We start from the raw sequence: 56157 nt of genomic DNA on the forward strand, positions 1-56157 counted from the left end.
CCAGGGAGGCGGCCAGACCGATCAGGTAGGAGAGGACCACCGGGTAGACGGTGTTCCACATGATCTCGCCGGTCGCGAACGAGCCGAGATCCCGGGCCGACGAGCTGAGCACGATGCTCGCGGCGATGACCACGGTTCCCAGCCCGATCGGCACCGCCCGGCCGAGCCGCGCGCCGAGCAGCCCGGCGCCCGTCACCCCGAGCAGCCCCGCACCGAGAGCGGCGGCGAACACCGCGCCCACGGTGACCTCGGACAGCCCCGCCTGGACCACGCCGATGCGGCTGCTCACGCCCCACAGCGCGTTCTGCGCCATGGACCAGACGAGCATCCCGCCCGCCAGGACGAGCCCGGAGCGGCGGTGCGGCAGCCGGCCGGTGACCGGCGAGCTGGTCTCCTCCGCCGTACGTGCACCGTCGAGCCGGGCGGTCGCGGGCCAGACGAGCAGGGCGACCAGGGCGATCGCGGCGAACGGAAGCCGGTGACCGCCACCGAGGTGAGGGATCGTCAGGTAGAGGACGCCCGCCGTGGCGGACACGGTGAGCAGCCCGAGCGAGGACGTCCGGTGGGGGTCCCGCCGGGCGGCGATCCCGGACGCGGCGACCGCGGTCGCCGTGCCGGAACCGAAGCCGCCGACCATCACACCGAGCACCACCAGCGGCACGGACCCGGCGAGCGCGGCACAGCCGTAGCCGACGGCGGCCAGCACCAGCCCGGCCCGGGCGGGGGTACGGGCCCCGAACCGCTCGACCCGGCCCGCCAGGGCGAAGCCGGCACCGGCCGAGCTGAGGAGCAGGGCGCTGCCGACCAGACCGGCTTGGGCGGGACTCAGCCCGAGATGGGCGCTGAGCCGGCCGACGACGGTGGGCAGCAGGTAGGAGGCGAGGTAACCGGCGGTGAACACGGCCACCAGGGGCCACGCGGCACCAGGGCGCGAGGACATGGGCGTTCCTGAAGACATGCCTGAGCAGGCAGGGGGAGGGGAGGGGTACTGCGAAAGGCGAAAAGGCAAGGGGGAGGTAAGGCGAGGGAGGTAAGGCAAGGGGGTGGAGCGGGAGGGGGCGCTGCGGGAAGGCATGGGGGTGCTGCGGGAGATATGGCGCTATGCCAGGGGATTGCGGCTCTCGTCGGACAACGTCCCCGAAGGTGCTCGCGGGGCAATTTGTATCAAGCGCCTCCGGCTCCCCGAAAGTCGCCCCGATGTGATCTGAGTCACTTATGCGTTTATGCAGTCGAACACCGGGTATTAGCGCATGTTTATGCAGGTCAGGCGTGCTGCGAACACATGGGCGCGGACACTGCGTTCCCCTCCGCGGATCGGGCAGACTGGCCGCACCTCACACGGTCCGGATCCCGCCGCGATCCGCCGCACGACCCCGGGAGCGCACGGTGAGCACAGACACTCCGGGCATCGACCCGCTGGAGGCGCTGCGCGCCCCGCGCGACCCCGCCTGCGACGTCTTCCTGACGGGCCCGGTCTTCCTCGACATCATCTTCACGGGCCTCGACAGCGCCCCCGTGCGCGGCACCGAGTCCTGGGCCCGGGGGATGGGCTCCAGCCCCGGCGGCGTCGCCAACATGGCCACCGCCCTCGCCCGCCTCGGCCTGCGCACCGCCCTCGCCGCCGCTTTCGGGGACGACCACTACGGCGAGTACTGCTGGGACGCCCTGGAGCAGGGCGAGGGCATCGACCTGTCCATGTCGCACACCGTGCCCGGCTGGCACTCCCCGGTCACCGTCTCCATGGCGTACGAGGGCGAGCGCACGATGGTCTCGCACGGCCACGAGGCCCCAGCCCCGGCTCCCACCGCCCGAACCGGAAGCCGGGCAGGAACCACCGGAGCCACCGGAGCCACCGGAGTCACCGGAGCCGCAGGAGCCGCAGGAACCAGAGGAGCCTCAGGAACCACAGGAATTACAGGAGACTCCGGGACCTCCGGAACCTCCACCGACGCCACCGCCCCGGTCTTCCCGCAGTGCCCTCCGCGCGCCCGCGCCGCCGTCGCCTCGCTCACCCCGGGCCGGAGCGAACCCTGGGTGGCCACCGCCGCCCGTGCCGGTGCGCTCGTCTTCGGCGACGTCGGGTGGGACGAGACCGGCCGCTGGGACCTGGACGCCCTGCCCGACCTGGGGCACTGCGAGGCGTTCCTGCCCAACGCGGAGGAGGCGATGCGCTACACCCGTACCGACTGCCCGCGCGCCGCCGCGCACGCACTCGCCGAACGCGTCCCGCTCGCCGTGGTCACCCTGGGCGCGGAGGGCGCGTACGCCGTCGACGGGCGCACCGGCACCGCAGCGGCGGTGCCCGCCATCGAGGTGGAGGCGCTCGACCCGACCGGCGCGGGGGACGTCTTCGTCGCCGGTTTCGTGACCGGCACCCTCGCCGACTGGCCGCTCGCCGACCGGCTCGCCTTCGCCGGACTCACCGCCGCGCTCTCGGTCCAGGAGTTCGGCGGCTCGCTCTCCGCCCCCGGCTGGGCCGAGATCGCCGCCTGGTGGCAGTTGATCCGCACCTGCGACCGCCAGGACCCGGCCGCCCTGGAGCGCTACGCCTTCCTGGACGACATGCTGCCCGCCACGGCCCGGGCCTGGCCCCTGCGGCGCGCGGTGCCCACGATCGGCTTCCGCCAGTGAGCGGGCGGCGGCCGGTCGCGCAGGCGGGCGCCGGGCCGGGTCGCACACACGGCCGGTAAAACCCCTCGGTGTTGTCACTGCCAGGTCGTAGGCTTGGTAACCCAGAGGTTGTCGAGCAGCGAGAACCCTGCAACGGGAGGTATGCGCAGGCCATAGGGCCGGCCCATGACTCAGTCACCCACACAGCCGCAGGCGCGTGCCCAGATCAGGATCCCGGCCGCACACCCCATGGTGATGCTCCTCGGATCGGGCGACTCGCTGTTGCGCGTGATCGAAGAGGCTTTCCCGGCGGCCGACATCCATGTCCGGGGCAACGAGATCAGTGCCACGGGCGAGGCCGCAGACGTCGCTCTCATCCAACGCCTGTTCGACGAGATGATGCTCGTGCTCCGCACCGGAGCGCCGATGACGGAGGACGCAGTGGAACGGTCGATCGCCATGCTCAGGGCGGCCGGCAACGGACAGGGAGACCCCCAGCGCGAGACGCCCGCCGAGGTGCTCACACAGAACATCCTCTCCAACCGCGGCCGCACCATCCGCCCCAAGACGCTCAACCAGAAGCGGTACGTGGACGCGATCGACGAGCACACGATCGTGTTCGGCATCGGTCCCGCCGGTACGGGCAAGACCTACCTCGCCATGGCCAAGGCGGTCCAGGCCCTGCAGTCCAAGCAGGTCAGCCGGATCATCCTGACCCGGCCCGCGGTCGAGGCGGGGGAGCGGCTCGGCTTCCTGCCGGGCACCCTGTTCGACAAGATCGACCCGTATCTGCGTCCGCTCTACGACGCGCTGCACGACATGCTTGACCCCGACTCGATCCCGCGGCTGATGGCGGCGGGCACGATCGAGGTCGCGCCGCTGGCGTACATGAGGGGTCGCACGCTGAATGATGCTTTTATCATCCTGGACGAGGCGCAGAACACCAGCGCCGAGCAGATGAAGATGTTCCTCACCCGCCTCGGCTTCGACTCCAAGATCGTCATCACCGGTGACATCACCCAGGTCGACCTGCCGAGCGGCACCAAGAGCGGGCTGCGGCAGGTCCAGGAGATCCTGGAGGGCGTGGAGGACGTGCACTTCTCCCGTCTCACCTCCCAGGATGTCGTCCGGCACAAGCTCGTCGGCCGTATCGTCGACGCGTACGAGAAGTACGACAGCCGAAACGGTCAGCAGGACGGTCGGGCGGAAGGCCGCCAGGACGGCCGGCGCGACCGCCGAAAAGGGAAGTAGCCGCAGCGCACCATGTCGATCGACGTCAACAACGAGTCCGGAACCGAGGTCGACGAGCAGGCGATCCTCGACATCGCCCGCTACGCACTGGCCCGGATGCGGATCCACCCGCTGTCCGAGCTCTCGGTGATCGTGGTGGACACCGACGCCATGGAGCAGCTGCACATCCAGTGGATGGACCTCCCCGGCCCGACCGATGTCATGTCCTTCCCGATGGACGAGCTGCGTCCGCCGGCCAAGGACGACGAGGAGCCCCCGCAGGGGCTCCTCGGTGACATCGTGCTCTGCCCGGAGGTCGCGAAGAAGCAGGGCGAAGAGGCCCCGACGCAGCACTCCATGGACGAGGAGCTCCAGCTCCTGACCGTCCACGGGGTGCTGCACCTGCTGGGGTACGACCACGAGGAGCCGGACGAGAAGGCCGAGATGTTCGGTCTCCAGGCCGCCATCGTGGACGGCTGGCGCGGTGAGCGCGGGCTCACCGGCGCGTCCCCCGCCCCCACCGTCTCGTGAGTACCCCGCTGATCGTCGGCGCCGTCCTGCTGGTCATGGTCGGCTGGCTGGCAGCCTGCGCCGAGGCCGGGATCGCCCGCACGTCCAGCTTCCGGGCGGACGAGGCGGTCCGGTCCGGTCGGCGCGGCAGCGCGAAGCTCGCGCAGATCGCGGCCGACCCGACCCGCTATCTCAACGTCGCCCTGCTGGTGCGGGTCGCCTGCGAGATGTCGGCCGGGGTCCTCGTCACCTACGTCTGCCTCCAGGAGTTCCCGGAGACCTGGGAGGCGCTGGCCGTCGCGATGGGCGTGATGGTCCTCGTCTCCTACGTGGCCATCGGCGTCTCCCCGCGCACCATCGGCCGCCAGCACCCGCTGAACACGGCCACGGCCTCGGCGTACGTCCTGCTGCCGCTGGCCAGGATCATGGGCCCGATCCCGCAGCTGCTGATCCTCGTCGGCAACGCGCTGACCCCGGGCAAGGGGTTCCGCAAGGGCCCGTTCGCCAGCGAGGCGGAGCTGCGCGCGATGGTCGACCTCGCCGAGGCGGAGTCGCTGATCGAGGACGACGAGCGCCGCATGGTGCATTCCGTCTTCGAGCTGGGCGACACCCTGGTCCGCGAGGTCATGGTGCCGCGCACCGACCTCGTCTCCATCGAGCGCTACAAGACGATCCGCCAGGCCCTCACCCTCGCCCTGCGCTCCGGCTTCTCCCGGATACCGGTCACGGGGGAGAACGAGGACGACGTCGTCGGGATCGTCTATCTGAAGGACCTCGTCCGCAAGACGCACATCAACCGCGAGTCCGAGTCCGACCCCGTCTCCACCGCGATGCGCCCCGCCGCCTTCGTCCCCGACACCAAGAACGCCGGGGACCTGCTGCGCGAGATGCAGCAGGAACGCAGCCATGTCGCGGTCGTCATCGACGAGTACGGCGGCACCGCGGGCATCGTCACCATCGAGGACATCCTGGAGGAGATCGTCGGCGAGATCACCGACGAGTACGACCGGGAGCTGCCGCCCGTCCAGGAGCTGGAGAACGGCTGCTACCGGGTCACCGCCCGCCTCGACATCGGGGACCTCGGCGATCTCTTCGGGCTCGACGAGTACGACGACGAGGACGTGGAGACCGTCGGCGGCCTCCTCGCCAAGGCGCTCGGCCGGGTCCCGATCGCGGGTGCCTCCGCCGTCGTCGAGCTGCCGGACCAGCGCCAGCTCCGGCTCACCGCGGAGTCCCCGGCGGGCCGCCGGAACAAGATCGTCACGGTGCTCGTGGAGCCCGAGCACCAGGAACCCGAGGAGAAGGAAGCGGAATGACGCCGGAGCGGCTGAGGGCCTTCTGCCTGGAGTTCAACGCGAGCGTGGAGGAGTTCCCGTTCGGCCCGGAGACCTCGGTCTTCAAGGTGCTCGGCAAGATGTTCGCCCTCACCGCCCTGGACGCCCGCCCGCTCACGGTCAACCTCAAGTGCGACCCCGACGAGGCGATCCGGCTGCGCGAGACGCACACCGCGATCGTGCCCGGCTGGCACATGAGCAAGCGGCACTGGAACACGGTCACCGTCTCCGGTGTCCCCGACCGGCTGCTGCGCGAGATGATCGAGGACTCCTACGACCTGGTGGTCGCCGGACTCCCGAAAGCGGAACGGCTCCGCCTGGACCGTCCCTAGGGTGCGGACGCACGTGAACGGGCCCGCTCCTCCCCCGTGGGGAGCGGGCCCGTCCTCGTACCGCCGGGGAGCTCAGCCCCGGCGCAGCCCGGCCGCCACCACCGCGCCCGCCGCCAGCAGGATCGCCGCGGCGGCCGCCACCACCGTCCGTACGCCGTCGAACAGCGAGCCCTGCGTGGTGGCCAGCACCCCCAGCAACGGGATGCCGACCGTCAGGCCCACCTGCTGGGTCGTGGTGACCAGACCGGTCGCGAGGCCCTGCTCGTCGTTCGGGACGCCGGACGTCACGGTCAGCCCGTACGCGATGATCGCGCCCAGGTGGAACATGCTCGCCAGCGACACCGCGACCGTCGCCAGCCACACGCCCGACTCCGCGCCCAGGCCCAGCAGCACGCCGATGAACAGCCCCTGGCCGATGAGGGACAGGGCCAGCGTCCGGCGGGCGCCGAACCGGCCGATCACCCTCGGCGCGAACATCCCCGCCACCACCGACAGCAGCCCCTGGACCCCGAAGACCAGCCCGGTGGCGAACGGCGAGAGGTCCAGGATCTCCTGGAGGTACAGGGTCAGGACGAAGACGACCGTGCTCATCATCGAGAAGGTCACCAGACCACCCAGGTTGCCGAAGGCCACCGTCCGCCGCCGCAGCATCGGCAGCGACACCAGGGGGGCCGCCGTCCGGGACTCCACCACGACGAACGCGCACAGCAGCACGACCCCGAGAACCAGCGTCACCACCACGTCCGCACCGCCGAAGCCGCGCTCCGCCGCCGTGGTCAGGGCGTAGATCAGCGCCAGCAGACCACCGGTGACGCTCACCGCTCCCGGCACGTCCAGCCGCGGCCGGTCCGCCGCCCGCGACTCCTCCAGCGCCCTCGGCGCCACCGCCAGCACCCCGAGCGACGCCACCGCCAGCAGGCCCATCGTGGAGCGCCAGCCCAGTGTGTCGGTCAGGACGCCCCCCGCGACCATCCCCACCGTGAAGCCGAGGGACAGCAGCGTCCCGCTGATCCCGAGAGCCCGGTCACGCAGCGGCCCCTCCGGGAACGTGGTCGTCAACAGGGACATCCCCGTCGGCACGATGACCGCGGCCCCCAGCCCCTGGAGCGCCCGCCCCGCGAGGAAGGAGGCCGGGTCCCAGGCCAGCGTCGCCAGGAGGGACGCCGCGCCGAACAGGGTGAGCCCCGCGAGGAACAGCCTGCGCCGTCCGTACAGATCGGCGATCCTCCCGAACAGCAGCAGGAAGCCCCCCGACGGCAGCGCGAACGCGGTCACCGCCCACTGGAGCCCCGTGGTGCTCAGCCCCAGGTCCTTGCCGAGTACGGGCAGCGCCACGTTCAGTACGGAGAAGTCCAGCGCCACCATGAACTGGGCGGCGCACAGCACGAAGAGGACCAGCCGGGCCCGGCCCGAGAGCCGGGGCGGTGCGGAAGCCGAAGCGGAGGACGCGGGAGCGGAAGCAGAGGTGGGAGGGGTTTCGATCGCCATGCGTCCCACCCTGCGGCGGCCGGAATATCCGTGGGGAGCGGGAACTTATCCTGGTGCCCGCACCACCAGGCAGGCGCACACACGGACACCAGGGGGAGTACGTGGCCACACCGGCCCAGCAGGCGACGGACGACACGAAAGCCCACCGCCTCGCCGAACTGCGGGAGTTCCTCCGCAGCCGCCGGGCCCGCGTCACCCCGGACGAGGCGGGTCTGCCGGGCGGCGCCCGCCGCCGTACCCCGGGCCTGCGCCGCGAGGAGGTCGCCGTCCTCGCCGGGGTGGGCGTCTCCTGGTACCAGTGGCTGGAGCAGGGCCGAGACATCACCGTCTCCCCGCAGGTGCTGGACTCCGTCGCCCGCGTCCTGCGCCTGAGCAGCGCCGAGCGCCGCCACCTGTACGTCCTGGCCGGGCTGAACGCGCCCCCGCCCGAGGTCGATCCGGCGCACGCCGACATGTGCGAGGGGCTGACCCGGCTCATCGACGCCTGGATGCCGTACCCGGCCCACATCATGGACCGGTACTGGAACACCGTTCTGTACAACGACGCGGCCGCCGGGGTCCTCGGCATGCGCCCGGACATCCGGCAGAACTGCCTGATCGCCTTCTTCACCGACCCCGTCTACCGCTCCCGCACGGGGGCGGGCTGGGACGCGCTGGCCCCGCAGGTGGTGGCCCAGTTCCGGGCGGCCTGCTCGGAAGCGCCGGAGGACGACGGGTTCCGGGTGATCGCCGAGGAGGCGAGGGCGGCCAGCCCGCTCTTCGCCGAGCTGTGGGAGCGGCACGACATCGCCCCCGCCGGGCAGAACCGCAAGGAGGTCGAGCACCCGCTCGTCGGCCGCCTGTGCCTGGAGGCCACCCAACTGCGGGTGCCCGCCCGGCCGGACCTGGTGATCGTGCTGCACACCCCGCTGCCCGACACCGGCTGCGAGGCCCGGCTCCAGTGGCTCGCCTCGCCCGAGGGCCGGCGCGGGTCGATGTATCCGGTGCGGTCGTGAGTGGTCCCGGGGCGCCCCGCCGCCCGGCACTCCCCGGCGGGACCGATGCAGGGGTGGCCCGCTCGGCCGGCCCGTCGCCCGCTTCGTATGCTCGTGCCATGACCGACACCACCGACACCACCGGCCTCGACGCCGAGGACCGCAAGATCGTCACCCTGGCGCGCAGCGCCCGCGCCCGCAACGGCGTGCCCGAGGGCGCGGCCGTACGCGACGAGACGGGGCGTACGTATGTCGCGGGCACGGTGGCGCTGGAGTCGCTGAAGCTCAGCGCGCTGCAGACCGCCGTCGCCATGGCCGTGGCCAGCGGCGCCACGTCGCTGGAGGCGGCGGCCGTCGTCTCCGCCGCCGAGACCCCCTCCGACGACGACCGGGCCGCGGTGCGCGACCTGGGCGGACCTGACACCCCGGTGTTCCTCGCGGGCCCGGACGGCACGCTGCGGGTACGCGTCACGGCGGGCTGAGCGAGCGCCCCGGCGGCCGTTCCCCCCGGCGGTTCCGGCGCGTCCCGGCGTACCGCTGTACGAGAGCCCCGCCGGGATCGGGGAGAATGGTCGCCATGAGCGCTCGACCGAACCAAGAATCCGCTGCCCAGCAAGCGGAGACCACCTCCCCCCACCGGGCCGGCTTCGCCTGCTTCGTGGGCCGCCCCAACGCGGGCAAGTCCACCCTCACGAACGCTCTGGTCGGTCAGAAGGTGGCGATCACCTCCAACCGCCCGCAGACCACCCGGCACACCGTGCGCGGCATCGTGCACCGTGACGACGCGCAGCTGATCCTGGTCGACACCCCCGGCCTCCACAAGCCGCGCACGCTGCTGGGCGAGCGGCTCAACGACGTCGTGCGGACCACCTGGGCCGAGGTCGACGTCATCGGCTTCTGCCTGCCCGCCGACCAGAAGCTCGGCCCCGGCGACAAGTACATCGTCAAGGAGCTCGCGGGGATCAGGAAGACCCCCAAGATCGCCATCATCACCAAGACCGACCTGGTCGAGTCCAAGGCGCTCGCCGAGCAGCTCCTCGCCGTCTCCGCGCTCGCGGAGGAACTGGGCTTCGAGTGGGCCGAGATCGTGCCGGTGTCGGCCGTGGGCGACAAGCAGGTCGACCTGCTCGCCGATCTCATCGCCCCGCTGCTCCCCGAGAGCCCGCCGCTCTACCCGGAGGGCGACCTCACCGACGAGCCGGAGATGGTCATGGTCGCGGAGCTGATCCGCGAGGCCGCGCTGGAGGGCGTACGCGACGAGCTGCCGCACTCGATCGCGGTCGTCGTCGAGGAGATGCTTCCCCGTGAGAACCGCCCGGCGGACAAGCCGCTGCTGGACATCCACGCCAACGTCTACATCGAGCGCCCCAGCCAGAAGGGCATCATCATCGGCCCGAAGGGCAAGCGGCTGAAGGACGTCGGCACCAAGTCCCGCAAGCACATCGAGGCACTGCTCGGTACGCCGGTCTTCCTGGACCTGCATGTGAAGGTCGCCAAGGACTGGCAGCGCGACCCGAAGCAGCTGCGGAAACTGGGCTTCTAGCCCGGGCACGTCCGGCGGCCGGAGGCCGACGCAGCCGTGCGAAGCCGTGAGGCCCCCCCCCGGGGCCGATGCGTGCGAGCGCGGCAGAGGGAAGAGGTCCCGGGGCAGCTGCGGAAGCTGGGGTTCTGACCTCTCGCCGGCTTGGGTGCCGATCTCACGCGCCCTCCTTGAGGACGCGTGAGATCAGCGTGCGCTGCGCCCCGGTCAGATCGGGGTCAGCGCAGTACACGGTGCGGCCGTCGACGGTGATCGCGTACCGGAAGCCGTCCGGGACCCCGGCCGACGGGGTGTCCCGCGCCGCGCCGAGCGCCTCATCGGCGAGGGACCGCCACTCGGCGGCGTCCGCCCGGCCCTCCGTGTCGACCTCATGGCGGCGGGCGATGCCGGCGAAGCCGCCGGTCCGGCTGACCTGAATACGCATGGGGTCCTGTCTATCGGGGGCCGGACGGGCACTCAACCCCGCCCGCCGGCCGGGCACTCGGTGGTCCGGGCCAGGCGGGTGGTGCGGTGGGAGGTCGGGTCACGCCCGGGCGGGGCACTCGGGGTCCGGGTCAGGCCCGGGTGGGAACGCCCACCTCCGACCAGGCCTTGAGGACCGCCTCCCGCTCGTCCGCCTCGCCGAAGCGGGCGCCCGCCGCCGCGACCGTCAGCCGGGCGAACTCCGCGAAGTCCGCGTTCGCCGTCAGCTCGCCGCCGGTCAGCACGTCGAACCAGATCTGCCCGGCGCGCTCCCAGGAATTCCCGCCCAGCGCGGTGGCCAGGAGGTAGAACGCGCGGTTGGGGATGCCGGAGTTGAGGTGGACACCGCCGTTGTCCTCCTCCGTCTCGATGTAGTCGTCCATGGAGGCGGGCTGCGGGTCCTTGCCGAGGACGTCGTCGTCGTACGCCGTGCCCGGGGCCTTCATCGAGCGCAGGGCGTCCCCGCTGACCCGGGGCGCGAGCAGGCCGGCGCCGATCAGCCAGTCGGCCTGCTCGGCGCTCTGGCCCAGCGAGTACTGCTTGACCAGGGAGCCGATCACGTCGGACACGGACTCGTTGAGCGCGCCCGACTGGCCCTCGTAGCGCAGGTTGGCGGTGTACTGGGTGAGGCCGTGGGCCAGCTCGTGGGCGATCACGTCGACCGCGACGGTGAAGTCGAGGAAGATCTCGCCGTCGCCGTCCCCGAAGACCATCTGCTCGCCGTCGAAGAACGCGTTGTTGTACTCCCGGCCGTAGTGCACGGAGCCGATCAGCGGGAGGCCCTTGCCGTCGATCGAGCTGCGCCCGTAGGCCGAGAGCAGCAGCTCGAAGGTGGCGCCGAGCCCGGCGTACGCGCGGTTGACGCTGGCGTCGGAGGTGGGCTTGTCGCCCTCCTCGCGGACCTTGACGCCCGGCAGGGTGGTTCCCGTTTCGCAGTCGTACAGGATGCGCTGCGGCTTGCTGGGGACCGCGCCGGCGGTGTGCCGGGCCGGTGTCGTGGCGAGCGCGGTGATCCGGCGGCGGTCACGGCTCAGGGCGTCGGCCGCCAGGGTGCGGCGGGCCGGGTCCGCGAGCCGGGCGTCGGCGGACCGGGAGAGGTGATCGAGGACGTGGGGCGGAACGATGGTGCAGAAGACGGGGTTGAGCTCGCCGTCGGTTCGAAGGTGCATACACACGACTGTGGCACTCCGTCACCGTGCTGTCACTGGTTGCGACGATGATTGACGAAATGGAGTGATGAGTCACTGTTTACCCGTCATCGATGCCCGGTCCCGCATACTGATACGGACCGACACCACGGGCCACACTCGGTTACGCTCGTCGCATCATGCGTTTCGGGCTGCTTCTTCTTAGCTGCCGCGGCGAGGGCCTGTAGTCGTAGGCCGACCCCCTCCCCGCGGAGTCTGGTGCTGCAGCGACACAGTCGGCCGATCCCCGCTGGACCGAGGAGCCCTACGCCATGACCACCGTGAATCCCGCCGGTAATTCTGTCGGCCGCCCCACCCCGATCACCAACGCGACGCAGCTGCAGAAGCCCTCCGGGATGCCGGTCCACAAGTACGGCCGCTACGAGGCCGTCGACATCCCCGACCGCACCTGGCCCGACAACCGCATCACCGTGGCGCCCCGCTGGCTGTCCACCGACCTGCGCGACGGCAACCAGGCCCTGATCGACCCGATGTCCCCGGCCCGCAAGCGCGAGATGTTCGACCTGCTGGTGAAGATGGGCTACAAGGAGATCGAGGTCGGCTTCCCGTCCTCCGGTGAGACCGACTTCGCGTTCGTACGCTCCATCATCGAAGAGGGCGCGATCCCCGAGGACGTGACGATCTCCGTCCTGACGCAGGCCCGCGAGGAGCTGATCGAGCGCACCGTGGAGTCCCTGGTCGGCGCCCACCGGGCCACCGTCCACCTGTACAACGCCACCGCCCCGACCTTCCGCCGCGTCGTCTTCCGCGGTTCGCGCGAAGAGGTCAAGCAGATCGCGGTGGACGGCACCCGGCTGGTCATGGAGTACGCCGAGAAGATCCTGGGCCCGGAGACGATCTTCGGCTACCAGTACAGCCCGGAGATCTTCACCGACACCGAGCTGGACTTCGCCCTGGAGGTCTGCGAGGCCGTCTGCGACGTGTGGCAGCCGGAGGAGGGCCGCGAGATCATCCTCAACCTGCCCGCCACCGTGGAGCGCTCCACGCCCTCCACCCACGCGGACCGCTTCGAGTGGATGTCCCGCAACCTGACCCGCCGCGAGCACGTCTGCCTGTCGGTCCACCCGCACAACGACCGGGGCACCGCCGTCGCCGCCGCCGAGCTGGCCATCATGGCCGGAGCCGACCGCATCGAGGGCTGCCTGTTCGGGCAGGGCGAGCGCACCGGCAACGTCGACCTGGTCACCCTGGGCATGAACCTGTTCTCCCAGGGCGTCGACCCGCAGATCGACTTCTCGCAGATCGACGAGATCCGCCGCACCAGCGAGTACTGCAACCAGATGGAGATCCACCCGCGCCACCCCTACGCGGGCGATCTGGTCTACACCGCCTTCTCCGGCTCCCACCAGGACGCCATCAAGAAGGGCTTCGACGCGATGGAGAAGGACGCGGCGGCCCAGGGGAAGACGGTCGACGACATCGAGTGGGCCGTGCCGTACCTGCCGATCGACCCGAAGGACGTCGGCCGCTCCTACGAAGCCGTCATCCGCGTCAACTCGCAGTCCGGCAAGGGCGGTATCGCGTACGTCCTGAAGAACGACCACAAGCTGGACCTGCCGCGCCGCATGCAGATCGAGTTCTCCCGGATCATTCAGGCCAAGACCGACGCCGAGGGCGGCGAGGTCACCCCGACGCAGATCTGGTCCACCTTCCAGGACGAGTACCTGCCCAACGCAGACAACGCGGGTGCGCGCTGGGGCCGCATCCAGCTGCGCTCCGGCCAGACCACCTCCGACACCGACGGCACCGACACCCTGACCGTCGAAGCCGTCGTGGACGGCGTCGACACCGTCCTGACCGGTTCCGGCAACGGCCCGATCTCCGCGTTCTTCGAAGCGCTGCAGGCCATCGGTATCGACGCCCGGCTGCTGGACTACACCGAGCACACGATGAGCGAGGGAGCCAGTGCCCAGGCCGCCTCGTACATCGAGTGCGCGATCGACGGCAAGGTCCTGTGGGGCATCGGCATCGACGCCAACACCACCCGCGCCTCCCTGAAGGCGGTCGTCTCCGCCGTCAACCGCGCGACCCGCTGACGCCGAACGGGCACGACCCGAACCCCGACCGCCCCGCTCCGGGAGGTCGGGGTTCGGCCATATCCGAGGGTTGTGACGTCCAAGAGGCTGACGCCCCCTCGTGAATGTGGCTAACATCACGTCCAACACACGGCAGTGTTGCCGGAGCGTTACGGAGGTGTGCGACGTGCGATCAGCCAAAGGACAACGCGCTCTGAGGCCGGTCCTCTGCGGCGTTCGCACGGTCTGGGACGCCGTCGGCGACGGCGTCTTCTTCTGCCCCTGCTGCGGGGGAGACCGCAACTACCGCCGGCTCACCGGCCGCCGCCGGCTCACCGTCCTCGGCGTCCCGCTGGTCGGCCGGGGCGAGGCCGAGCCCGTCGTCGAGTGCGCCGCCTGCCTGGCCCACCACGCCCCCGAGGCGCTGGACCATCCCACCACGACCCGGTTCTCCGCGATGCTCCGCGAGGCCGTCCACACCGTCACCCTGGCCGTCCTCGCAGCCGGGGGCACCACCTCCCGCACGGTCCTGGAGGCCGCCGTCGCCACCGTGCGCGACGCCGGGCTCGACGACTGCACCCAGGAGCAGCTGTTCACCGTCGTCGAGGTGCTCGCCGCCGACACCGGCCGCGGCTCCGGCGCCGACCCGGCCGCCGAGGCCTGCGGCCCGACCCTCGCCATCGAACTGCACGAGGTGCTGGCCCCGCTCGCCCCGCACCTGGCCGGTGCCGGCCGCGAGTCCGTCCTCCTCCAGGGGGCCCGGATCGCCCTGGCCGACGGGCCCTACTGCGCCGCCGAGCGCCAGGTCCTGACGACCGTCGGCAGCGCGCTGGGCATCCCCGCCGAGGAGACCGCCCGGGTGCTGGCCGAGGCGGCCCGTACGCCGTCGTAGGCCCGCAGGCAGCCTCGTACGCCCGCGTGGACGGGCATACGAACCGGTAAGCCGGTAAAGAGGCCCCAGGGCCCTCGCCGGCCGCCCCCGGTGGGCGACAATGGGCCCATGAGCTTGTTCCGGGACGACGGCATCGTGCTGCGTACGCAGAAACTGGGCGAGGCCGACCGGATCATCACGATCCTGACCCGCGGCCACGGCCGGGTCCGCGCCGTCGCCCGCGGGGTGCGCCGCACCAAATCCAAGTTCGGCGCCCGACTGGAGCCCTTCTCCCACGTCGACGTGCAGTTCTTCGCGCGCGGCAGCGAGCTGGTCGGCCGCGGGCTGCCGCTCTGCACCCAGAGCGAGACGATCGCCCCGTACGGCGGCGGGATCGTCGCCGACTACGCCCGGTACACCGCGGGCACCGCGATGCTGGAGACCGCCGAGCGGTTCACCGACCACGAGGGCGAACCGGCCGTCCAGCAGTATCTGCTGCTCGTCGGCGGCCTGCGCACCCTCGCCCGGGGTGAGCACGCCCCCCATCTGATCCTGGACGCGTTCCTGCTGCGCTCGCTCGCGGTCAACGGGTACGCGCCCAGCTTCGAGGACTGCGCCAAGTGCGGAATGCCCGGTCCGAACCGGTTCTTCTCCGTCGCGGCGGGGGGCGTCATATGCGGTGACTGCCGGGTCCCCGGCAGCGTCGTACCCTCGGCACAGGCCCTGGAACTGCTGAGCGCGCTGCTCAGCGGCGACTGGGCGACGGCGGACGCGTGCGAGGCGCGTCATGTCAGGGAGGGGAGCGGGCTGGTGTCCGCCTATCTGCACTGGCATCTGGAGCGCGGCCTGCGCTCGCTGCGGTACGTCGAGAAGTGACGCGGTGCGTCGGGCAGACGGCGCGGTGCGTGGAGAAGTGACACAGGGAGACTGAGAAGCTCATGGCAGTACGCGGGATCCTCGGCGGCCGTAACCGGCGCACGTACAAGACCCCCGAGCCGCACCCCTCGGGCGCGACGCCGCCGAAGATCCCCGGCGAGCTGGTGCCCCAGCACGTCGCCGTCGTGATGGACGGCAACGGCCGCTGGGCCAAGGAGCGGGGTCTGCCCCGCACCGAGGGCCACAAGGTCGGTGAGGGCGTTGTTATGGACGTGCTCAAGGGCTGCATCGAGATGGGCGTGAAGAACCTCTCGCTCTACGCCTTCTCCACGGAGAACTGGAAGCGGTCGCCGGACGAGGTGAAGTTCCTGATGAACTTCAACCGGGACGTGATCCGCCGCCGCCGCGACGAGATGGACGAGCTCGGCATCCGCATCCGCTGGGTGGGCCGCATGCCCAAGCTGTGGAAGTCCGTCGTCCAGGAGCTCCAGGTCGCCCAGGAGCAGACCAAGAACAACGACGCGATGACGCTGTACTTCTGCGTGAACTACGGCGGCCGCGCCGAGATCGCGGACGCCGCGCAGCGCATCGCCCAGGATGTGGCGGCCGGGAAGCTGGACCCGTCGAAGGTCAACGAGAAGACCTTCCAGAAGTACATCTACTACCCGGACATGCCGGACGTGGACCTCTTCGTGCGCCCCAGCGGCGAGCAGCGCACCTCGAACTACCTGATCTGGCAGAGCGCCTACGCCGAGATGGTCTTCCAGGACGTTCTTTGGCCGGATTTCGACCGCCGGGACCTGTGGCGGGCCTGCCTGGAGTACGCGCAGCGCGACCGCCGCTTCGGCGGGGCGCAGGAGGCGGAAGCCGCCAAGTGAGCACGGAGAGAGGGGCGGGCCCGGTGCGTGTGCACCGGGCCCGCCCCTCTCTCCGTGCCGTCCGTTACGCCTTCTTCGCGGCGCACTCCGCGCAGGTGCCGAAGATCTCGACGGTGTGCGCGACGTTCACATAGCCGTGCTGGGCGGCGATCATCTCGGCCCACTGCTCGACGGCCGGGCCCTCGACCTCCACGGCCTTGCCGCAGAGCCGGCAGACCAGGTGGTGGTGATGGTCGCCGGTCGAGCACCGGCGGTAGACGGCCTCGCCCTCGGTGGTGCGCAGGACGTCGACCTCACCGGCGTCGGCGAGGGACTGCAGGGTCCGGTAGACCGTCGTGAGGCCCACGGAGTCGCCGCGGTGTTTGAGGACGTCGTGCAGCTCCTGGGCGCTGCGGAACTCGTCGACCTCGTCGAGCGCCGCCGCCACCGCCGCCCGCTGCCGGGTGGACCGGCCGCGTACCGGGGCTGCGTTCGTGCCACTGATCGGCGCCGTGGCCACAGGTGCCTCCTCGTGTCGCCCGTACATGTGTCGGGCCATTGTGCCAGCCCGACCGGGCGCCCTACTCAAACGCGCACGTCGTCCGGTCACGTACGGACGGTCGTCCGCACGGACGGACGGTCACACGTGCACGTCGTCCGCGCCACGCCGGGCCGGTGGTACTTCCAGGGTGCACTCGGCCTCCTTCGTCCCGCTCGCCCGCGCCCGCCCTCGCGCGAGCGGAGCGGCGAGCGCGGTCAGCGCGACGAACACCGCGATGGCCAGCAGCACGATCGTCGCGCCGGGCGGAACGTCCTGGTAGTACGAGGTCACGGTGCCGGTGAGGGTGACGGCCGTGCCGATCACCACGGAGAGCACGAACGTGACCTTGAAGGACTTGGTGATCTGCTGGGCGGCGGCCACCGGCACCACCATCAGCGCGCTGACCAGCAGCAGCCCGACGACCCGCATCGCGACGGTCACCGTCACCGCGGCCGTGACCGCGACCAGCAGGTTCAGCACCCGCACCGGAAGTCCGCAGACCCGGGCGAACTCCTCGTCCTGGCTGACCGCGAACAGCTGCCGCCGCAGCCCCACCGTGACCAGCACCACGAAGGCGGCCAGCACGGAAATGGCGATGACGTCGGAATCGGAGACGGTGGAGAGCGAGCCGAAGAGGTACGAGGTCAGATTGGCGTTGGACCCGGTGTCGGACAGGTTGATCAGCATGACGCCGCCCGCCATGCCCCCGTAGAAGAGCATCGCCAGGGCGAGATCGCCGCGTGTGTGTCCGTACCAGCGGATCAGCTCCATGGTGACCGCGCCGGCCACGGCGACGGCGGTGGCCATCCACACGGGGCTGGTGGAGAGCAGGAAGCCGAGGCCGACGCCGGTCATCGCGATGTGCCCGATGCCGTCGCCCATCAGGGCCTGCCGCCGCTGCACCAGGTAGATGCCGATGGCGGGCGCGGTGATACCGACCAGCACGGCCGCGATGAGCGCCCGCTGCATGAAAGGAGGGTTGAGGAATTCGAAGAGCATCAGGTCAGCAGTCCCGTCCGGACGGGCTCGGCGGCCGCGTGGGGGTGTACGTGGTCGTGGCCGGGCAGGGCGTGCTGGCCGAGCGCCTCGGGCGGCGGCCCGTCGTGCGTCACGCAGCCGTCGCGCAGGACGACGGCCCGGTCGATCAGCGGCTCCAGTGGGCCCAGCTCGTGCAGCACCAGCAGTACGGAGGTGCCGAGCGCCACCTGCTCGCGCAGGGTCGAGGCCAGGATCTCCTGGCTGGCCAGGTCCACCCCCGCCATCGGCTCGTCCATGATCAGAAGCTCCGGCTCGGAGGCCAGGGCGCGGGCGATCAGCACGCGCTGGTGCTGGCCGCCCGACAGGGCGCTCACGGAGTCCTTCGCGCGGTCGGCCAGGCCCACCAGCTCGATGGCGCGCTCCACGGCCGCCCGGTCCGCCTTCCCCGGCCACCGCAGCCCCGTACGGGACAGCCGGCCGGAGGCGACGACCTCGCGGATCGTGGCGGGCACACCGCCCGCGGCCGTGGTGCGCTGCGGGACGTACCCGATCCGGCCCCACCGGCGGAAGCGGCGCAGCTCGGTGCCGAACAGCTCGACGCTGCCGCCGGTCAGCGGGACCTGCCCGATGACCGACCGTACGGCGGTGGACTTGCCGGAACCATTGGCGCCGAGCAGCGCGACGACCTCACCGCGGCGCACGGTCAGGTCGACCCCGCGCAGCACGGGGCGCGCCCCGAGGGTGGCCGTGGCGCCGCGCAGGGCTATGACGGCCTCCTGGGCGGGCCGGGGGGCGGCCTCGCGGGGGGTGCTCTCACGCTCCGGCATGAGCGCCTCCGATCCGAACGTCACAAGTGGTGCGGGTGGTGCGGGTCACTTCGCGCCGAGGGCCTTCTGCAGCGCGGCGAGGTTGGACTTCATGACCTCGATGTAGTCAGCGCCCTGGGACTTCTCCGTGATTCCCTCCAGCGGGTCCAGGACGCCGGTCTTCAGCCCGGTGTCCTTCGCGAGGGTCTTCGCGGTCCTGTCGCTGGCGAGCGTCTCGAAGAAGACCGTGGTGGCCTTCTCCTTCTCCGCGATGGTGTGGATCTCCTGGATCCGGGCAGGGCTCGGCTCGGCCTCGGGGTCGATGCCCGCGATGCCCTGCTGGGTGAGTCCGTAGCGCTCGGCGAGGTAGCCGAAGGCGGAGTGGGTGGTGATGAAGGTCTTGGTGGCGGGGTTCTTCAGCCCGGTCTCGTACGCCGTGTTCAGCTCGCCCAGCTCGGCGACGAGGGCGTCGGTGTTCTTCCTGTAGCCGGCGGCGTGGTCGGGGTCGGCCTTCTCCAGCGACTTGCCGACACCCTTGGCGACCTCGGCGTACTTCACCGGGTCCAGCCAGATGTGCGGGTCGGCGCCGCCCTCCTCGCCGTGGTTGTGGCCGTCGCCCTCGGAGTGCTCCTCGTGGGCTTCCTCGCCCTCGTGGCCGTGGCCCTCTTCGCCTTCGTGGCCGTGCTCGTCCGCGTGCTCTTCGCCCTCGTGGCCGTGGTCGTGGCCGCTGACCTCGGACCCGTGGTTCTCCAGCGTGGTGAGGGTCGCGGCGTCGACGGTGTTCTTCACACCGGACTGCTTGATGGCGTCGTCCACGGCGGGCTGGATGCCCTTGAGGTACAGCACGTAGTCGGACTCGCTGATGGAGCCGATCTGGCGGGGGGTGAGCTCCAGGTCGTGCGGCTCGACGCCCGGCTTGGTGAGGCTGGTGACGGCGACGTGCTCGCCGCCGATCTTCTCGGCCAGGAACTGCATCGGGTAGAACGACGCGGTCACCTTCAGCTTGTCGCCGTTGCCCCCGTCCGCCGCGTCGGAGGTGGAGCAGGCCGAGAGAGCGGTCAGACCGAGGACGACTGCTCCGGCGACGGCGGTGGTGGGTATGAGGCGACGTACGTTCATGACAGTCATTTTCAACAAATGTGGAAACGATTGTCAACAAGGCTGATGAGATGCCCGGAAGATCACGAGACGGCTCCGCGGGACCCCGTACGCCCCCTACCGATTTGATACCGGGGGTGCGCACGCCGGTACCCTGAGCCCTTCGCCGTTCGTCATCGTCGTATGAAGAGAGCACCGTGGCCGCCGACAAGATCGACACCATCGTCAGCCTGAGCAAGCGCCGTGGCTTCGTCTACCCCTGCAGTGAGATCTACGGTGGCCAGAAGGCCGCCTGGGACTACGGGCCGCTGGGCGTCGAGATGAAGGAGAACCTGAAGCGTCAGTGGTGGCGCTACATGGTCACCGCGCGCGAGGACGTGGTCGGTCTCGACTCGTCGGTCATCCTGGCCCCCGAGGTCTGGGTCGCCTCCGGTCACGTCGCCACCTTCTCGGACCCGCTGACCGAGTGCACCTCCTGTCACAAGCGCTACCGCGCCGACCACCTGGAGGAGGCGTACGAGGAGAAGCACGGCAAGCCGCCGGTCAACGGCCTCGCCGACCTCAACTGCCCCAACTGCGGCAACAAGGGCACCTTCACCGAGCCCAAGCAGTTCTCGGGTCTGCTCTCCACCCACCTCGGCCCGACCCAGGACTCCGGCTCGGTCGCCTACCTGCGCCCCGAGACCGCCCAGGGCATCTTCACCAACTTCGGCCAGGTGCTCCAGACCTCGCGCAAGAAGCCGCCGTTCGGCATCGCCCAGATGGGCAAGTCCTTCCGGAACGAGATCACGCCGGGCAACTTCATCTTCCGGACCCGTGAGTTCGAGCAGATGGAGATGGAGTTCTTCGTCAAGCCGGGCGAGGACGAGGAGTGGCAGCAGTACTGGATGGACCAGCGCTGGAACTGGTACACGGACCTCGGCATGCGCGAGGAGAACATGCGCTGGTACGAGCACCCGAAGGAGAAGCTCTCCCACTACTCCAAGCGCACCGCCGACATCGAGTACCGCTTCCGCTTCGGCGGCAGCGAGTGGGGCGAGCTGGAGGGTGTGGCCAACCGCACCGACTACGACCTCAAGGCGCACTCCGAGGCTTCCGGTACCGACCTGCGCTACCACGACCAGGAGGCCCAGGAGCGCTGGACGCCGTACGTCATCGAGCCCGCGGCCGGTGTCGGCCGCGCGATGCTGGCGTTCCTCCTCGACGCCTACGTCGAGGACGAGGCCCCCAACGCCAAGGGCGTCATGGAGAAGCGCACCGTGATGCGCCTCGACCCCCGCCTGGCCCCGGTCAAGGTCGCCGTCCTGCCGCTGTCCCGCAACGCGCAGCTCTCGCCGAAGGCCAAGGGCCTGGCGGCCGACCTGCGCAAGAACTGGAACATCGAGTTCGACGACGCCGGCGCCATCGGCCGCCGCTACCGCCGCCAGGACGAGATCGGCACCCCGTTCTGCGTCACCGTCGACTTCGACACCCTCGACGACAACGCGGTGACCGTGCGCGAGCGCGACACGATGAAGCAGGAGCGCGTCTCGCTGGACCAGATCCAGGCGTACCTGGGCGCGCGTCTGCTCGGCTGCTGACACCCGCGTCCGTGCGTGAGGCCCCCGGTTCCGGGTACGGAACCGGGGGCTTCGTCGTACGGTCCACCGGAGCCCCGCCGCCGTTCCGGGAGGTACGCCATGCCGTCGATCACCACGAGCAAGGTCAGCAGATGGGACCAGCACGGCCGTGAACACGTCGTGCGGGTAAGCAAGTCGGGCATGACACGCCGGCTGACCTGCTCCACCTGCGCCTGGCGGCGCTCGGCGCAGTTCCTGCCCTGGCTCAAGGCCGAGGAGCACCTGGCCCAGGCGCACCAGGCGACGGTCGACCCGACGGCCTGAAGCCCCCCGGGCGGCCCGAGACTTCCGGGCGGCCGAAAAACCCGGTGCGGTGTTCGCGAGGAGCGCGGTACGGTTTCCGCATGTCTTCGTTCTTCCAGATCTACGAGTGAGAGCGCGGTGGGTGCGCACACCCCGCCGCAGCCCGGGGGTCGGTGCGACCGCCCCCGATCACCTTCACCTGACTCACTTCACCTTCCGTAGGGGAGAACACCATGGCCAAGGGCCGTAACAACCTTCTCGGCGTCGGCGGACAGCGCAAGAAGCTGTCCCGCGCCGACCAGCAGGGCGCGGGCTCCGCGCGCGTCGCCGACCGCAAGGTCGCCGAGGACAAGAAGCAGGAGCTGGTCCGCAAGATGCGCGAGCGCGCCGAGGCCCAGGCGGCCGCGACCGCGGAGCCGAGCGCCGACCACGACGGGTCGCCCGCGCAGAGCTGACGCCACGATCACCTGGGACGGGCCCCGGAGGCACTGCCTCCGGGGCCCTGACCGCGTGCGTGCCCACGTCAGCCACGGGGAAGGTTCCGTACACGATTCCTTCAGCGCCGGGTGACGCGGTGCGCGTGCGTGACGTGCGGGGACAACCGAAGCGGGGGCGGGGCGTTGGAGACGAGCAGACAGGAAGTCCTGGCCGTGGTCGAGTCGTTGGCGCGCCCGGCGTCCGCGGAGGAGATCGCCGACGCCGTCGAGGCGGTACGCGTACGTGCGCGGCCACGGTTGACCGAGTTCGACGACCCCGGGGAGTGGGTCACGGAGGAGGAAGTGCTCGGCTTGCTCCGGGAGTTGCAGGAATCAGGTCAGGTCAAGGGGTACGCACGTGACGTGTGGGCGGGCCTGGGAGTCGATCCGCGCGGAACCCTGCGCCCCACCGGACTGCTGTGGTGGCCGCTGGCCAAGTGGCGGGAGGCGGCGGCGCGCCGTGCCCGGCGGGATCTGATCGAGCGGCGGCGCGCGGAGGCCCGGCAGGAGGAAGAGGAACGCGCGAAGCGGGAAAGCCCACTGCGTGAGGCGGTGGAGAGAGTTCTGGAGCAACGGCGTCGGGACGCTCAACGCCCTTACGAGGGCCTCGATCCCTTATGACCGCGGCGTGAGTCGCTGCTGCCGCGAAGCCCTCGACGGATGCCTGCGAACGCCGTCCTGGCGCGATCCAGCATGAAGAATCCGACAGACGGGCCGGCGACAGCCGGTCGTCTCGCACCGCGATGGCGTACGCCGAAACGCGCTTCTCACCTGGGCTTTCACCGGAATCATTCCTCCCCGCGCCGGACGATGCGGGACGGAACCATAGCTCCGTCACCATCGACCTTCACGGCATACGGCTGTGCGGTCAGGCCGGGAGTCAGGGGAGACTGGCGCGATGAACCAGCTACGGGAGACCGTGGGATGCGCCGCCGATGTGCTGGGCGGGTGTCTCATCGGCGCCTACCTGCACGGATCTTCCGTACTCGGGGGTCTCAGACCGGCCAGCGACGTGGACATCCTGCTCGTCTCCCGGAAGCCGATGGACGAGCGGGCACGACGGGCGCTTCTCGATGGTCTGCTCAGGATTTCCGGCTCCGGGGGCAGGGGCCGCCCGGTCGAGCTCACCGTGGTCGTCCAGTCCGAGGTGCGGCCCTGGCGTTACCCTCCGACCTGCGACTTCCTGTACGGCGAGTGGCTGCGCGCCGCGTACGAGGCCGGGACGATCCCCCGGGCCCAGCCGATGCCCGATCTGGCCCTGTTGATCTCGATGACGCTGACGGGCGACCGCCCCCTCACCGGCCCGCGGCCGGCACAGGTCCTCGACCCTGTCCCGTACTCCGACCTGGTCCGGGCGAGCGTGGCGGGCATTCCCGAGCTGCTCGACGACCTGGAGGACGACACCCGCAACGTCCTGCTGACCTTCGCGCGTATCTGGACCACGCTCTCCACCGGCCGCATCATGCCGAAGGACACTGCCGCCGCCTGGGCCCTCGCCCAGCTCCCTCCCGAACACCGCGCCGTGCTGGAACACGCCAGGCATCTCTACCTCAACTGCCGCTACGGCGAGGAGGGATGGAGCGAGCGGCTGTGGACGCGGGTTCGTCCACATGTGGGTCATGTGCTCGCCGAGATCGAACGGCTGAGCAGCGGAGCCGACTGAGTCGGCGTCGTGATGCGGTACGCGGCCTATGGGAACAGGTGGGGATGCTGTCGGGCCAGGTGCTGGGTGATGGCCTGGTCGGTGGGGTCGGTGACTTCCCAGCTGTGTCCGGAGGGGTGTCCGGTGAAGAGTCCGCAGGCGTCGTCGGCGTTGCGGGGGTCACGGTCGGGGCACCAGGGAAGCGGGAGGAGCCGGGCGCGCTCCCGGTCCCACCGGATCCAGACGGCGCTTCCGGGCCGTTCGCCCTCGTCCCACAGCATCGCGCAGTGTTCGCCGTCGTGGTCCTCGCCGAGTTCGCACAGGACGTGCCCGGCCTCCGGGCGGTGGTCATCGGGGACGGACAGGGCGAGTACGTGCTCCGGCGGGGGCAGCAGTGCGACGGCGGTGCACTGGTTCATGGTTACGGGGTCACCCTTCGGGAGAGTCGCCGGAGACGAGCTGTTCGGCGATCAGGTCGCCGAGCGGGTCGGTCACGTCCCAGGAGTGGGCTGCGGTGTGGTGGTCGAAGAGCGCGCACCGCCGTACGAGGCCGGAGTCGAGCCGGCGCAGGACGGCGGGGCACCAGGGTGCGGTCTCGGCCCGGTGGGTGAGCTGGGGGCCGTTGCCGGTCCAGAAGAACCAGAGGGCTGGTGAGTCGGGGGTTCGGCCGGGCCGGAGGTAGGCGGCGTGTTCGGTGTGCGGGCCGGTGGGCGTGCTGTCGTGCTCGCCGAGTTCGCACAGGACGTACGGCTCGGGGTCTGCGGAGCTGTCCGCTCCGGGGGCGGTGAGCCGCAGCACGGCATCGGGAGGGAGAAGGGTGACGGCGGTGCACTGGAGCACGACGTCCAACTCCGTTTCGTGTCGGGGGGCTATCGGTCGGCGGGGCGGCCGTGCCACCCGGCGAGTGTCAGGCTCAGCCCGACGACGGGATCGGAGACGGTGAACAACGCGGGGAATCCGGCCTCCAGGGCCCGTATCGCGTGATCCTGGTGCGCGCCGTGGGTGGCCCAGCGGCGCAACTCCTCGGGCGCGTCCGAGCCGTGGAAATGGACCGGCCGTACGTCCTCGCCGGCCGACAGCCGTACGGGCTCGGGGGTGAGGGGCAGCCCATGGCTGTTGGCCAGGCGGAGCGCCTGCCGCCGGAGCCAGAGGAGGGCGAGCCGCCGGTTGTGTACGACGACCCCGCCGAGGGTGGCGCATCGTTGCCCGTCGCAGACGGTGACCTCGGCGGCGTACCCGGTGACGCGCCTCATGCGGACGGCCCGGGTCCGTCGTGCGGGACGAGCGCCCGCAGCCGGTCGGCCGCCGCCCGGACCTCGGCCACGACGGCGGAGCGGTTCGCGAAGCGATCCAAGATGGCCGCGTCCAACTCGGCGCAGAACAGAGCCCGGTAGGCGGGATCGGACTCGATGCGCACGAGTTCGGTGAGAGGGTGTGAGGGCTGCCGCGGATTCACAGGACCTCGCCCCGGCTGCGGGCGTTGAGCCGAGCCGTACGGGCGCGGAGCTGCTCTATGAGGAGCGCGGGGCGGACGTGGCGGGGCTCGGCCTCCCACTCCGCGCCGCCCCCCACGGGCCTCAGCGACCAGTAGGGGCCGGCGACGCCCCGGAACTCGCCCACGCGGTCGGCGCGGCTGGTGTCGACCAGGAGGGTTCCGAGGGCGGGGAGGCCGGAGGGCTCCTGCTTATTCGGGCGTAAGTTCTCGCCGTACATCGATCGCTCCTCTCCGTAGCCGTTTGGCTACCGGGGCGATTCAGCGTGACCTAGGGTCGAAGCGTCTTCAACGTGGGGATATGGGAGGGCACGTTGGTAAACATCAAGCAGCTGAACCCTGAGGCGAGCCCGCAAGCTGCCTTCGGAGCGCGTCTGCGCAGCATGCGCGAGGAGCGTGGCTGGATCCAGGATCAGGTGGCTGACATGGTCGGCTGCTCGGGCAGGCACATCTCGGCGATCGAAACTGGCCGCAAACCGGCGACTCTGCCTTTCGCGAGGAAAGCGGACCGGTTATTCGATCTCATCGGTACGAGCGAGTCGTTCGAGCGCCAGTGGCAGGAGATGAAGCACGGGAACCTGCTGGAGGGCTTCCCGGAGTACGTGGGGTACGAGGGCCGGGCGGTGGAGATCAGGCTGTTTGACGTCGGTCTCATTCCGGGGTTGTTGCAGACGCCGGACTACGCGAGGGCTGTGGCCTACGGGCACGTGCAGCGCGGATCCATCACCCCAGAACAGGCTGACGAGCGCGTTGCGTTCCTGGCGGAGCGGCAGGCGGCGCTCGTGCGGCCTCGGCCGCCCATGGTGTTCGTGGTCATGGACGAGAGCTGCCTTCATCAGCAGGTCGGCGGTCCGGAGGTCATGGACGCTCAGCTCCAGCGATTGGAGGAGGTGGCGGGGTTGCCCAACTGGATCATCCAGGTTGCACCGTTCAGCCTGGGGGCACGCAGGGCGTTCTATCTGCCGGTGAACCTACTCACCCTCGCTGACCGGTCAATCCTGGCGTACGCGGAGTCCCAGGCGCAGGGGCGGGTCGAGCGCGAAACCTCGTTCGTGGTGCCCATGCTCACGGCCTACCATCAATTTCAGAGCGAGGCGCTGTCGAAGGCGGCGTCTGTGGCCAAGATCAGCCAGTTGCGAAAGGGCACCCCGTGATGACCGAGTCCCCCCGTTGGTTCAAGTCCTCGTACAGCGACAACGGCGGCAACTGCATCGAGGTCGCCGCCAACCTCGCCGCCGCGCGCGGCATCGTCCCGGTCCGTGACTCCAAAGTCGTGGAGGGACCCGTGGTCGAGGTCCCCGCCACCGCGTTCTCGGCGTTCGTCGCCGGCGTCCGGAGCGGGACGTTCGGCACCGTCTGACGAACAGAGCAGCGGGACGCCCCGCCGTGTCGCCCACGACGGGGCATCCCGCTGCTCGGACGAGGTCGTGCTGTCGGCCGACTCGGGAACTGCGAGAGGGAGTGTGGCGTCCGAGGTGTCGTGAAGGAAGAATTCAAGGGTCTTGCCGGTTTCCTCGCTGCCGGTCTGGGTGCCTCGGCGGCGCTCCTCGCCTGGGCGCCGCTGGCGAGGGTCAACGTGGAGGGCGGGTTTGACGGGCGTCACCAGGACCTGAGCGTGCTCTACGTGGACCTGCCCCTCGTTGCTGCGGGGGGCGCCATGGTGGGGCTCGCCTTCTGGTCGCTCACCTTGCGCCGGTTCCATCGCCCGTGGCTCGCCGCCCTGGTCTCGGTCACCGCGATCGCCCTGGGGGTCTGGGGGCTGACGAGCTGGTGGGCTCCCTATCAGGCACCCGAGTTCGCCCACTGAGGCCGTGCCCACACCGGGCGGTATGCGTGATGCGGGTGACAACAAGATCAGTGAGGTGCGCCGCTGACGTGGGTTTTCCCTCTTCTCCGCACCATACTGAACTGGGCGGCGAACGACACGCGATCAGCGTCGCGCCCCTGAAGACTCGTCACCGACCCGGTGGTGGCGGGCAGACGAAGAAGATGTGGTGGGGTCCGGCTCATGTGGCCACGTGTGGACGGTATGCGCGCTCTGGAGCTGGGCACGCGAGGAGAGCTGCGGGAGCGGCTGAACGCTCTCGTACTCGCCGGGGCGAAGACCGCGACGACGGGGTTGCTGGCGGAGTACCGGGAAGAGACGGAGGGCCTGGAGTACGTGGGCGAGCGTCTGGCCCTCCTCGCCAACGACGGGACCCGCCTCGCCACGATCGAGATCACCGCAGTGCAACTCGTCTCCTTCGCGGACGTGCCGTGGGAACACGCGGAAGCAGAGGGCGAGGGTGACAACTCCCTGGAGGAATGGAAGAGCGGACATTCCCGCTTCTGGAAGGCCATCGGCACTCCGGTGACCCCGGAGACGATGCTGGCCTGCCTGCGCTTTCGTACGGTCGCCGATCACTGACCCCAGGCCCCGGAGGCGGCACCCGGAGCCGCAGGACGCAACGCGGGCCCTCCGACAGGGCCAGGCCCCTGTCGCTCTTCACGCCCACTACCTGTGACTGCTTTCCCCCCATCAACGTCAAGGTGGGGCGATCGAGACTCTGACGCGTCGGCTTCCGGACAGGGCCATGCCTTCAGACGGACGTGTGCCGCCCCGCACCTGTACGACGGAGCTCCCGCCCCCAGCAGATTGGCTTGTCAAGCTGCGTAACTACTGTTCAGCGTGGCTACGTGGTGGATGCAGCGCCGAGGACCTGGCATTCGGCGGCAGCAACCGGCTGATCGACGCGCTGTTCGTCTGGGGAAGCCCGGACGAGATCGCTGCCCGGCTCACCGAGCACCGCCAGGCCGGTGCCGACCATGTGGCAGTCCAGGTGGTCACTGATGCCCCGGGCACCTTCGCCCGCCAGGCGTGGCGCGCCCTCGCCCCCGAACCGGTCCCCGCATAGGCGCACGCAGCCCCTCGTGCCCATGCCCTGCTGCCGGCGAGATGGCGCAGCCGGCAGGCGGTGCCATCGCACCGGCTCCTTGCGATGAAAGGCGGTCGGGCACGGATCACGGCTCCGAGGGCACGCGTGCTACCCGCGGCCTGCCCTCACGTCCCTTCCCCCGGACCGACGTTCCGCCGCACGCTGGGGTCCGAGGTGTAGTCCACGACCGGGGGTGAGCGCCCGTGCGCGCACACAGCAGCGAGAAGGAAGAGGCCGAGCAGCGGTCCCCGCAGGGGCGGGCGATGGGCCTCGCGGACACCGAGCCCTTTGCCGGACCGCACCACCACCTGCCACGGGCGGCGGGCAACGCGGCCGTCGCACGCGCGATCGCCCGGGAGCGGCAGGAGGCGCATGGAGAGGCCGGGCATGCGGCCCCGCAGACCGCAGGGCCGGACCACGGATCCGGGGCCGCGCCCATCCAGCGGACCGCGGACGAGGAACTGCGTGAGGCGAAGACGCCCGAGCAGATCGTCGCCGCCCTCAAGGAGTCGGGGCACTCGGAGGACGACGCCTGGGAGCTCATGAAGTACATGACGTCCCAGCAGTTCCCGGCCGGCGAAGGCCAGGCGGATTTCGACATGCTCGGCAGCATCAAGAGCGCCTCCGAGCAACTGGAGAAGGTCAAGGCTGTCCGCCGGAGGATGGCGGCGCCGCTGATGGCCAAACGGTGGACGATCCGCCACTACACCGGCAGCGACCCGAACACCCCTCCGGGCTTCCAGGAGATCGCGTCGACCTACGACAACGCGGCCGCGGGCAGGGCGAGCGAACACACGAACGTCGCGGACTGGCGCTCTCTCGGCAACATCAAGTTCACTTTCTACCTGGTGGCTGTGGACGGTCAGGTTCCCCCGCGCAACTGGCTCAACAACACGCACTGGTACGCCGAATGGGACCTCGAACAGATTCCGGAGTGCTGGGTCTCTCCGGACCTGCTGGAGAGGATGAACAAGCCGATGGACGCGGACGGGGCGCGGGCGGCGATGCAGGGGACCATGGCGTTCCGCGGCACCGGGGCACAGCTGAAGGAACTGCTGGCCATCAGTGCGTTCGGTGCCGGCAATGACCCGGCCGCCGCTCTGGACACCGCCATCGGCGGCGCGTTCGAGCTCAAGGTCCCCGACGGTCTGCCGGTCGCCGAGTGGCACAAGAAGAGGTAGGCCGCGCTCGTCGAGCCGGTCCTGGGCCTGCGCACGAGATCCCCACCCCACCCCTTTCCGTGACCGTCGTCGCTCTGCTCGCGGAGTGCCTGCCCGTCACGGAGTGATCCGATCGCCGCGGGCATCCGGGGCGGACCTTCCCAGCCCCTCCGAGCCTCGCCCCGCCCCGAAGGGCGATGGCGCCCGTCAGGGCGTATCGCGAGCGAAAGGCAGGGCCCCCGCCCCTGGAGGGGGCGGCGGCTGGGGGGCCTCGAACCGGTCGTCGGCTCGTACCGGCCGCAACGCGATACGGGTGATCCGGCCCCCCGACGTGCCGATCTCGATCAGGACGGAGGGGTGCCCGCCCGGGGCGATGACGTACATCGGGCAGCCGTTCACGGTGAGCCGACAGGCCGCACGGATGCCCTCGCGGAACTGCCCGGTCTCGGCCGCGATGCGGGCGGCGCCGGTCACGGTGGTGCGACCGCCGTGCGGCAGGAGTGCCGCGTCGGCGTCACGGACGCTGTCCGGCGCGAGCAACTGAACCATTCTGCGTGTGTCCCCGGTCCGGGCCGCCGCCATGAAGGCATCCACGAGCCGCTGATCGGCGCGGCCGGTGTGCTCCGCGTCCGGGCGGGCGCCGGCGGGGGCGAGGCGTCGGCGTGCCCGGCTGGCATGCTGCTTGGAACTGGGCACGGTCGTGCCCAGCACCTCCGCGATCCGGTCGAACGGCGTGGCGAACAGGTCGTGCAGGACGTAGGCGACCCGTTGTGGCGGGGTCAGCCGGTCCAGCAGCACCATCAGCGCCCGTGAGACATCCTCGGCGCGGAGGACCGCCTCGTCCGCGGCCAGGTCCTCCGCCGGGACGGCATCCGCGAGCAGCGGTGCCTCCTTGCGGCGGTGCCGGGCACGCAGTTCGTCCAGGCAGACCCGGGCCGTGACCGTGGTGAGCCAGGCTGTCGGGTTCTCGACCGGTGGTGCCGACCGGGCGGCGGCTGCTCGTACCCACGCGGTCTGGACGGCGTCCTGGGCATCCTGGGCCGAGCCGAGGATGCGGTGGGCGACGGACAGGAGACGCGGTCGGGCGGTCTCGAATTCTGCGGCCGTGATCGGCAAGGGTGTCACCTTCGTGGGAGGGCGGACGTCAGGAGGGTCGGTTGAACCTTTCCTGTCCGCCTTCCTGCCGTGCTTCCCGGCACGGCTCCCGAGGAGATGAGAATGCCATGAACCGAGAGACGGTGAACACATGACCTCCGTACTGCTCATCGCCACCGTGACGAGTCTCGTCGCGAACGTGTCCATCGCTTTCGCGGACTACGCACGGGCACCCTTCGTGCTGGCCAACTCCGCCGAGGTACGCGTTCCGCCCGCGGCGTTGCCCTACCTGGCCGCCCTCAAACTCGCCGGCGCCGCAGGCCTTGCCATCGGTCTGTTCGGTGTCCACAGGCTTGGTCTGGCGGCCGCGGTCGGACTGACTCTGTTCTACGTCGGCGCGATCCTGGCCCATGCCCGTGCGCGCGTGTTCCACAACATCGCTTTCCCCGGTGTGTTTCTGCTGCTCGCTGTCGCCGGCATCGGCTTCTTCGCGGGCGGAGGACGGTGACCGTCGGTCGGTGGGGGCCTCGGCCTTCCCGGCCGACCGGCCGTCACCTCACCTCACCTCACTTCACCACGACATTGTCCCCGGACGACTTCGACGCCCCGGTGGTGGTGTTGCCGTAATACACCCAGCGCCACGTACCGGTTGTGGAAGCCTTCACGGTCGTCCTGAGGTTGCCCGAGCCGTCCGCGTAGATCTTCTTCACCGTGGAGTAGGAGGTGGAGCCGGAGGGCTTGAACTGCAGGCTGACATGGCGGCCGCCGTAGGAGGCGTACTTCCTGGTCTCCCAGTTGGCCCGGGTCACCTTGCCCGTCACGGTGATGGTCCTGCCCTTCGCCACCGGTTCGGGCGACGCGTTCACGGTCAGACGGGAGTTGCGCTGGACGTACACCGCCATGCCCTTGTCGTCGGTGTCACCCCCGCCGTCCTTGAAGCGCACCTCGGCCCCGACCCTCCAGGCCCCGGCCTCGCTGTTGCGCATGTCCCACACGCTCGGGTCGAAGTACATCGTCTCGTCGATGTCGCAGACGCCGATCCGGTTGGGGCAGTCGTTCGTCTCGATCGAGTGCCACAGCTGCTCCTTCCCCTTGTCGCGGTGGAGGAACACCAACCCCGGCTGCTTCCACTGCTTCGTGGTCGTCATCCGGAAGGACGCGGGCACCGCGACCTCGTTCGTCGTCCCGATCACGATCGGCTTGCCGCCGTTCACCTGGATACGGCTGAACGAGGCCCCGCCCTCGGCCGCCCCGGCCGGCGCCGCGGCCACGGCCGTGAACACCGCGGCCGCGCCACCGGCCACGACGGCTCTCCAGACCTGCTTCCCCACCTGATCCCCGATCTCCGTACGGAAAGACGCCGGAGGTTCACCCCTCCGGCGATCTTCAGACGTCCGGCAGCCGCCCGGGGTTGTGCACCCGCGCATCACGATGGGGCATCGGCTCCGGCGGGCGTTCTCGTGAAGGGGATCGGTCCCGCGCCGCCCGCCCGGCCCGCCGCCCACGTGCGCCAGGAGCGCCCGCGTGGCGTCCGGGTCCAGCCCCGCTCGAAACGGGCGGCGGCGGACCCGGTCCAAGGGCTACTCTCTCGTCCCGAGCATGGACATGGATCACGAGGCGGGGACGGGGCGGACGGTGCGGGCGACCACGGTGACGGCGGACGGTGACCTGATGCGCTGGGTGGAGCTGCCGGGGGAGGAGCCGGCCCGCGTATACGTACACGGTCTGGGGGCGACGTCGCCCGCCTACTTCACCGAGGTCGCGGTGCATCCGCTGCTGGCAGGGCGGCGTTCGCTGCTCATCGATCTGCTGGGGCACGGGCTGAGCGACCGGCCGACGGACTTCGACTACACCCTGGAATCGCACGCCGACGCCCTGGCGCGGGCCCTGGAGTCGGCGGGCGTCACCGGTGCCGAAGTGATCGCGCACAGCATGGGCGGCTCGGTGGCCGTCGTCCTCGCCGCCCGGCACCCCCGTCTGGTCTCCCGGCTGGTCCTGGTCGACGCCAACCTCGATCCGATCACGCCCGTGCCCGGGGCGGGCGGCAGCAGCGGCATCGCCGCGTACGGGGAGAAGGAGTTCCTGGCCGGCGGCTGGGAAGAGGTCCGGGACCGGGTGGGGCCCGGCTGGTGGTCCACCATGCGCCTCACCGGCCGCGAGGCCCTGCACCGTACGGCCACCCATCTCGTCCGGGGGACCGTTCCCACCATGCGGGAACTGCTGGTGGAGCTGGAGATTCCCCGTACCTACCTGCTGCCCGAGGCGGACGGGCCGCTCCCGGGCGCCGAGGCGCTCACCCGGGCCGGGGTGTCCGTCGTCCCCGTCCCGGACTGCGGCCACAACATCATGCTGGACAACCCGGAGGACTTCGTACGCGTCACGGCGGCGGCGCTCACGTCTCCTCGGGGGGCGAGGACGAGAACTGTCTGAGCGGCGTACAGGTGGCGTACAGCCGGCGCCGGGGCCCGTACGCAGCACAAAGGCGAGGAGACACCTCTCCTCGCCACTCTCAACTTATAGCGCACAGGGGGTCTTGCCGCAAGGCCCCGGGTGGGGCTCAGAATGTCCGCCTATGCCACAGCCTGCGGAAGACACCTGGAATGACGACGTGCGCGACAAGAAGTTCGACGAGGGACGCGAAGGGGGCGGCGTGAGCGGGCCGTACGTGCTCGGTCTCGACGAGGTCGACGAGGATCAGGCCGGGCTCGTCGGAGGGAAGGCGGCCCATCTCGGTGCGCTCTCCCGGATCGACGGGGTCCGGGTGCCGGACGGTTTCTGCGTGACGACGGACGCCTTCCGGCGGGTCGTGGCGCGGACTCCGACCGTCGACGCGCTGCTCGACCGGCTGGCGGGCGCCGACCCGGACGACCGGCAGGCGGTGCGGGAGCTCAGCGCGGAGGTCCGGCGGGCCGTCGAAGGGGCGGGGCTCCCGGACGACCTGGCGGCCGAGATCACCGGGGCGGTCGCCCGGTCCGGTGAGGGGGCCGCGTACGCCGTGCGGTCCAGCGCGACGGCGGAGGACCTGCCGACGGCCTCGTTCGCCGGGCAGCAGGACACGTACCTGAACGTCGTGGGGCCCGCGGCGGTCCTCCGGCACATCAGCCGGTGCTGGGCCTCGCTGTTCACCGAGCGCGCGGTGACCTACCGGCGGCGTAACGGGATCGACGACCGGACGGTCCGCATGGCCGTGGTCGTCCAGCGCATGGTCTTCCCGGACGCGTCCGGGGTCCTGTTCACCGCCGATCCCGTCACGGGCAACCGGCGGACCGCCACCGTGGACGCCGGGTTCGGGCTCGGCGAGGCGCTGGTCTCCGGGCTGGTGAACCCGGACGTCTTCGCCGTGCGGGACGGCGAGGTCGTCACCAGGACGATCGCCGTCAAGGAGCGCGCCGTTCGGGCTCTGCCGGGTGGCGGTACGCGGGAGGTGACGGTCGAACCGGAGCAGCGGGAGCGACCGGCGCTGACCGATGCGCAGGTGGTGGAGCTCGGGCGGCTCGGGCGGCGGATCGAGGCCCGCTTCGGGTGTCCGCAGGACATCGAGTGGTGCCTGGCCGACGACGGGTTCCGGATCGTGCAGAGCCGCCCGATCACGACGCTGTTCCCCGTCCCGGCCCCCGCGCCCCTTCCGGAGGCCGCGGAGGGCGGCCGGGCCCCGAGCGTCTACGTCTCCGTGGGCCATCAGCAGATGATGACCGACGCCATGAAACCGCTGGGCTGGTCCATGTGGCAGCGCACCGCCATGGTGCCGATGCACGAGGCCGGCGGGCGGCTGTTCGTCGACGTCACCCCGCGGCTGGCCTCGCCCGCGTCCCGCTCCGCTCTGCTGGACATCCTGGGGAAGGGCGACCCGCTGGTCAGGGATGCACTGGAAACGGTGCTGGAGCGGGACGGGTCCGCTCCGCCGGTTCCGGACGCGGACCCCGTCGGCCCTCCGGCGGGCGGCGCCCCCGAACCGTCGGTGACCGAGGCCGATCCCGCCATCGTGGCGGAGCTGGTCGAACGCAGCGAGACGTCCCTCGCGGCCCTGGAACGCGGCATCCGGACGAAGAGCGGCCCGGAGCTGTTCGACTTCCTGGCGGAGGCCTTCGAGGAGCACAAGCGCGTGCTCAGCGACCCGTTGAGCATGCGGGCGATCATGGCGGGGATGGAGGCCACTTGGTGGCTCAACGACAAGCTGGGGGAGTGGCTGGGCGAGAAGAACGCGGCTGACACGCTCACGCTCTCCGCCCCCGGCAACATCACGTCCGAGATGGGGCTCGACCTGCTCGACGTGGCCGACGCGATCCGCCCCCACCCCGAGGTGGTGGCCTTCCTGAACGGCGTGGACGTACACCACGACGACTTCCTGGACGAGCTCGTGAAACGGCCCGGCGGCTCCGGTGCGCGCGAAGCGATCGAGACGTACCTCGGCCGCTACGGCATGCGCTGCGTCGGCGAGATCGACATCACGCGGCCCCGGTGGAGCGAGCGCCCCGCCACACTGGTCCCGCCGATCCTCGACAACGTCCGGAACTTCGGGCCGGGCGCCGCCGAGCGCCGCTTCGAGCAGGGGCGGCAGAAGGCGCTCCGGGCCGAGCGGGACGTGCTGTCCCGGCTGCGGGCCCTGCCGGACGGGGAGCGGAAGGCCGACGAGGCGAAGCGGATGATCGACCAGGTGCGGGCGTTCGCCGGATACCGGGAGTACCCGAAGTACGGCATCGTCTGCCGCTACTTCCTCTACAAGCAGGCCCTGTTGGCAGAGGCCGGGCGGCTCGTGCGGGACGGTGTGCTCGCCGAGCGGGAGGACGTCTACTACCTCACCTTCCAGGAGCTGGAAGACGTCGTCCGCTCCCGCCGGGCCGACGACCGGCTGATCGCACGGCGCAGGGAGGAGTTCCGGTCGTACGAAACGCTCGCCCCGCCCCGGGTGCTGACCTCGGACGGCGATGCCGTCACCGGCTCCTACCGGCGTGACGACGTGCCGGCGGGCGCACTGGCCGGTCTCGCGGTCTCCACCGGGAGCGTCGAGGGACGGGCGCGCGTCATCCTCGACCTGGCCGACGCCGAGCTGGAGGAGGGCGACATCCTGGTCACACGGTTCACCGACCCCAGCTGGTCCCCGCTGTTCCTCGGCGTCGCGGGACTGGTGACGGAGGTGGGCGGCCTGATGACCCACGGCGCGGTGATCGCCCGCGAGTACGGTCTGCCCGCCGTCGTGGGCGTGGACCGGGCCACCCGGCTGATCCGGGACGGACAGCGCATCCGCGTCCACGGGACGGACGGGTACGTCGAGATCCTGGACTGACGGGGGGCGAGGGGGGCGGCCACGCACGGCGGGTTCGTCGTGCCGGGGCATTCCGGGCATCCTTGTCCCGGTCCCGCTCCTCTCCCCGTCAGGAATCGCCGTGTCCCACGCCTCCGCCGCCACCCCGGCGAGCAGTGCCGCTCCGCGCTCCGGCCCGCACCGCTTCAGCTCCGTCATCAGCCGCATAGCCGAGGAGATGGCCGCCCGCGACGACCACGGCACGCCCGCCGACTACATCCCGATGCTCGCGGGCGTCGACCCCCGGCGCTTCGGCATGGCCGTCGCCGAGCCGGACGGGACGGTGTACGGGGTCGGGGACTGGCGGCAACCGTTCTCGACGCAGTCCATCTCCAAGGTCTTCGCGCTGGCCCTGGCGCTCTCCCTGGACGGTGAGCGGATCTGGCGGGGCGTGGGCCGTGAGCCGTCGGGCAATCCCTTCAACTCCCTGGTGCAGTTGGAGTACGAGAACGGGATCCCCCGCAACCCGTTCATCAACGCCGGTGCCCTGGTGGTGACCGACCGGCTCCAGGCGCTGACCGGGGACGCCGCCGGGCAGGTGCGGGAGCTGCTGCGCAAGGAGAGCGGCAACCCCGCCATCGACTTCGTACCGGAGGTCGCCGGGTCCGAAGCGGCCCACGGCGACCGCAACGCCGCGCTGGCCCACTTCATGGCCTCCTACGGCAACGTCACGCTTCCGGTCCCCGAACTGCTCGCCGCCTACTTCCGCCAGTGCTCGATCGAGGCGTCCTGCGCGGACCTGGCCCTCTCGGCCGGGTTCCTCGCCCGGCACGGCGTCCGGGCCGACGGTTCCGCGCTGCTGACCCGCAGCCAGGCCAAGCAGGTCAACGCGGTCATGCTCACCTGCGGTACGTACGACGCGGCCGGGGAGTTCGCCTACCGGGTGGGACTGCCGGGCAAGAGCGGCGTCGGCGGCGGGATCATCGCCGTCGTCCCCGGGGTGTGCACCCTGTGCGTGTGGAGCCCGGGGCTCGACCGGCGCGGCAACTCGGTGGCGGGCGTGGCGGCGCTCGACCGGTTCACCACGCTCACCGGGCTGTCCGTCTTCTGAGCGGCCTCGGCGGCCTCCGCCGCAGGCTCCGGCGCGGGGCCACGCGTACGAACGGCGTGGACGCCTGCCTCGTCCCGCGTACGTCCGGCACGCGACACCCCGCCGCAGAGCGAACCCTGCGACTGACACGCACAAGCGTACGTTCCGGGGAGCTCCGGCTTCCCGGAACATCTGGGCATACGCCTGTACGTGCGACAGTTGTCGAGCGTGCTCGAACAGGGGCGGGCAGAGGGCTGACGGAGCGCGACGGGGGCGGACAGTGGACCGGGCTGCGTGGGAGCGGGCGAAGCGGCGGCTGCCGTTGCTGCTGATGGCTTCGTCGGGTGCCGGGTCGGTGGCGATCCTGGTGGCGGCGCTGGTGCTGGTCTTCTGGGGCGGCCACAGTCAGCGGTCCTGGCTGCTCATGGCCTGCGCGGGAGTCGCTGCCGCCGGAATCGTCCTGCTGGCGGTCCACCGCGCGTGTACGCCCCTGATCACCGGCGACGACGCGGTCCGGCAGGTGCTGGACGAGCCCGTCCCGGGCGGAGCCGCCGACCACGACACCGCGCGACCACCGGCCGTCCTGCCCCGGCAGCCGGGACGTGTCTCCTACGTGCTGGCCACCGCTGCCGTCGCCACCTGGGCGGTCGTCTGCGGCTTCGTGCTGGCCATGGCCGACACCGGGGCGCCGCCGGAGATGCGGAGGCTGAAGGAGGCCGGCGCGGTGGTCGACACCCTGCGCGTCACGGGCACGGACACAAGGGCGGAGGACGCCGGGGAGCACAAGGGGAAGCCGCGCACGCTGTACAACCAGATGCTGACCTTCGACATGCCGGGGGAGAAGGGGAAGAGGGCGGACCCGACTCGCGGGCGTCGTTCGGTGTACGCCACGTCGGTCGGCCTCTCCCCGTACGAGGTGGGCGACCGGATACCCGTCATCTACGTCCCGGGCCGGTCCGACATCGTGGGCTATGTGGGGCCGAGCCGGAAGAACGACGGTGTGCTGGAGGGCTACAACGGGGACGTGGAGCGTCTGTTCGCCGAACGGGCTCTCTCGGGCAGGCAACTCGGCCTGGCCGTCGTCGCCTGGCTGATCGTCATGGGATTGGCCGTGGTGACCGCAGTGGGTGTCCGCAACGCGAAGACGCTGAGCCTGCCCGGATCCCGCGCACTGCGTGGCACGTTCCGTTCCGGCCGGATCCGGGGTGCCGGAACGGAACTGCAGCTCAAGGGTGCCGAGGCGGATTTCTCGGACATGAGCCCGGCTCTCGAGGGCCGCCACGTGTGGCTCTGCTGGGATGCCCGTAGGGCGAGGGGCCGTCTGAACAAGGCCAAGAACGGGCGCCCGGAGGAAAAGTGGACGGTCTGTCCCGCGGCGGTCGTCTTCGACAGCGGCCGCGTGGCGTACGGACACGTCGAGATCCACGCGCCGCAGCGGCCCGACCACCTGGGCGTGGAGGCCGGAGGCGCGGACGCCCCGCTGGACGCGACCCGAGAGGTCCGGATCTGGCAGCCGCACCGCACCTGGCCCCTCACCGTGGGCTGGGGAGTCCTGGCGAGCCTCGCACTGTCCGTGCTGATCAGCGCCGTGCTCTTCAGCGACCTCGTCCAGGGATTCTTCCCGAGGCTGTTGCTCGGCGTGGCCGGCAGCGCGGCGCTGGTCCTGGGCGTCGTGCTCCGCATCCCCGGTGGTGGACGAGTCCGATGATCAGGGCGTAACCGGCGGAGGCCGCGAGCCCCCAGGCGGAGATCGCCTTGCCGCCGGGGTGCAGGATGACGATGCCCAGGAGCGCCGGCGGTGCGGCCCCGAGGACGGCGACCCCGGTGCACCGGAACGCCACCAGACCGTCCGCCCGCTTCCGCGGGGCGGGGTCCGCCTGGCCGGCGGTGCGACCCCGAGGACGGCGACCCCGGTGCACCAGAACGCCACCAGGCCGTCCGCCCGCTTCCGCGGGGCGGGTCCGCCTTCACCTCTGCCGGGGCCTCGTACCCGACGGCGCCGTCGCAGCGCCGCCGCGGCCCGGCCCGCCACCCGTCCGGCGTACGCGACAATGGAGCAATGACCACGCTCGCCCCCGCCCTCCCGCAGCTCCGTATCGGCCCGCACACCGTGCAGCCGCCGGTCGTGCTGGCCCCGATGGCCGGTATCACCAACGCCCCCTTCCGGACGCTGTGCCGGGAGTTCTCCGGGGGCAAGGGGCTGTTCGTCAGCGAGATGATCACCACGCGGGCGCTGGTCGAGCGCAACGAGAAGACCATGCAGCTCATCCACTTCGACGCGACCGAGACGCCGCGCTCGATCCAGCTGTACGGAGTGGACCCGGTCACCGTCGGCAAGGCCGTCCGCATGATCGTGGACGAGAATCTCGCCGACCACATCGACCTCAACTTCGGGTGCCCGGTCCCCAAGGTCACCCGCAAGGGCGGCGGCTCCGCGCTCCCGTACAAGCGGCCCCTGCTGCGGGCCATCCTGCGGGAAGCCGTCTCGGGCGCCGGGGACCTCCCCGTCACCATCAAGATGCGCAAGGGCATCGACGACGACCACCTCACCTTCCTCGACGCCGGGCGCATCGCCGTCGAGGAGGGCGTGACCGCCGTCGCCCTGCACGGGCGCACCACCGCCCAGCACTACGGCGGCACCGCCGACTGGGACGCCATCGCCCGGCTCAAGGAGCACGTCCCGGAGATCCCTGTCCTCGGCAACGGCGACATCTGGTGCGCCGACGACGCCCTGCGGATGATGCGCGAGACCGGCTGCGACGGCGTGGTCGTCGGGCGCGGGTGCCTGGGGCGGCCCTGGCTCTTCGCCGATCTGGTCAGCGCCATGGAGGGGCGCGGCGAACGGCACGCGCCCACCCTGCGCGAGGTCGCCGAGGTCATGGTGCGCCACGCCACGCTGCTCGGGGAGTGGATCGGCGACGAGGCGCGGGGCGTCATCGACTTCCGCAAGCACGTCGCCTGGTATCTCAAGGGCTTCGCGGTCGGCTCCGAGATGCGCAAGAAGCTCGCCGTCACCTCCTCCCTGGAGGAGTTGGGCGGCCAGCTGCACGAGCTGGACCTCGACCAGCCCTGGCCCGACGGCGCCGACGGGCCCCGCGGACGGACCTCCGGCAACAACCGGGTCGTCCTCCCGGACGGCTGGCTCAAGGACCCGTACGACTGCTCGGGCGTCAGCGCCGACGCGGAGCTGGACACCTCCGGCGGCTGAAGCGGTACGGGAGTGGCTCACCCCGCCGTGCCCGGCCCCGCCCGCCGCTCCAACGGCGCAGCCGCCGTGCTGTTCATCACGGTGAAGACGACGCTGCCCGCCCGGTAGCGGTCGTCCGTCCACTCGATGGCCCGGCCCGCCGCCGTGTACGTCAGGTGGCGCCGGCGCAGCAGCGGGCCGGCCCGGCGGATCCGTAGCAGCCGGGCGTCCTCGCTGCCCGCCGCCACCGCGTCGATCAGGTGCTCGCCGCAGCGCGCCACGATGTCCGCTTCCTCGGCGATGCTGTCCATGATCGAGACGCAGTCCTCGGGCAGCGCCCGGACCACCGGGGCCACCCAGTCCGCGTACACCGTCCGCTCCACCATCACTGGCTCGCCGTCCAGGTGCCGAAGCCACAGGACGAACAGGACCTCGCTGCCCGGCCCGACGTCCAGGCGGGCCGCCTCCTCCTCGGTCGCGGGGCGCGTGGTCCGGGTCAGGATGCGGCCGGTGACCTGCAGCCCGTCGCCCGCGCCCACTGCGCGAAGCTGTTGAGCTGCTCGAAACTCTGGCGGCGCTCCTGGCGCAGGACCGTCCGGCGCGCCCCTTGCCGGGAGCCGATCAGGCCCTACGAGGCCAGCAGCGCCACCGCTTGGCGGACCGTGCCGCGCGAGGCCCCCCACTCTGCGGCGAGGTCGCTCTCGGACGGCAGCCGGGAGCCCGGCGGGTGGACGCCGCCCCGGATCGCCTGCCGGAGCGACTCGGCGATCTCCTCGTAGCGTGAACGGCCCACGCGCCCCCGTTGGTCAGTGCCTCCGAGCTGTGCACAGTTGTCTGTCCGGGGCATGGATCGGTTCTCACCTCAGCCCTTCCTCCGAGCCCCGCCGAGCACGGCTTCCGTACCTGCAATAACCCCGATATCACCGGATTCCTCTTCCTCGGCTCTTGCGGCACCGGTCATCGGGCGTTAACTCCTCGGACACCTGGGCCGGGCGAACTGATGCCAGCTTGTATGAACAAGTGGCCCTCACTTCGCTCCCGGGAGACAGACCGTGCACAGAGCCCGACCCCGCCCCCTCACGCGTGCCAACGGCCGTGCCGTTGCCGCTCTCGCCCTCTCCACCGCCGCACTCACCGCACTTACCGCGTGCGGCGCCGCGCCCGAGGAAAAGGCCGCCACCGGGGTGAACGGGGTGAAGTCGACCGAGGCGACTTCGGTCGCCGACTTCGGCGGGATGGAGAAGCTGGTCGCCGCCGCCGAGAAGGAGGGCGAGCTGAACGTGATCGCCCTTCCGCCGGACTGGGCGAACTACGGCGAGATCATCAAGGCGTTCCAGGCGAAGTACAAGGTCAGGATCAAGAGCGAGACCCCCGACGCCTCCAGCTCCGACGAGATAGCCGCCGTCAAGTCCCGCAAGGGCCAGAAGCGCGCCCCCGACGTCCTCGACCTCGGCATCGCCTTCGCCCGCAGCGGTGCCGCCGAGAACCTCTTTGCCCCGTACAAGGTCACCGCCTGGGACCGGATCCCCGACAGCCAGAAGGACGCCGACGGCCGCTGGTACAACGACTACGGCGGCTACGTCTCCATCGGCTGCGACGCCGCCCGCATCGCCACCTGCCCCGAAACCTTCGCCGATCTGCTCAAGCCCGAGTACAAGGGGAAGGTCGCGCTCAACGGCAACCCGACCAAGTCCGGCTCCGCGTTCGGCGGCGTGTACGCGGCCTCCCTCGCCAACAAGGGCTCGTTCGGCGACATCCAGCCCGGCATCGACTTCTTCGGCAAGCTGAAGAAGAGCGGCAACTTCATCCCCGTCGAGTCCACCCCGGCCACCGTCGAGAAGGGCGAGACGCCCATCAGCATCGACTGGGACTACCTGAACGCCGGGTACGCCGACCAGTTCAAGGGCAAGGGCGTCGACTGGAAGGTCTCCGTGCCGACCGACGGCGTGTACGCCCAGTTCTACTCGCAGGCCATCAACAAGGACGCCCCGCACCCGGCCGCCGCCCGCCTGTGGATGGAGTACCTCTACAGCGCCGAGGGCCAGAACCTCTGGCTCAAGGGGTACGCCCGCCCCGTGCTGCTGCCCGCCATGACCGAGGACGGCACCGCCGACAAGACCTTCGTCGCCAAGCTGCCGAAGGTCGAAGGCACCCCGGCGTTCCCCAGCTCCGAGGAGCTGGACGAGGCCAACGCCACCCTCGCCGAGAACTGGGACAAGGCCGTCTCCTGATGACCGTCCCGCACCCGTCCGCCGCCCCGGGTCCCGGGGCGGCCACCGAGCAGGGCGGCGGCCGGGCCCGCCGCCGCCCGTCCCGCGTCTGGCTCGGCGCGCTCCCGCTGCTCGTCTTCGCCGGGCTCTGTTTCGGACTGCCCGCCGGGGCCCTGCTGTACGGGGCGTTCACGCGCACCGATCCGGTCGCCGGGACCACCGAGTTCACCGGCGAGCACCTCTCGCGTTCGCTCCAGGGGCCCTACCTCACCTCGCTCACCGGCAGCGTCCAGCTCTCCGCGCTGACCGCCGCCCTCGCCACCGTGCTCGGGGTGCTCATCGCCCAGGCCGTCGTCACCTCCCGGCGCGGCGCCCTGCGCGGCGCGGTCCTCACCGCCTCCGGGGTGCTCGCCAACTTCGGCGGGATCCCGCTCGCCTTCGCCTTCGTCGCGACCCTCGGCATCTCCGGGGTCGTCACGGAGCTCGGGCACCTGGACGCCCTCGGCTGGAACCTCTACTCCTTCACCGGGCTCACCGTCATCTACCTCTACTTCCTCGTCCCGCTCATGGTCCTCGTCGTCGTCCCCGCGCTGGACGGACTGCGCCCCCAGTGGCGCGAGGCGGCGCTCAGCACCGGGGCCTCCACCGGGCAGTTCTGGCGCCACGTCGGCCTGCCCGTCCTCGCGCCCTCGCTGCTCGGCGGGTTCGTCCTGCTCTTCGGCAGCGCCTTCGCCGCGCACGCCACCGCCGCCGCCCTCGTCGGCGGCTCCGTCCCGCTGGTCACCCTGAAGATCGCCGACGCCCTCTCGGGCAACGTCCTGGTCGGCCAGGAGAACGTGGCCCTGGCGCTCAGCCTCGACATGATCGTGATCGCCGGACTGGTGATGGCCGTCTACCTGCCCCTCCAGCGACGGAGTTCCCGATGGCTGCGCTGACCCCCGTCTCCCTTTCTCCTGACTCCACGTCCCCTGACTCCACGTCCCCGGTTTCCCCGGGCGCCGTGCCCGTCACGGCCCGACGCCGCCGGCCCCGTTACTGGCGCGGGGCCGTGCTCACCGTCGCCGGGCTGTACTTCCTCACCCCGCTGATCTCCTCGTTCGTCTTCACCGTCCATGTGCCGGGGCAGGGACTCACCTTCGCCGCGTACAGCGGGATCCTGTCGGCCGACGGCTTCACCGAGAGCCTCTTCCTCTCGCTCTCCCTCGCCGCCGCCACCATCGCGCTCGCCCTGCTGCTCGTCGTACCCGCCCTGGTCGCGGTCCGGCTCGGGCCGCCCCGGCTGCGCGCCGTCGTCGAGATCGTCTGCATGCTGCCGCTGGTGGTGCCGCCGATCGCGCTGGTCACCGGGATCGCCACGGTGCTGCGCTGGGGGCCCGACCACTTCTCCCGCACGCCGCTCTACCAGACCTTCCTCGCCGTGCAGAACGAGTCGTTCCCGGTGGTGCTGGTCCTCGCTTACACCGTGCTGGCGCTGCCGTTCGTGCACCGCTCGCTGGACGCGGGGCTCCGCGCGGTCGACGTGCCCACGCTGGTGGAGGCGGCCCGGAACTGCGGGGCCGGGCGGCTGTACGTGATCCTCCGCGTCATCCTGCCCAATCTGCGCTCCTCGCTCGCCGGGGCCTCCTTCCTCACCCTGGCCCTGGTGCTCGGCGAGTACACCGTCGCCTCTCTGCTGGGCTTCCGGCCGTTCGCGGTGTGGATCGTCTCCGTCTCCGGCGCCGAGGCCCGGATGTCGGTCGCGGTGTCCCTGCTCTCCCTGCTGATCACCTGGGCCCTGCTGCTCGTTCTCTCCCGGGCCGGAAGCGGCCCGGCGGCCGGGGCACCGGCCGCCGGTGCCACCTCAGGAGGAGCCGCCGCTTCAGCCGCAGCCGCCGCCTCCGGTGCCACCTCAGGACCCGCCGCTTCAGCAGCCGCCGCCGCCTCCGGAACCGCCACCACCGCGTCCGCCGCCCCCACCCCCGTACCCGGCAAGGAGTAGCCGCCCATGTCAGCCCTGCCCGTCCCGCCCGCCGCCGCAGCCGGACACCGCGATCCGGCCCGGCCCGCCGCCGCAGCCGGCCCCAGCCCCGACGCGGCCAAGGCCGCCGGGGGAGCGCCCTCCGCTGCCGGAGCCCGGGTGGAGTTCCGCGCGCTGCGCCGCGCGTTCGGCCCGACCGTCGCCCTCGACGGGCTCGACCTCACCGCCGAACCCGGCGAACTGCTCGCCCTCCTCGGCCCCTCCGGCTGCGGCAAGACCACCGCGCTGCGGGTGCTCGCCGGGTTCGAGCAGCCGGACTCCGGCGAGGTCCTGGTCGACGGCGAGGACATCACCCGGGTCCCCGCCAACCGGCGCGACGCCGGGATGGTCTTCCAGTCCTACAGCCTCTTCCCGCACCTCAACGCCCGCGACAACGTGGCCTTCGGGCTGCGCGTACGGAAGGTGTCCGCCGCCGAGCGGTACGCCACCGCCGCCGAACTCCTCGACCTGGTCGGGCTGCCCGACCACGGCGGCCGCTTCCCGCATCAGATGTCCGGCGGCCAGCAGCAGCGCGTCGCCCTGGCCCGCGCGCTCGCCCTGCGCCCCCGGGTGCTGCTCCTCGACGAACCGCTCTCGGCACTCGATGCCAAGGTCCGGCTCACCCTCCGCGAGGAGATCCGCCGCCTTCAGCTCTCGCTCGGGATCACCACCATCTTCGTCACCCACGACCAGGAGGAGGCCCTCTCCATGGCCGACCGGGTCGCCGTCCTCAACGCGGGCCGCCTGGAGCAGTGCGCGCCCCCGGCCGAGCTGTACGAACGCCCCGCCACCGCGTTCGTCGCCGAGTTCGTCGGCACCATGAACCGGCTGCCGGGCCGCCTGACCGGCACCGGTTCGGTCGAGGTCGCCGGCCGCACCCTGCCGGTTCTGCCGGCCGACGGCGAGGTCCCGGGCGGCAGCGGGCCCGTCGAGGTCCTGATCCGGCCCGAGGGCGTCCGAGTCGAGGCCGATCCCGAGGGCACGGCCACCGTCGTCTCCGCCTCGTTCCTCGGCTCGGTCACCCGGGTCCTGCTCGACCTCCCGGACGGCGTCGCGGTCAAGGCCGACCTGGCCTCCCGGGACGCCGCCGACCTGCTGCCCGGCGTACGGGCCCGGGTCACGCCCGTACCGCGCCCGGTGCTGGTCGTCGGGAAGGCGGCGACGGCATGAGCGCCCCCGCGCCCGCGGCCGTGCTGTTCGACATGGACGGCACCCTCGTCGACACCGAGGTCCTCTGGTGGGAGACCGCCCACGAGGTCGCCGCCGGACTCGGCCACCGGCTCACCGACGCGGACGCGCCGGAAGTCGTCGGCCGGGCCGTCGCGGACACCGCCGCTCATCTGATCGCGGTGACGGGCGGTACGGCGGACGGGCTGCCCGCCGTCGCCGCCGAGCTCACCGGCTCCTTCCACCGCAAGGTCGACGCGGGCGCCCCGCTGCGCCCCGGGGCCGCCGCCCTGCTGGCCGCCCTGGAGCGGCACCGGGTGCCGTTCGCCCTGGTCAGCGCCTCACCCCGGAGCGTGGTGGACGCGGTGGTGACGGGGGCGCTGGCCGAGGCGCCCTTCGCCTTCACGCTTTCGGCCGACGACACCGTACGGACCAAGCCGCATCCCGATCCGTACATGGCCGCGGCGACCCGGTTCGGGGTCCCCGCCTCGGCCTGCGTGGCCGTCGAGGACTCCCCGGACGGCACCGCGTCCGCGCACGCCGCGGGGTGTGCCGTGCTGGTCGTGCCCTCGCTGCTGCCGGTCGATCCCGCGCGGGGGAGGACCTTCGCCCGTAGCCTGGAAGAGGTGGATCTCGGGGTGCTCAGCGACTGCCTGAGGCGTCCCGAGGCGTCCGGATCCTGAAATCCGGGGTCCGAATCGGGCGTGATTCACGCCACCCTTGATCGGGGTTGCGCTCAGATGAGCGGAAAGAGGTCGGCTGCACTTCTGGAAGGCGTGGCACTCAGTGCCACCTTCTTGCCTTCGAGAAGTGGACTCACCTGCTCCGGACCCCTCTCAGGTGAGCGGCTATGGTCAAGTTTCGGCCATGTCGTCTTCAGGAGGTGAAGGCAAGGATTCCTGCGCTTCGGCCGGGCGACCCTTTCGATCTGCTGGCGGACGGGTGGTTGCGGCCGCATGACGACCAAGTGGACGTACCCATACACCTTCGATCTGGGTATGTTCCTCGCCGTCAGGGCAGCCACCGCGTCCTCGAGGAGTCGAGACCCGTGTCGGAAAACAAAGATCCCCAGAAGTTCGTCTACGACTTCACCGAGGGCAACAAGGATCTGAAGGATCTTCTGGGCGGCAAGGGCGCCAACCTCGCCGAGATGACCAACCTCGGGTTGCCCGTCCCTCCGGGCTTCACGATCACCACCGAGGCCTGCAAGGTCTACCTGGAGAGCGGCGACGCGCCGACCGCGCTGCGCGACGAGGTGAGTGCGCACCTCAAGGCGCTGGAAGAGCGCATGGGCAAGCAGCTCGGCCAGGCCGACGACCCGCTGCTGGTCTCCGTCCGCTCCGGCGCCAAGTTCTCCATGCCGGGCATGATGGACACGGTCCTGAACATCGGTCTCTCCGACGCCTCGGTGGCCGGTCTCGCCACCCAGTCCGGTGACGAGCGCTTCGCCTGGGACTCCTACCGCCGCCTCATCCAGATGTTCGGCAAGACCGTCCTCGGGGTCGACGGCGAGCTCTTCGAGGAGGCCCTGGAGGCCGCCAAGCACGCGAAGAAGGTCACGGTCGACACCGACCTCGCCGCGGCCGACCTGAAGAAGCTGGTCAAGCAGTTCAAGAAGATCGTCGAGTCCGAGGCCGGACGCGAGTTCCCGCAGGACGCGCGCGAGCAGATGGACCTCGCCATAAACGCGGTCTTCGACTCGTGGAACACCGACCGGGCCAAGCTCTACCGCCGCCAGGAGCGCATCCCCGGCGACCTCGGCACGGCCGTCAACGTCTGCTCGATGGTCTTCGGCAACCTGGGCCCCGACTCCGGTACGGGCGTCGCCTTCACCCGCGACCCGGCCAGCGGCCACCAGGGCGTCTACGGCGACTACCTCCAGAACGCGCAGGGCGAGGACGTCGTCGCCGGTATCCGCAACACGGTGCCGCTCGCCGATCTGGAGTCGATCGACAAGAAGTCGTACGACCAGCTCATGCAGATCATGGAGACCCTGGAGAACCACTACAAGGATCTCTGCGACATCGAGTTCACCATCGAGCGCGGCCAGCTCTGGATGCTCCAGACCCGGGTCGGCAAGCGCACCGCCGGCGCCGCCTTCCGTATCGCCACCCAGCTCGTGGACCAGGGCCTGATCGACGAGGCCGAGGCCCTCCAGCGGGTCAACGGCGCCCAGCTCGCCCAGCTGATGTTCCCGCGCTTCGACATCGAGGCGAAGACCGAGCTGCTCGGCCGGGGCATCGCCGCCTCGCCCGGCGCCGCCGTCGGCAAGGCCGTCTTCGACTCGTACACCGCGATCAAGTGGTCCCGCTCCGGCGAGAAGGTCATCCTGATCCGCCGCGAGACCAACCCCGACGACCTCGAAGGCATGATCGCCGCCGAGGGCATCCTCACCTCGCGCGGCGGCAAGACCTCGCACGCCGCCGTCGTGGCGCGCGGCATGGGCAAGACCTGTGTCTGCGGCGCCGAGGACCTGGAGGTCGACACCAAGCGCCGCCGGATGACGGTCGGCGGCACCGTGATCGAGGAGGGCGACCTCGTCTCGATCGACGGCTCCACCGGCAAGGTCTACCGGGGCGAGGTCCCCGTCGTACCGTCCCCGGTCGTCGAGTACTTCGAGGGCCGCATGCACGCGGGCGCCGACGACGCCGACGAGCTGGTCGCCGCCGTGCACCGGATCATGGCGTACGCGGACCGGGTACGCCGGCTGCGCGTACGGGCCAACGCCGACAACGCCGAGGACGCCCTGCGGGCCCGCCGCTTCGGCGCCCAGGGTATCGGCCTGTGCCGCACCGAGCACATGTTCCTCGGCGAGCGCCGCGAGATGGTCGAGAAGCTGATCCTGGCGGACACCGACGAGGAGCGCGAGACCGCTCTCGCCGCGCTTCTGCCGCTCCAGAAGGCCGACTTCATCGAGCTGTTCGAGTCGATGGACGGACTGCCCGTCACCGTCCGCCTCCTGGACCCGCCGCTGCACGAGTTCCTGCCCGACATCACCGAGCTGTCGGTCCGCGTCGCGCTCGCGGAGTCCCGCAAGGACGCCAACGAGAACGACCTGCGCCTCCTCCAGGCCGTGCACAAGCTGCACGAGCAGAACCCGATGCTGGGCCTGCGTGGCGTGCGTCTCGGCCTGGTCATCCCCGGTCTGTTCGCCATGCAGGTCCGGGCGATCGCCGAGGCCGCCGCCCACCGCAAGAACGCCAAGGGCGACCCGCGCGCCGAGATCATGATCCCGCTCGTGGGTACGGTCCAGGAGCTGGAGATCGTCCGCGAGGAGGCCGACCGGGTCATCGAGGAGGTCCAGGCCGCCACCGGCACCGACCTCAAGCTGACCATCGGCACCATGATCGAGCTGCCGCGCGCCGCGCTGACGGCGGGCCAGATCGCCGAGGCCGCGCAGTTCTTCTCCTTCGGCACGAACGACCTGACCCAGACGGTGTGGGGCTTCTCCCGCGACGACGTGGAGGCCTCGTTCTTCACCGCGTACCTGGAGAAGGGCATCTTCGGGGTCTCCCCGTTCGAGACGATCGACAAGGACGGCGTCGGCTCGCTGGTCCGCAGCGCCGTCGAGGCCGGCCGGGCCACCCGCCCGGACCTCAAGCTCGGCGTCTGCGGCGAGCACGGCGGCGACCCGGAGTCGGTGCACTTCTTCCACGAGGTGGGTCTGGACTACGTGTCCTGCTCGCCGTTCCGCATCCCGGTAGCCCGCCTGGAGGCGGGCCGGGCCGCAGCCGAGTCCCGGGGCAGCGACAGCCGCTGACCCGGACTCACGGTCCGGGGTGCACGAACACCCCGGACCTCAGGGGCAGGGCTGCACGAACAGCCCTGCCCACCGACCAAGGCCGCCGAGCGGCCTGCCCCTCCGGGACCGCCCCGGAAGCCGAGCCCGGCCCTCACCGGGCGCAGCGGCCCGGCGGCGGCCCCGGAGCACCGAGAAGCGGCGGCATCCTGTGCGGGGGTGCCGCCGCTTCGCCTTGCGTGCGCGGAAATGACCGGCGGTGCGGACAAGCCGTCAGGAGCGCGCACCGAATGGCGCGCGAAGAATGTGGCGCAGAGCACATTGCTCTGTTTAATACGCAAAGAAATTCGGGTGACGACCGGGGGTGGTGGACCGGGGTGCGGTCCATGGATCCCCACCCATGGACCGCACCCGGCTTACCCCCGTCGGGTACGGAGCCGCACCGTCGCCCACCGCCGCCGAACACACAAAGCCCCCCACGGCCTTCACGTGCTCATCCGGTGGGCACCGGATGCGTACCCGACGTCGTACAGCCTTATCGGTGAAGCGGAACGGGGCGACACCTTTCACTTCTGGCCGAAACCCCGTGGTGACCTCCTGTGACGGTCCGCATACCCTTCGGTGGGGGCAATTGCGGATGCAACAGGTGGGGGAGCGGTGCTGCGGATCCATATGTCAAGGCTGGACCTTTCGCGGGTGCGGATGGCCACGAGACCGGACGCCTTGTGGGAAACCATTCTGAGTTTTCACCGGCTCAGGGACCGGCGCGCCTCGACGGTGTTCGGGAAATGGCGTACGGAATCCCGGGCGCGGCTGAATGGTGAGGCGCAGCTGCTGGCGGCGGTCGTTCCGCCCCGCGGCTATTTCCCGGATTTCCTGACGCCCTCTCGGGAAGGCGCCGAGCCCTTCGGGCTCGACGTCGGAATGGAGGCCCTGCGTGACACGCCCGCCGAGCGGGTCCACGCGGAACTGGAGCTGCTGGCCGCCGACCGGACGCGGCAGCGGACAGACCGGCCGGTCGGTCAGCGGGCCGCCGGGGCGGGAAAGGCGGGCGCGGCGCTGCCCGCCGCGCTCATGGAGGGCCGCGCCGAACCGCTCACCCGGCTCATCGGAGCGCTCCGCAGCTACCACCAGGCGGCCGTCGAGCCCTACTGGCCGCACATCCGGGCCAGCATCGAGGCGGACCGGGCGGTGCGCGGCAGGGCCCTGCTGGACGGCGGCACGGACGAGCTGCTGGCCACCCTGCCGCCGACGATCCGGTGGCGCTCACCCATGCTGGAGGCGGACTACCCCGTCGACCGCGATCTGCACCTGGACGGGCGCGGGCTGCTGCTCCAGCCGTCCTTCTTCTGCCGGGGCACGCCCGTCGTCTACCGGGACCCCTCGCTCCCGCCCGTCCTCGTCTATCCGGTGACCAACCCCGGCGCCCCGGTCTTCGCCGAGCCGGGCCCCTGGCTCGGCCGGCTCGTCGGGCACACCCGCTCGGCCGTCCTCTCCTCCATAGGGACGGGCTGCACCACCAGTGAACTCGCCCGCAGGGCCGGCGTGTCGCTGGCCTCCGCGAGCCAGCACGCCTCCGTGCTGCGCGAGGCGGGCCTGGTCCTGACGCTGCGCCACGGCAGCTCGGTCCTCCACACCCTGACCCCGCTCGGCGGCTCCCTGCTGCGCGGAGGCGCCCCGCTGACCCTCCACTAGGGTGCCGCCGGGGGCCCCGGAAAATTTCTCTGCCGATGGCGATGAGTTCTGCGCGGCCCCGCCGTCTAACCATCGAAAGCGCCGGACGGAGCACCGCGGGCGCCACGGGACAGAGGAAGAGGAAACGACCATGGCTCAGATGATCTTCGTGAACCTGCCGGTGAAGAACCTGGAGACGACGGTGGGCTTCTTCGGGAAGCTCGGCTTCACGACCAACCCGGCGTTCAGCGACGACAAGACCGCGTGTCTGGTGATCAGCGACACGATCTTCGCGATGCTGATGACGGAGGAGCGCTTCAGAGACTTCACCAAGAAGGACGTCGTCGACGCCTCGAAGGCGACCGAGGTCATCCTCGCGCTCAGCGCCGACAGCCGCGAGAAGGTCGACGAGATCGTCGACGCCGCGCTGGCCTCCGGCGGGTTCCCGGCCGGCGAGACGCAGGACATGGGCTTCATGTACGGGCGCTCGTTCCAGGACCCCGACCACCACATCTGGGAGGTCATGTGGATGGACGAGGCCGCCGCCCAGGGCGAGAGCTGAGCGGTCCGGCCCGCGAGCGCGTGCGCCGGGGGCACGGGGGAGCCCCGGCGCACGCGGGCGTCCGCCCCCGCCCCCGCCTCCGGGTCAGCTGCGGAACGGCCCCCTCACCTCGTAGGTGATACCGCCGGAGGAACTGCCGCTCGTCCCGCGCTGCGAGGAGAAGTAGAGCCGGCTGCCGTCCGGCGAGAACGCGGGGCCGGTGATCTCCGAACCGGACTGCCCGGTGATCCGCAGGAACGGGGCCACCGTGTCGTCCGGAGTGATCAGGCAGATCTCCATGTTCCCGCCGTCCTCCGCGATGTAGAGATCGCCGGACCTGGACCGGGTGACGTTGTCCACCCCGGTCAGCGGCGCGGAGCCGCCCGTCACCAGCGAGTCGTCGTAGGCGAGCGAGATCGACGAGGTGGTCGCGTCGTACGCCCACACCCGGTTGTCGCCCTTGGTGGTGAACCAGCAGGTGCCCGCCGCGTAGAAGCAGCCCTCGCCGCCGTTGAACACCTTCGCCCCGGACACCTGGTACCGCGTCTGGGTGGAGGAGGCGGCCGGGTCCGGTACGTTCGCCCAGCTCACCGAGCCGGATGTGCCCGTGCCCGCCACCAGCACCTGCAACGTGCCGCTCGACAGATTCCCCCAGGTCGTCGGCCGGAAGCGGTAGAAGCGGCCGTCGCTCTCGTCCTCGGTCAGATAGATGTAGCCGTGGTCCGGGTCCGCGGCCGCCGCCTCGTGCTTGAAGCGGCCCATCGCCGGACGCCGTACCGCCGCGTTCACGCCCCACGGGTCGGTCTCGTAGACGTACCCCCGGGTGACCTCCTCGCAGGACAGCCAGGTCTTCCACGGGGTGGCGCCGCCCGCGCAGTTGTTGTTCGTGTTGCCCAGGATGCGGTACGCGGCCGTCACCGTCCCCGAGGAGTTGAACCGCACCGCGCTCGCCCCGCCCCCGCTGCTCGGGGAGACCTCGGCGTTGGAGACATAGATCCAGCCCGAGCCGTCGGCGTACGTGGCGCCGCCGTCGGGCGCGCTGTGCCAGCGGTAGGAGGTGCCGGGCACGGTCTGCCCGGAACGGGCGATCACGCGGCTGGTGAAGCCGCTCGGCAGCCGGATCCCGTCCCCGTTGGCCGCCTGGAGCGTGCCGTACGGGCCGGGGGCCGGCTGGGCCGGGTCGGCGAAGGCGGCGCCCCGCCACAGGGTGCCGCCGAAGGCGGCCGCCGAGCCGCCGATCACCGCGGTGCGCAAGAAGTTCCGACGTTCCACGATCACTCCACGCATGAGTGTGGCCCGCCGCCCCGGACAGGCCGGCGGGTCGCGCGTCAGGACTGTAGGAGGCGGCAATTGACGGGGCGGCACGCGAAGGTGAATGGGCGGCGGAGGAACTGCGCAGGCCCCGCTCCGCCCGCGGTCCGCGACTGTCAGCCCGCCCGCGGGCCGGCTGTCAGTCCGCCCGTACGGTGAACACCGGCACCGACACCTCCTCGTCGTCCAGGCAAACACCCGTCGCGAGGTCGAAGCGCTGCTTCAGCAGCGGTGAGGCCACGAACGGCCGCCCGCCCGCCGAGCCGAGCAGTCCGCGCGAGAGGACGTACGCCCCGGTGAACGGGTCCCGGTTGCCGATCGCGTACACCTGGCCCGCCCGGTCCATGAAGACGGCCGCCTGGTCGCCGTCGGGCAGCAGCACCGCCACCCCCCGGCCGGGGGTCAGCAGTCCCCGTTCGCAGACCGTCAGCCAGTCCGTGCCGTGGGCGAGCCGGACGGATCCGGTGCCCCGCGCTGTCGTGATCGTCGCGGTAGCCATCAGGATGCGGTCCCTTCGAGGGTGCGGACGGCGAGGACGGGTCCGGACAGCAGTTCCAGATCCGGCTTGATCTGGTCCCTCTCCGGAATGAACCTCACCGAGGGGTCGGGGGCGTCGGGGGCGTTGACGAAGGTGACGAACCGGCGCAGCCGCTCCGGGTCGTTGATGGTCTCCGCCCACTCGTCGCGGTAGCCCGCGACATGATCGGCCATGAGCCGCTCCAGCTCCTCGCAGAGCCCCAGCGAATCGTGGACGACCACGTCCCGGACGTGGTCCAGGCCGCCGTCGATCCGCTCCAGCCAGGCGGAGGTGCGCTCAAGACGGTCGGCGGTACGGATGTAGAACATCAGGAACCGGTCGATGAGCCGCACCAGTTCGGCGTCGGAGAGGTCCTGGGCCAGCAGGTCCGCGTGGCGCGGGGTGGCCCCGCCGTTGCCGCCGACGTAAAGATTCCAGCCCTGGGCGGTGGCGATGATCCCGAAGTCCTTGCCCCGGGCCTCCGCGCACTCGCGGGCGCAGCCGGAGACCGCCGACTTCAGCTTGTGCGGGGAGCGCAGGCCCCGGTAGCGCAGCTCCAGGTCGATCGCCATCCTCACCGAGTCCTGCACGCCGTAGCGGCACCAGGTCTGCCCCACACAGGACTTGACCGTCCGCAGCGACTTCCCGTACGCGTGCCCGGACTCGAAGCCCGCGTCCACCAGCCGGGCCCAGATCAGCGGCAGTTGGTCGACCCGGGCGCCGAAGAGGTCGATGCGCTGGCCGCCGGTGATCTTCGTGTAGAGGCCGAAGTCGCGGGCCACCTCACCGATGACGATGAGCTTCTCCGGGGTGATCTCACCGCCCGGGATGCGCGGCACGATCGAATACGACCCGTTGCGCTGGAGGTTGGCGAGGAAGTGGTCGTTGGTGTCCTGGAGCGCCGCCTGCTCGCCGTCCAGCACATAGCCGCTCGCGCCGACCGTGGGCGCCAGCGAGGCGATGACCGAGCCGACCGTCGGCTTGCAGACCTCGCAGCCGTCGCCGCCCCGCGCCTCCTCCCGGCCGTGCGAGTCGAGCAGTCCGGCGAACGAGGTGACCTCCAGGGTGCGGACGATCTCGTACAGCTCGCTGCGGCTGTACGGGAAGCAGCCGCACAGCCCCGAGTCCTCGGGCGGCGGCATCAGCTGCCCGATCACCTTGAGGCAACTGCCGCAGCCCGTACCGGCCTTGGTGCACTTCTTCACCTCGGGCAGCGTGGTGTGCTCGCAGATCGCGCCCTTGGTCACGTTGTGGCAGGAGCAGATCACCGCCTCGTCGGGCAGCGCGCCGGGGCCGAGCGCCACCGGGCCGCCGCCGGACCCGGCCGGCAGCACCAACTGCTCCGGGGCGACGGGCAGCACCGAGCCCGTCAGCGGCCGCAGCGTGCCGTACTGCTCCGCGTCCCCGACCAGCACCCCGCCCAGCAGGGTCCCGTCCGGACCCATCACCAGCTTCTTGTAGACCCCGGCGCGGGCGTCGGAGTACACGACGTCGAGTGAGCCCTCGGCCGCGCCGTGCGCGTCGCCGAACGAGGCCACGTCCACCCCGAGCAGCTTCAGCTTCGTCGACAGGTCCGCCCCCGTGAACGCGGCCCGCCCGCCCGCGACCACCTCGGCCGCCGTCCGGGCCATGTCGTAGCCCGGCGCGACCAGCCCGTACACCCGGCCGTCGGCGGTCAGCGCGCACTCGCCGATCGCGAACACCGCCGGGTCCGACGTCCGGCACTCCTCGTCCACGACGATCCCGCCACGCTCCCCGACCGCGAGGCCGCACTCCCGGGCCAGCTGGTCCCGGGGCCGAACGCCCGCCGAGAAGACCACCAGATCGACCGCGAGCGAGGACCCGTCGGAGAGGGACATCCCGGTCACCGCCCCGTCCTCGCCCGCGGTCACCTCCTGCGTACCGACACCCGTGTGGACGGTCAGGCCCATGTCCTGGATCGTCCGCAGCAGCGCCGCGCCCCCGCCCTCGTCCACCTGGACCGGCATCAGCCGGGGCGCGAACTCCACGACATGGGTGGCCAGCCCGAGCCCCTTCAGCGCCCCGGCCGCCTCCAGACCCAGCAGCCCCCCGCCGACCACGGCACCGGTCGCCGCGCCCTTCGCGTACTCCTCGATCGCGAGCAGGTCCTCGATCGTCCGGTACACGAAGCAGCCCCGGGCGTCCTTCCCCGGCACCGGCGGCACGAAGGGGTACGAGCCCGTCGCCAGCACCAGCGTGTCGTACGGGAACACCGCCCCGGACCGCGCGGTCACCGTCCGCCCCGCCCGGTCCACGGCCGTGGCCGGGTCGCCCACGTACAGCTCGATGCCGTGCCGGGCCATGAAGTCCGGCTCCACCAGCGAGAGGTCCTCGGGGCTCTGCCCGGCGAAGTACGAGGTGAGCCGCACCCGGTCGTAGGCCGGCCGGGGCTCCTCGCACAGCACGACGACCCGGGCGCCGCCGGCCGCCGGGGTCAGCCCGCGCTCGGCAAGGGACTCCAGGAACCGCTGGCCGACCATGCCGTGCCCGACGACCACGATCGTCGGGACGGCGGTCTGCGCCTGGGTGTTCGGGGTGGTGTTCGAGGCGGCGGTGGTGCGCGGCTCGAAGGTGGGCTCCGGCATCTCAGTGGCCTCCGTCGGTTGTCCTCATGCCCCGAGCCTGGGCGGGAGGTGTTACCCGGCCGCATCCCGTCTGTTTCCCGGGCGGAACCTTGCGCTCAGCGACCGGGCGGGGGCCCTGTGAGGGACCGGGTGAGGAGGCGGACGCGACAGGCGTCTAATGTCGGCTCGTGCCTGACATATCCCTGACGACCCTGATCCTCCTCTGCCTCGCCGCGGCCGCCGCGGGCTGGATCGACGCGGTGGTCGGCGGTGGCGGACTGCTGCTCCTGCCGGCGCTGCTGCTCGGTCTGCCGCACGTACCGGCGGCGCATGTCCTCGGCACCAACAAGGCCGTCGCGATCGTCGGCACCTCGGGTGCGGCGGTGACCTTCCTGCGCAAAGCTCCGGTACGGGTGGGTCTTGCGGTGCGGATCGGGCTGATGGCGCTCGCCGGGTCGATGGCGGGGGCGTTCTTCGCCGCCGGGATCAGCAGCGAGGTGCTCCGCCCGGTGATCATGGTCGTGCT

Annotated in this window: 56 protein-coding genes and 1 pseudogene (2 of these 57 running past the window's edge); 38 read left to right on the plus strand and 19 right to left on the minus strand. The window is 71.1% G+C overall.

Annotated features, from left to right (window positions below):
* A protein-coding gene (locus tag IE140_RS06650) for an MFS transporter (protein ID WP_032762039.1) crosses the window boundary here: on the minus strand, window positions 1–940 show its 5' portion. The gene continues 416 nt to the left of window position 1, outside the view; only the first 940 of its 1356 coding nucleotides appear in the window; it begins with the start codon at window positions 938–940; the stop codon falls past the left edge of the window.
* A gap of 446 nt (window positions 941–1386) precedes the next feature.
* Between IE140_RS06650 and IE140_RS06655 the strand changes: the two genes are divergently transcribed.
* The 5 genes from IE140_RS06655 to IE140_RS06675 all read left to right on the plus strand — a co-directional run bounded on the left by IE140_RS06655 (window position 1387) and on the right by IE140_RS06675 (window position 6016).
* A complete protein-coding gene (locus IE140_RS06655; protein WP_150194424.1) occupies window positions 1387–2631 on the plus strand; it encodes a carbohydrate kinase family protein in 1245 nt (414 codons plus the stop codon).
* Between the two features lie 165 nt (window positions 2632–2796).
* The gene (locus tag IE140_RS06660) at window positions 2797–3861 is read left to right on the plus strand and encodes a PhoH family protein (RefSeq protein WP_150194426.1); all 1065 of its coding nucleotides are present in this window, start codon (window positions 2797–2799) and stop codon (window positions 3859–3861) included.
* A 12-nt stretch (window positions 3862–3873) separates the two neighbouring features.
* Window positions 3874–4371 (plus strand): rRNA maturation RNase YbeY, encoded by a 498-nt coding sequence (gene ybeY / locus IE140_RS06665; RefSeq protein ID WP_006124330.1) that lies wholly within the window; start codon window positions 3874–3876, stop codon window positions 4369–4371.
* Window positions 4368–5666, plus strand: a complete 1299-nt coding sequence (locus IE140_RS06670; RefSeq protein ID WP_150194428.1) for a hemolysin family protein — start codon at window positions 4368–4370, stop codon at window positions 5664–5666. Before ybeY ends, IE140_RS06670 begins: the two co-directional genes overlap by 4 nt.
* On the plus strand, window positions 5663–6016 hold the full coding sequence (locus IE140_RS06675; protein ID WP_006124328.1) for an MmcQ/YjbR family DNA-binding protein: 354 nt from the start codon (window positions 5663–5665) through the stop codon (window positions 6014–6016). Before IE140_RS06670 ends, IE140_RS06675 begins: the two co-directional genes overlap by 4 nt.
* Before the next feature lie 72 nt (window positions 6017–6088).
* On the opposite strand, the gene IE140_RS06680 is transcribed toward IE140_RS06675, so the two are convergent.
* The gene (locus IE140_RS06680) at window positions 6089–7504 is read right to left on the minus strand and encodes an MFS transporter (protein ID WP_150194430.1); all 1416 of its coding nucleotides are present in this window, start codon (window positions 7502–7504) and stop codon (window positions 6089–6091) included.
* 101 nt (window positions 7505–7605) lie between these two features.
* Here IE140_RS06680 and IE140_RS06685 point away from each other — a divergent pair, with 101 nt between their 5' ends.
* The 3 genes from IE140_RS06685 to era all read left to right on the plus strand — a co-directional run bounded on the left by IE140_RS06685 (window position 7606) and on the right by era (window position 10021).
* Window positions 7606–8499 carry a helix-turn-helix transcriptional regulator gene (locus IE140_RS06685; protein WP_093441752.1) on the plus strand — a complete coding sequence of 298 codons (894 nt, stop codon included), beginning with the start codon at window positions 7606–7608 and terminating at the stop codon, window positions 8497–8499.
* Window positions 8500–8597: 98 nt separating this feature from the next.
* Window positions 8598–8960: a cytidine deaminase-like protein gene (locus IE140_RS06690; protein WP_006124325.1), complete on the plus strand. Its 363-nt coding sequence runs from the start codon at window positions 8598–8600 to the stop codon at window positions 8958–8960.
* An 86-nt stretch (window positions 8961–9046) separates the two neighbouring features.
* Complete coding sequence (gene era / locus IE140_RS06695; protein WP_050486669.1) at window positions 9047–10021, plus strand: GTPase Era; 975 nt, start codon at window positions 9047–9049, stop codon at window positions 10019–10021.
* A gap of 154 nt (window positions 10022–10175) precedes the next feature.
* Here the strand turns inward: era and IE140_RS06700 are convergent, their stop codons facing one another.
* Window positions 10176–10442, minus strand: a complete 267-nt coding sequence (locus IE140_RS06700; protein ID WP_010064176.1) for a protealysin inhibitor emfourin — start codon at window positions 10440–10442, stop codon at window positions 10176–10178.
* Between the two features lie 130 nt (window positions 10443–10572).
* A complete protein-coding gene (locus IE140_RS06705; RefSeq protein WP_150194433.1) occupies window positions 10573–11649 on the minus strand; it encodes a M4 family metallopeptidase in 1077 nt (358 codons plus the stop codon).
* Between the two features lie 290 nt (window positions 11650–11939).
* Here IE140_RS06705 and leuA point away from each other — a divergent pair, with 290 nt between their 5' ends.
* The 4 genes from leuA (at window position 11940) to IE140_RS06725 (ending at window position 16328) form a co-directional block, all read left to right on the plus strand.
* Window positions 11940–13724, plus strand: coding sequence for a 2-isopropylmalate synthase (leuA, locus tag IE140_RS06710; RefSeq protein WP_150194435.1), 1785 nt, complete (start codon window positions 11940–11942; stop codon window positions 13722–13724).
* Window positions 13725–13890: 166 nt separating this feature from the next.
* Window positions 13891–14595, plus strand: coding sequence for a TerB family tellurite resistance protein (locus tag IE140_RS06715; protein WP_032762030.1), 705 nt, complete (start codon window positions 13891–13893; stop codon window positions 14593–14595).
* 108 nt (window positions 14596–14703) lie between these two features.
* A complete protein-coding gene (gene recO, locus IE140_RS06720; RefSeq protein WP_006124319.1) occupies window positions 14704–15450 on the plus strand; it encodes a DNA repair protein RecO in 747 nt (248 codons plus the stop codon).
* Window positions 15451–15512: 62 nt separating this feature from the next.
* The gene (locus IE140_RS06725) at window positions 15513–16328 is read left to right on the plus strand and encodes an isoprenyl transferase (protein WP_093806597.1); all 816 of its coding nucleotides are present in this window, start codon (window positions 15513–15515) and stop codon (window positions 16326–16328) included.
* Window positions 16329–16392: 64 nt separating this feature from the next.
* Here IE140_RS06725 and IE140_RS06730 read toward each other — a convergent pair whose 3' ends face one another.
* From IE140_RS06730 to IE140_RS06745, 4 genes are all read right to left on the minus strand, one after another.
* Window positions 16393–16827: a Fur family transcriptional regulator gene (locus IE140_RS06730; RefSeq protein WP_073216931.1), complete on the minus strand. Its 435-nt coding sequence runs from the start codon at window positions 16825–16827 to the stop codon at window positions 16393–16395.
* Between the two features lie 120 nt (window positions 16828–16947).
* On the minus strand, window positions 16948–17847 hold the full coding sequence (locus tag IE140_RS06735; protein WP_150194437.1) for a metal ABC transporter permease: 900 nt from the start codon (window positions 17845–17847) through the stop codon (window positions 16948–16950).
* The gene (locus IE140_RS06740; RefSeq protein WP_150194440.1) at window positions 17847–18653 is read right to left on the minus strand and encodes a metal ABC transporter ATP-binding protein; all 807 of its coding nucleotides are present in this window, start codon (window positions 18651–18653) and stop codon (window positions 17847–17849) included. Before IE140_RS06740 ends, IE140_RS06735 begins: the two co-directional genes overlap by 1 nt.
* A gap of 45 nt (window positions 18654–18698) precedes the next feature.
* The gene (locus tag IE140_RS06745; protein ID WP_150194442.1) at window positions 18699–19751 is read right to left on the minus strand and encodes a metal ABC transporter substrate-binding protein; all 1053 of its coding nucleotides are present in this window, start codon (window positions 19749–19751) and stop codon (window positions 18699–18701) included.
* A gap of 176 nt (window positions 19752–19927) precedes the next feature.
* On the opposite strand from IE140_RS06745, the gene IE140_RS06750 reads away from it, so the two are divergent.
* From IE140_RS06750 to IE140_RS06770, 5 genes are all read left to right on the plus strand, one after another.
* The gene (locus IE140_RS06750) at window positions 19928–21310 is read left to right on the plus strand and encodes a glycine--tRNA ligase (protein WP_032762022.1); all 1383 of its coding nucleotides are present in this window, start codon (window positions 19928–19930) and stop codon (window positions 21308–21310) included.
* Window positions 21311–21409: 99 nt separating this feature from the next.
* On the plus strand, window positions 21410–21613 hold the full coding sequence (locus IE140_RS06755; protein ID WP_150194444.1) for a hypothetical protein: 204 nt from the start codon (window positions 21410–21412) through the stop codon (window positions 21611–21613).
* A 212-nt stretch (window positions 21614–21825) separates the two neighbouring features.
* Window positions 21826–22047 (plus strand): DUF6243 family protein, encoded by a 222-nt coding sequence (locus tag IE140_RS06760; RefSeq protein ID WP_150194446.1) that lies wholly within the window; start codon window positions 21826–21828, stop codon window positions 22045–22047.
* Between the two features lie 165 nt (window positions 22048–22212).
* Window positions 22213–22689, plus strand: coding sequence for a hypothetical protein (locus IE140_RS06765; protein WP_229826717.1), 477 nt, complete (start codon window positions 22213–22215; stop codon window positions 22687–22689).
* Window positions 22690–22966: 277 nt separating this feature from the next.
* Entirely contained in the window at window positions 22967–23731 is a 765-nt protein-coding gene (locus tag IE140_RS06770; protein WP_150194450.1) for an aminoglycoside adenylyltransferase family protein, read from the plus strand.
* Window positions 23732–23757: 26 nt separating this feature from the next.
* Here IE140_RS06770 and IE140_RS06775 read toward each other — a convergent pair whose 3' ends face one another.
* The 5 genes from IE140_RS06775 to IE140_RS06795 are packed head-to-tail and all read right to left on the minus strand — an operon-like array spanning window position 23758 to window position 25423.
* A complete protein-coding gene (locus IE140_RS06775; RefSeq protein ID WP_150194452.1) occupies window positions 23758–24129 on the minus strand; it encodes a hypothetical protein in 372 nt (123 codons plus the stop codon).
* A 10-nt stretch (window positions 24130–24139) separates the two neighbouring features.
* Window positions 24140–24550, minus strand: a complete 411-nt coding sequence (locus IE140_RS06780) for a hypothetical protein (protein ID WP_150194454.1) — start codon at window positions 24548–24550, stop codon at window positions 24140–24142.
* 29 nt (window positions 24551–24579) lie between these two features.
* Entirely contained in the window at window positions 24580–24963 is a 384-nt protein-coding gene (locus tag IE140_RS06785; RefSeq protein WP_150194456.1) for a hypothetical protein, read from the minus strand.
* On the minus strand, window positions 24960–25127 hold the full coding sequence (locus IE140_RS06790; RefSeq protein WP_229826718.1) for a hypothetical protein: 168 nt from the start codon (window positions 25125–25127) through the stop codon (window positions 24960–24962). The genes IE140_RS06785 and IE140_RS06790 overlap by 4 nt, the downstream gene beginning before the upstream one ends.
* Window positions 25128–25162: 35 nt before the next feature.
* Window positions 25163–25423, minus strand: coding sequence for a hypothetical protein (locus tag IE140_RS06795; RefSeq protein ID WP_150194460.1), 261 nt, complete (start codon window positions 25421–25423; stop codon window positions 25163–25165).
* A 93-nt stretch (window positions 25424–25516) separates the two neighbouring features.
* On the opposite strand from IE140_RS06795, the gene IE140_RS06800 reads away from it, so the two are divergent.
* From IE140_RS06800 to IE140_RS06825, 6 genes are all read left to right on the plus strand, one after another.
* Window positions 25517–26356, plus strand: a complete 840-nt coding sequence (locus tag IE140_RS06800; protein ID WP_150194483.1) for a helix-turn-helix domain-containing protein — start codon at window positions 25517–25519, stop codon at window positions 26354–26356.
* Complete coding sequence (locus IE140_RS06805) at window positions 26353–26562, plus strand: DUF397 domain-containing protein (protein ID WP_150194462.1); 210 nt, start codon at window positions 26353–26355, stop codon at window positions 26560–26562. The genes IE140_RS06800 and IE140_RS06805 overlap by 4 nt, the downstream gene beginning before the upstream one ends.
* Before the next feature lie 120 nt (window positions 26563–26682).
* Window positions 26683–27009 (plus strand): hypothetical protein, encoded by a 327-nt coding sequence (locus IE140_RS06810; RefSeq protein WP_107411364.1) that lies wholly within the window; start codon window positions 26683–26685, stop codon window positions 27007–27009.
* A 222-nt stretch (window positions 27010–27231) separates the two neighbouring features.
* Window positions 27232–27609 (plus strand): ASCH domain-containing protein, encoded by a 378-nt coding sequence (locus IE140_RS06815; RefSeq protein ID WP_208836324.1) that lies wholly within the window; start codon window positions 27232–27234, stop codon window positions 27607–27609.
* Window positions 27610–27775: 166 nt separating this feature from the next.
* On the plus strand, window positions 27776–28096 hold the full coding sequence (locus IE140_RS06820; protein ID WP_189460189.1) for an LLM class oxidoreductase: 321 nt from the start codon (window positions 27776–27778) through the stop codon (window positions 28094–28096).
* Between the two features lie 224 nt (window positions 28097–28320).
* Window positions 28321–29298 (plus strand): hypothetical protein, encoded by a 978-nt coding sequence (locus tag IE140_RS06825; RefSeq protein WP_229826719.1) that lies wholly within the window; start codon window positions 28321–28323, stop codon window positions 29296–29298.
* 186 nt (window positions 29299–29484) lie between these two features.
* Here IE140_RS06825 and IE140_RS06830 read toward each other — a convergent pair whose 3' ends face one another.
* Complete coding sequence (locus IE140_RS06830; RefSeq protein ID WP_150194466.1) at window positions 29485–30393, minus strand: sigma-70 family RNA polymerase sigma factor; 909 nt, start codon at window positions 30391–30393, stop codon at window positions 29485–29487.
* A 130-nt stretch (window positions 30394–30523) separates the two neighbouring features.
* On the opposite strand from IE140_RS06830, the gene IE140_RS06835 reads away from it, so the two are divergent.
* Window positions 30524–30880, plus strand: a complete 357-nt coding sequence (locus tag IE140_RS06835) for a DoxX family protein (RefSeq protein WP_150194468.1) — start codon at window positions 30524–30526, stop codon at window positions 30878–30880.
* A gap of 58 nt (window positions 30881–30938) precedes the next feature.
* Here IE140_RS06835 and IE140_RS06840 read toward each other — a convergent pair whose 3' ends face one another.
* Window positions 30939–31703 carry a hypothetical protein gene (locus tag IE140_RS06840; RefSeq protein ID WP_167533476.1) on the minus strand — a complete coding sequence of 255 codons (765 nt, stop codon included), beginning with the start codon at window positions 31701–31703 and terminating at the stop codon, window positions 30939–30941.
* Between the two features lie 268 nt (window positions 31704–31971).
* Here IE140_RS06840 and IE140_RS06845 point away from each other — a divergent pair, with 268 nt between their 5' ends.
* The 5 genes from IE140_RS06845 (at window position 31972) to dusB (ending at window position 39912) form a co-directional block, all read left to right on the plus strand.
* Window positions 31972–32802 (plus strand): alpha/beta fold hydrolase, encoded by an 831-nt coding sequence (locus IE140_RS06845; protein ID WP_373296148.1) that lies wholly within the window; start codon window positions 31972–31974, stop codon window positions 32800–32802.
* 220 nt (window positions 32803–33022) lie between these two features.
* Window positions 33023–35656 carry a rifamycin-inactivating phosphotransferase gene (rph, locus tag IE140_RS06850; RefSeq protein WP_150194490.1) on the plus strand — a complete coding sequence of 878 codons (2634 nt, stop codon included), beginning with the start codon at window positions 33023–33025 and terminating at the stop codon, window positions 35654–35656.
* Window positions 35657–35756: 100 nt separating this feature from the next.
* Window positions 35757–36725, plus strand: coding sequence for a glutaminase (locus IE140_RS06855; RefSeq protein WP_150194472.1), 969 nt, complete (start codon window positions 35757–35759; stop codon window positions 36723–36725).
* A 259-nt stretch (window positions 36726–36984) separates the two neighbouring features.
* Entirely contained in the window at window positions 36985–38412 is a 1428-nt protein-coding gene (locus IE140_RS06860) for a hypothetical protein (RefSeq protein ID WP_150194474.1), read from the plus strand.
* Between the two features lie 351 nt (window positions 38413–38763).
* Window positions 38764–39912: a tRNA dihydrouridine synthase DusB gene (gene dusB / locus IE140_RS06865; RefSeq protein ID WP_150194476.1), complete on the plus strand. Its 1149-nt coding sequence runs from the start codon at window positions 38764–38766 to the stop codon at window positions 39910–39912.
* A 17-nt stretch (window positions 39913–39929) separates the two neighbouring features.
* On the opposite strand, the pseudogene IE140_RS06870 reads toward dusB, so the two are convergent.
* Window positions 39930–40684, minus strand: a pseudogene (locus IE140_RS06870) (GntR family transcriptional regulator).
* 259 nt (window positions 40685–40943) lie between these two features.
* Between IE140_RS06870 and IE140_RS06875 the strand changes: the two are divergent.
* From IE140_RS06875 to IE140_RS06910, 8 genes are all read left to right on the plus strand, one after another.
* Window positions 40944–42122: an ABC transporter substrate-binding protein gene (locus tag IE140_RS06875; protein ID WP_189460192.1), complete on the plus strand. Its 1179-nt coding sequence runs from the start codon at window positions 40944–40946 to the stop codon at window positions 42120–42122.
* The gene (locus IE140_RS06880; protein WP_150194481.1) at window positions 42122–43036 is read left to right on the plus strand and encodes an ABC transporter permease; all 915 of its coding nucleotides are present in this window, start codon (window positions 42122–42124) and stop codon (window positions 43034–43036) included. The genes IE140_RS06875 and IE140_RS06880 overlap by 1 nt, the downstream gene beginning before the upstream one ends.
* Entirely contained in the window at window positions 43024–44079 is a 1056-nt protein-coding gene (locus IE140_RS06885) for an ABC transporter permease (RefSeq protein ID WP_229826720.1), read from the plus strand. Before IE140_RS06880 ends, IE140_RS06885 begins: the two co-directional genes overlap by 13 nt.
* Before the next feature lie 6 nt (window positions 44080–44085).
* Window positions 44086–45267 carry an ABC transporter ATP-binding protein gene (locus IE140_RS06890; protein ID WP_373296150.1) on the plus strand — a complete coding sequence of 394 codons (1182 nt, stop codon included), beginning with the start codon at window positions 44086–44088 and terminating at the stop codon, window positions 45265–45267.
* Window positions 45264–45947 carry an HAD family hydrolase gene (locus tag IE140_RS06895; RefSeq protein WP_150197348.1) on the plus strand — a complete coding sequence of 228 codons (684 nt, stop codon included), beginning with the start codon at window positions 45264–45266 and terminating at the stop codon, window positions 45945–45947. Before IE140_RS06890 ends, IE140_RS06895 begins: the two co-directional genes overlap by 4 nt.
* A 365-nt stretch (window positions 45948–46312) precedes the next feature.
* Window positions 46313–49024, plus strand: coding sequence for a pyruvate, phosphate dikinase (gene ppdK, locus IE140_RS06900; protein ID WP_093806528.1), 2712 nt, complete (start codon window positions 46313–46315; stop codon window positions 49022–49024).
* Between the two features lie 636 nt (window positions 49025–49660).
* Window positions 49661–50698 carry an ArsR/SmtB family transcription factor gene (locus tag IE140_RS06905; protein WP_150197346.1) on the plus strand — a complete coding sequence of 346 codons (1038 nt, stop codon included), beginning with the start codon at window positions 49661–49663 and terminating at the stop codon, window positions 50696–50698.
* A gap of 130 nt (window positions 50699–50828) precedes the next feature.
* Window positions 50829–51239: a VOC family protein gene (locus tag IE140_RS06910; protein ID WP_032775979.1), complete on the plus strand. Its 411-nt coding sequence runs from the start codon at window positions 50829–50831 to the stop codon at window positions 51237–51239.
* An 84-nt stretch (window positions 51240–51323) separates the two neighbouring features.
* Here IE140_RS06910 and IE140_RS06915 read toward each other — a convergent pair whose 3' ends face one another.
* The 3 genes from IE140_RS06915 to nirB form a co-directional block, all read right to left on the minus strand.
* Window positions 51324–52490 carry an alkaline phosphatase PhoX gene (locus IE140_RS06915; RefSeq protein ID WP_150197345.1) on the minus strand — a complete coding sequence of 389 codons (1167 nt, stop codon included), beginning with the start codon at window positions 52488–52490 and terminating at the stop codon, window positions 51324–51326.
* Between the two features lie 178 nt (window positions 52491–52668).
* A complete protein-coding gene (gene nirD, locus IE140_RS06920) occupies window positions 52669–53028 on the minus strand; it encodes a nitrite reductase small subunit NirD (RefSeq protein WP_150197343.1) in 360 nt (119 codons plus the stop codon).
* The gene (gene nirB, locus IE140_RS06925; RefSeq protein WP_150197341.1) at window positions 53028–55652 is read right to left on the minus strand and encodes a nitrite reductase large subunit NirB; all 2625 of its coding nucleotides are present in this window, start codon (window positions 55650–55652) and stop codon (window positions 53028–53030) included. The genes nirD and nirB overlap by 1 nt, the downstream gene beginning before the upstream one ends.
* A gap of 167 nt (window positions 55653–55819) precedes the next feature.
* On the opposite strand from nirB, the gene IE140_RS06930 reads away from it, so the two are divergent.
* Window positions 55820–56157, plus strand: the beginning of a protein-coding gene (locus IE140_RS06930) for a TSUP family transporter (protein ID WP_150197339.1). The gene runs 454 nt beyond the window's last position; the window shows 338 of its 792 coding nt (coding positions 1–338); the start codon lies at window positions 55820–55822; the stop codon falls past the right edge of the window.

Source organism: Streptomyces parvus (assembly GCF_014648875.1).
In the GTDB taxonomy this organism is placed as follows: Bacteria; Actinomycetota; Actinomycetes; order Streptomycetales; family Streptomycetaceae; genus Streptomyces; species Streptomyces parvus.

Bases quoted from the DNA above. Each gene is read 5' to 3' on its own strand.
- IE140_RS06735 (WP_150194437.1), bottom strand. From the start codon at position 17,847: ATGCTCTTCGAATTCCTCAACCCTCCTTTCATGCAGCGGGCGCTCATC.
- IE140_RS06910 (WP_032775979.1), top strand. From the start codon at position 50,829: ATGGCTCAGATGATCTTCGTGAACCTGCCGGTGAAGAACCTGGAGACG.
- IE140_RS06660 (WP_150194426.1), top strand. From the start codon at position 2,797: ATGACTCAGTCACCCACACAGCCGCAGGCGCGTGCCCAGATCAGGATC.
- IE140_RS06725 (WP_093806597.1), top strand. From the start codon at position 15,513: ATGGCAGTACGCGGGATCCTCGGCGGCCGTAACCGGCGCACGTACAAG.
- IE140_RS06675 (WP_006124328.1), top strand. From the start codon at position 5,663: ATGACGCCGGAGCGGCTGAGGGCCTTCTGCCTGGAGTTCAACGCGAGC.
- IE140_RS06880 (WP_150194481.1), top strand. From the start codon at position 42,122: ATGACCGTCCCGCACCCGTCCGCCGCCCCGGGTCCCGGGGCGGCCACC.
- IE140_RS06755 (WP_150194444.1), top strand. From the start codon at position 21,410: ATGCCGTCGATCACCACGAGCAAGGTCAGCAGATGGGACCAGCACGGC.
- IE140_RS06740 (WP_150194440.1), bottom strand. From the start codon at position 18,653: ATGCCGGAGCGTGAGAGCACCCCCCGCGAGGCCGCCCCCCGGCCCGCC.
- IE140_RS06890 (WP_373296150.1), top strand. From the start codon at position 44,086: ATGTCAGCCCTGCCCGTCCCGCCCGCCGCCGCAGCCGGACACCGCGAT.
- IE140_RS06760 (WP_150194446.1), top strand. From the start codon at position 21,826: ATGGCCAAGGGCCGTAACAACCTTCTCGGCGTCGGCGGACAGCGCAAG.
- IE140_RS06795 (WP_150194460.1), bottom strand. From the start codon at position 25,423: ATGTACGGCGAGAACTTACGCCCGAATAAGCAGGAGCCCTCCGGCCTC.
- IE140_RS06775 (WP_150194452.1), bottom strand. From the start codon at position 24,129: ATGAACCAGTGCACCGCCGTCGCACTGCTGCCCCCGCCGGAGCACGTA.
- IE140_RS06895 (WP_150197348.1), top strand. From the start codon at position 45,264: ATGAGCGCCCCCGCGCCCGCGGCCGTGCTGTTCGACATGGACGGCACC.
- nirD (WP_150197343.1), bottom strand. From the start codon at position 53,028: ATGGCTACCGCGACGATCACGACAGCGCGGGGCACCGGATCCGTCCGG.
- IE140_RS06745 (WP_150194442.1), bottom strand. From the start codon at position 19,751: ATGAACGTACGTCGCCTCATACCCACCACCGCCGTCGCCGGAGCAGTC.
- IE140_RS06770 (WP_150194450.1), top strand. From the start codon at position 22,967: ATGAACCAGCTACGGGAGACCGTGGGATGCGCCGCCGATGTGCTGGGC.
- IE140_RS06845 (WP_373296148.1), top strand. From the start codon at position 31,972: ATGGACATGGATCACGAGGCGGGGACGGGGCGGACGGTGCGGGCGACC.
- IE140_RS06785 (WP_150194456.1), bottom strand. From the start codon at position 24,963: ATGAGGCGCGTCACCGGGTACGCCGCCGAGGTCACCGTCTGCGACGGG.
- IE140_RS06815 (WP_208836324.1), top strand. From the start codon at position 27,232: ATGCGCGCTCTGGAGCTGGGCACGCGAGGAGAGCTGCGGGAGCGGCTG.
- dusB (WP_150194476.1), top strand. From the start codon at position 38,764: ATGACCACGCTCGCCCCCGCCCTCCCGCAGCTCCGTATCGGCCCGCAC.
- IE140_RS06820 (WP_189460189.1), top strand. From the start codon at position 27,776: ATGCCTTCAGACGGACGTGTGCCGCCCCGCACCTGTACGACGGAGCTC.
- IE140_RS06705 (WP_150194433.1), bottom strand. From the start codon at position 11,649: ATGCACCTTCGAACCGACGGCGAGCTCAACCCCGTCTTCTGCACCATC.
- IE140_RS06835 (WP_150194468.1), top strand. From the start codon at position 30,524: ATGACCTCCGTACTGCTCATCGCCACCGTGACGAGTCTCGTCGCGAAC.
- leuA (WP_150194435.1), top strand. From the start codon at position 11,940: ATGACCACCGTGAATCCCGCCGGTAATTCTGTCGGCCGCCCCACCCCG.
- nirB (WP_150197341.1), bottom strand. From the start codon at position 55,652: ATGCCGGAGCCCACCTTCGAGCCGCGCACCACCGCCGCCTCGAACACC.
- IE140_RS06700 (WP_010064176.1), bottom strand. From the start codon at position 10,442: ATGCGTATTCAGGTCAGCCGGACCGGCGGCTTCGCCGGCATCGCCCGC.
- IE140_RS06680 (WP_150194430.1), bottom strand. From the start codon at position 7,504: ATGGCGATCGAAACCCCTCCCACCTCTGCTTCCGCTCCCGCGTCCTCC.
- IE140_RS06690 (WP_006124325.1), top strand. From the start codon at position 8,598: ATGACCGACACCACCGACACCACCGGCCTCGACGCCGAGGACCGCAAG.
- ybeY (WP_006124330.1), top strand. From the start codon at position 3,874: ATGTCGATCGACGTCAACAACGAGTCCGGAACCGAGGTCGACGAGCAG.
- IE140_RS06885 (WP_229826720.1), top strand. From the start codon at position 43,024: ATGGCTGCGCTGACCCCCGTCTCCCTTTCTCCTGACTCCACGTCCCCT.
- recO (WP_006124319.1), top strand. From the start codon at position 14,704: ATGAGCTTGTTCCGGGACGACGGCATCGTGCTGCGTACGCAGAAACTG.
- era (WP_050486669.1), top strand. From the start codon at position 9,047: ATGGTCGCCATGAGCGCTCGACCGAACCAAGAATCCGCTGCCCAGCAA.